This window comes from Streptomyces sp. NPDC014656 (assembly GCF_043084305.1).
GTDB lineage: Bacteria > Actinomycetota > Actinomycetes > Streptomycetales > Streptomycetaceae > Streptomyces.
This window is the reverse complement of sequence record NZ_JBIBZN010000020.1, coordinates 57,672-115,061: the sequence shown is the minus strand read 5'-3', so window position 1 is coordinate 115,061 and position 57,390 is coordinate 57,672. Positions and strand designations below refer to the sequence as shown.

The window sequence follows — 57,390 nt, the reverse complement described above, 5'->3', positions numbered from 1 at the left end:
GGGCGAAGGCGGGGGCCGGCGCGCCGACGCCGGCGGGGGTGGGCGCGGGGGCCGGCGCGGCCGGGGTTCCCGCGGGCACGGGGAGCTGCTTCACGGGGGCGTGGCCGCGGGGGGCCAGAAGGGATTCGGCGGTGGCGAGGAGGGCGTCGGCCGGAGGGTAGGGCGGGAGGGCGGCTCGGGGCGGGGCCGCTCGCCAGAGCGCGTCGGTGATCAGGGTGCGCGTCTTCGCGGGGTACGGGGTCAGGCCGAGGAACGCCGACGGGCCCAGGTTGCGGAACACGTGGTACGTGTCCCGCGGGATGCACAGGAAGTCACCGGGCCGCAGGAGGTGGCGCTCGGCGGTGTCGAGGTGCGCCTCGATGTCGAAGGTGATGCGGCCGAACGACGGGTTCGGCGTGATGCCGGAGGCGTCGAACGGCTGGTCGTGCCAGACGAACACCTCCTTCGGGCTCGGCCCGAGGTGGAAGATGAGGGACGGCTCGGAGTCCTTGTGGATGCCGAACGGGGTCCAGCCGGAGTGGGCGACGAAGGTGTACACGTCGGTGCCCGAGACCAGCTCGTGGACGCCCTCCGCGTCGAGTTCTCCGACGATCTCGGCGACCTCGGCGGCCAGCTCCAGGTTCCAGCTGGAGACGTCGTTGACGGCCAGGCACTCCTCGTCGCTCTCGGCCACGCGGGTCAGCCAGTCGACGGCGCGCTCGTCGTCGGCCGGCGGCGTGGTCACGAAGCGCTGCGTGAGCCGGTAGTCGAACGCGCCCGGACGGAACGCCCGCAGGCGCAGCTCGCCGGGCGCGTGCCGGGTGGCCGTGCGCAGGCTGTCGTCGATCAGCCGAGCGAGGCGTCCGGGGTCCTCGACCAGGCCGGGGAGGAAGACCGTGCGGGTGAGGTCCGGGGCGTGGGCCGCCGCGAACGCCTTCCAGCTCTTCGTGTCGATGCTCATCCAACTCACCACTCGTTCGGGGAAAACGGCCGACGCGGCCGGTGCCCTCGCTCGGGGCTACCGGCCGCGTTGCGGTGCGGGCCTCAGTGGCCGACGTCCTGGCGCGGACCGAACTCGGCCTCGAAGTCGTAGTTGTCGTCGTCGAGGATCTCCATGACCAGGTTCTTGTCGTTCTCCATGGAAGTATTTCCTTTCCGTTTTTCGTGGGGTGTCGTTCCCGCGGCAGTCGGGTTCGACAAGGGGAGCAATTCAGTGGAATCGAGCGGGCCCGTCCGGCAGGGATTCGTTTGCTTTCCGGTCCGTTCTGGAAATGACTCTGGCACGGCTTCGAGAGTGTTGTCAGCACTTTTCGATGGCACAGAATTGCCTGGCATCGTTGTGTCAGACGAGGCCGCTGCGGGCGGCTTCGAGACCGAGCTGGAAACGGCTGCGGGCGCCGAACTGCTCGGACAGCTGGGAGATGAGCCGGCGTTCGCTGCGCAGCGAGATGCCGAGGCGCCGGGCGGCGGCTTCGTCGGTCAGTCCTTCCGCGAGGTGGCGGAGCAGGGCCCGTTCCTGGGGGGTGCACCCCGGCGCGCCGGGCACGGGCGTCGCCGGCAGTGGTTCGGCTGCGTCCCACAGGTGCCGGAACAGTGCGCGCAGGCCCGCCAGCACACCCGGTTCGTGAAGCAGCACGACGCCGTCCCGCGGTGCCGCCGGGTCGAGCGGGAGGGCCGCGTCCGCTCCGTCCGCGAGGCTCAGCAGCACCGGTGGCGAGGGCAGGAGCCGAATCTCCGCCCCCGCCGCGGCCAGGTGCCGCAGTTCCTCGGTGGGGTCCGTGGCCAGGATCCGTACGCTGACGCCGCGTGTCGCCGTCTCCCTCAGCAGGGGCAGGTCGAGCCGCCACGGGTCGTCGGCGTCCGCCGCGGGGGAAGGTGCCAGGGCGAGGAACTCGTCGGTGGCTCGGGCGGCGAGGTCGGCCTGTGTCCTGCGGACGGCCTCGGCTCCGGCGAAGCGCTCCGTCCCTCCGTCGGGCAGCGGTTCCCGGCCCAGCGCCGTGTACTCCGTGAGCAGGTCGGCGACCGCGGCCCGGGTCGCGTCGATCTCCAGCTGGGTGCGGGCGAGTTCCGACTGCCGGCGTTCCAGCAGGGCGCCCAGACCGGCCCGGGGCGGCACCAGCCGGTCCGGGGCCGGTGCGTCGTCCGCCGTCGCCGAGCGCAGCAGCGCGAGGTCGGCCAGGGTGTCGAGGGCCCGGGTGACGGTGTGCCGGTCGGCGTCCAGGGCTCCGGCCAGCCGGTCCACGCCCCAGGCCGGATGCGTCAGCATCAGCCGGTAGACGGCTTCCGTGCCCGAATCCAGTCCGAGAACCTCCAGCATCAGAAACCCCCCTGAGTCGTCTGCGGGTACCGGGCACATGCGTGCCACGGCATGTTCGTGGCCGGTGCCGGCTCTGGGACCGGGCCGGGTGGGTGCGGCACACTCGGTGCGTGCACCTCGTCGAGTTCGCGTTCACCAAGCCGCCGGATGCGCCCGAGGCGTCCCACGACGCCCTGGTGGCCGCCTTGTGGGCGGTGTGCGGGCCTGACGACGGCGTGGAGCACGTGCGGGTTCACACCAGCCGGGCCGGTGCCCGGGGCGCGGCGTTCTTGCTGGCCCCGGACGGCGCGCACGCCGTCCAGCGGTGTCGCGCGGTGTGCCAGCGCGCCCTGGCGGGCTCCCCGGTGCTGCACGGCTGGCGGCTGGTGCGGCCCGCTGTCGTCTGAGAGCGCGCGGCACGGGGCGGAGCCTCGCGGGGCCGGGTCCTGGGAGGCGGAGCGGCGCGACGTGATCGCAGTGGTACGACCACCTGCCGAAGTCTCCGCGTTCCGCGAGCTGTTCCTTGCCACGTCCTCATTCTTGGACTAGCGGACGGCCGGACGCTTCTCCCTGTGTGCGGAGCTGCGGACCGCGGCACGGGACGAGGTCCGCACGCCAAGAGTTGGCCGCCCGGACCGCGGCTCCCGACGATGGGTCGTTCCGTATCGCTGCCGAGACGACGAGGACCCACCGATGCCCCACATCGAGATCACCAACGACCTTCCCGGCATCAGCGGGCTGATGGCGCAGCGCCCCGACACGGGCCGGGTGCTGTCCGCCGTCGCCGAGACGCTGCTGCGCAGCGGCCCCTCCCCGCTCTCCCGGGGCGAGCGCGAGCTGATCGCCGCGTACGTCTCGCACCTGAACCGCACCGCCTTCTGCGCCGACTCGCACGGCGCGTTCGCCGCCGCGCAGCTCGACGGTGGTGCCGAGCTCGTCGACGCGGTGCGTGCCGACGTCGCCACCGCCCCGGTCTCCCCGCTGCTCAAGGCCCTGCTCGGGGTCGCGGCCGAGGTGCAGGCGAAGGCCGCGCCGGTGACCGACGAGGCGATCGCGGCGGCCCGGGCGGAGGGTGCGACCGACACCCATCTGCACGACACGGTGCTGATCGCCGCCGCGTTCTCGATGTTCAACCGGTACGTGAACGGGCTCGCGACCGATGTCCCGGCGGACCCGGCGTTCTATGACGTCGCGGCCGAGCTGATCGTCGAGCACGGGTACGGCGCCGCCCTGGCGACGTGACCCGAGCGGGTCGCTCCCGGGCGGCCCGACCCGGTCCGGTCCTGTTCAGCTCCCTTCCGCCCGTTCCGTTCCGTTCTGCCCTTCCTGTTCTGTCCCGTCCTTTCAGTTCGTCGTCCGAGGAGGCGTCATGGGGTGGACCACCGCGCACGTTCCCGACCAGAGCGGCAGGACCGCGCTGGTCACCGGTGCCTCCGCGGGCATCGGCTTCGAAACCGCCCGGGTGCTCGCGGCACGCGGGGCGCACGTCGTCCTCGCCTGTCGGGACACCGGGCGAGGCCAGGCCGCGGCCGGGCGCATCGACGGCAGCACCGAGGTCGTCCCGCTGGATCTGACGTCGCTCGCCTCGGTGCGGCGGGCGGCCGGGATCGTCCGCGAGCGGCACCGGCGGCTCGACCTGCTGGTCAACAACGCCGGGGTGATGTTCCCGTCGTACCGGCGCACCGAGGACGGCTTCGAGGCGCACCTGGGCGTCAACCACCTCGGGCACTTCGCGCTCACCGGGCTGCTGATCGACCTGATGACCTCGGTGCCCGGCTCCCGGGTGGTGACGGTCGCGAGCCTCGCGCACCGGGTCGGCTTCGGCCGCTTGGACGAGGTGGCCGCCCGGTCCTCGACCGGGCGGCGGTCCCTGACGGCGTACGGGCGGTCGAAGCTGGCGAATCTGCTGTTCGCGCGGGAGTTGCAGCACCGGCTCGCCGTGGCGGGCGCGGCGACCGTGTCGGTCGCCGCGCATCCCGGGCTGTCGCCGACCGCCCTGTGGCAGGGCGATCCGCCCGCCCTGGCACGGCCGCTGGCCGCCGCGGGGATGCGGTGGCTGGCCCAGCCGGTCGAGGCGGCGGTCCTGCCGTCGCTGCGTGCCGCCGTCGATCCGGCGGTGCGCGGGGGCGCGTACCTCGGCCCCTCGGAGCGGTTCGGTGGCCGCGGCGCGCCCGAGCCCGCCCGCTCCAGCAGGGCGGCGCGGAGCGGGGCGGAACAAGGGCGGCTGTGGACGCTGTCGGAGCGTCTGACCGGGGTCCGGTACGCGTGCGGGCCCTCGCTCCTCGAAGCGCCCGCGCCGGTGGCGGAGGTGGCGCCCGCGCCCGCCGTCGTGGCGTGCCCGGTGATGGGCGGGCGGACATGAGCGGGGGCGCGGGCGTCGACACGACGGTCGGGGAGGGCCGGGGCGGGGCCGCGCAGAGCGTGACGGCCGGAGTGGGCGTGGCGGCCGGGGTCGGTTCGGGCATCGAGCGGCCGGAACGGTTCAGGCCGGTGGCGGCCTGGGCCTGGATGTGGCGCAGCTTCGACGTGGAGCTGCCGGACGTCACCGGCGCGGCGTGGCGGGCGGAGCCGGGCACGGAGGCGGTCCCGGCTCGCGCGGCCGAGGCGGCCGCGTACGCGCGGTACACCGCTCACGGGCCCTGGTAGCGGAGCGCGCGACCCGGCGGACCGGCCGCCGGGCACGGAGCGAGCGGGCCGGCGGGCGGCCCGGTGGCGCGGCCCGTCGGGAGAGGGCCTCGGGGTGCGTCCGGCCGGGGAACCACGCGCCTTCCCTCTGGGAAAGCGCGTTCTCCGGGGACGACTTCTCGAAGTCGCGATCCGGGCTTCCTCCATCGTGCTGCGTGCGTCTTCCGGACGGTGCGCGGGGTCGGGAGGGGCCTAGCGTGGCGCCACGACACACCCCCACCCCCCGTCTGGAAAGGCGACCCGCCATGGCGCAGACCACGCAGCGGCCCGCTCCGGCCCGGTCCCGGCCGCAGGAGTACCCGGCCGGGAGATCCGGCTCCGGCGACCCGAGCTCCTCGTTCTTCTTCAACGGCCATGTGCCGCGCCGCCGTGCGCTGGTGATCGGCGTCAGCGCGCTGTTCGGCTTCGCGCTCACCGTGGTGTGGTCGGCGCAGTTCGTCGACAAGACCATCGGCGACACCATCGCGGACACGCTGCTCGGGCACCCGGCCAAGGGCACCCCGATAGCGGGCGCGCTCGCCGGGCTCGTGTTCGCGCTGGTCACCGGTGTCGCGGGGACGTTCACCGCGTGCAACGTGGCCGTGTTCAGCGCGCTCGCCCCGCTGACCGGTGCCCAGGCCACCTCCCGGCGGGGGCGGATGGCCGCCGCGCTGCGGCCGCTCAGCCGGCTCGCACTCGGCGCGGTCGCGGTGTCGGCGGTGTACGGCATGGTGGTGGGCGTGCTCGGTACGGGCATGCCGCAGTTCGACGAGAGCCAGGGGGGCGGCGGGTTCTCCGGGCGGCTGATCCAGGCGATGGTGGTCTACGGGCTGCTCGGCGCGGTCATGACGTACCTGGGCCTCGCGGCCCTCGGGGTGGTGCGCGATCCGCTGGCGCGGGTGACCCGGGCCTGGCCGGACGCCCCGATGCTGTTCATGGGCGGGCTGATCGGCGCGTTCCTCATCGGACGGCCCTTCCCCTTGTTCCGCCAGCTGTTCCGGGATGCCGCCGCGAGCCGCAACTCGTTGTACGCGGGGCTGGAGTTCGCGCTGCAGAGCCTCGGCAACATCCTGGTGATGGGGCTGGTGTTCCTGCTGGTCACCGGCTTCTTCGGGGACCGGCTGCACCGGTGGCTGACCCGGCGGCCGAGCCGGGCGTCGGCGCTGATGGCGGCGGCGTTCATCGCGGCCGGCGTGTTCATGATCCTTTACTGGGACGTGCGGATGCTGGCCCGGCGTGACCTCATCTGGTACCCGCTGGCCCCCTGGGCCGCCTGACGGGCCGCCGGACACGGGAAAGGCCCGGCCGGATCTCCCCGGCCGGGCCTTTCGCGTGCGGCCGCCGCTCAGGCGGCGAGGGCGGCGGAGCCGGCCGTGGCGATGGCGGTGACGAGTTCGCCCGCCGCGTCGACGATGTCGAGCGAGGTCAGCTCGGGCTCGTCCAGGACCGGCACCAGGTCCGCGAGAAGCTGGGCGAAGCGTCCGTCGTTCTCGTACGTCATCGCCAGGTCGCCCTCCCACAGGGCGGCGCGGACGCGGCGGGCGGTGAGGATGCCGTCGGCCTCGGTGGAGGCGAGGAGCAGCTCGGCGACCCGCCTCTCCAGCGGGGTCGGTGCCCAGGCGCCGGCGCGGAGGTCGGCGACGAGTGCCTCGACGCGGCCGCGGGCGCGGTCGGTGGCGACGGGCTCCAGGAAGAAGGGGTTGCCGAGGTGGGTGGGGACGGGGGCGGCCATGGTGGTCCTCTCGTGGGGCGGATGGGCGGGTGACGCCACGGCTGGGTGTCAGCCGAGTCCGGCCGCGGTCCGCAGGGCGGCGGCGCGGTCGGTGCGCTCCCAGGTGAAGTCCGGCAGCTCGCGGCCGAAGTGGCCGTAGGCGGCGGTCTGGGAGTAGATCGGGCGGAGCAGGTCGAGGTCGCGGATGATCGCGGCCGGGCGGAGGTCGAAGACCTCGCCGATGGCCCGCTCGATGAGGTGGAGCGGTATCTCCTCGGTGCCGAAGGTCTCGACGAAGAGGCCGACGGGCTCGGCCTTGCCGATCGCGTAGGCGACCTGCACCTCGCAGCGGGAGGCGAGGCCCGCGGCGACCACGTTCTTGGCGACCCAGCGCATGGCGTAGGCGGCCGAGCGGTCGACCTTGGACGGGTCCTTGCCGGAGAAGGCGCCGCCGCCGTGGCGGGCCATGCCGCCGTACGTGTCGATGATGATCTTGCGGCCGGTGAGGCCGGCGTCGCCCATCGGGCCGCCGATCTCGAAGCGCCCGGTCGGGTTCACCAGCAGGCGGTAGCCGTCGGTGTCGAGCTTGATGCCGTCCTCGACGAGCTCCTTGAGGACGTGCTCGACGACGAACTCGCGGATGTCGGGCGCGAGCAGCGAGTCGAGGTCGATGTCCGAGGCGTGCTGCGAGGAGACGACGACCGTGTCGAGGCGGACGGCCTCGTCGCCGTCGTACTCGATGGTGACCTGGGTCTTGCCGTCGGGGCGCAGGTACGGGACGGTCCCGTTCTTGCGGACCTCGGTGAGGCGGCGGGAGAGCCGGTGCGCCAGGTGGATCGGCAGCGGCATCAGCTCGGGGGTCTCGTCCGACGCGTAGCCGAACATCAGGCCCTGGTCGCCGGCGCCCTGCTTGTCGAGCTCGTCGCCCTCGCCCCTCCGGGAGGCACCCTCGACCCGCTTCTCGTACGCGGTGTCCACGCCCTGGGCGATGTCCGGGGACTGCGACCCGATGGACACCGACACGCCGCAGGAGGCGCCGTCGAAGCCCTTCTTCGAGGAGTCGTAGCCGATCTCCATGATCGCCTCGCGCACCAGCTGCGCGATCGGCGCGTACGCCGTGGTGGTGACCTCGCCGGCGATGTGGACCTGGCCGGTGGTGATCAGCGTCTCGACCGCCACCCGTGCCTGCGGGTCCTGGGCGAGGAGCGCGTCGAGGACGGTGTCGCTGATCCGGTCGGCGATCTTGTCGGGGTGTCCCTCGGTGACGGACTCCGAGGTGAACAGACGTCTGGTCGCGGTGCGGGTCATGTCAGGCAGCCTTCACAAGGTTCGTCTCGGCCTCGCGGGCGGCGCGCACCCCGAGGAGGGACCGGTACAGGAGCAGCGCGGCGACACCCGCGGTGGCGTAGAGCAGGCTCATGCCGACGGCGGGGACGAAGGCCCCGAGGGTGACGCACAGGGCCGCGACGAGCAGGCCGACGCGCGCGTTGAGGGCGTAGGCGGCCATGTACTTGGTGCGGGCCTCGGGGTCGATGAGGTCGGCCAGCAGGGCCTGGCGCACGGGGACGCTGGCGATCTCGCCGACGGTGAGCAGCACGGCGGCGGCGATCAGCACCCAGCCGGAGTTGCTGACGGCCCAGATCATGTAGCCGACGATGAAGACGGTGATCCCGCCGTACAGCCGGGTGCGTTCGTCGATCCGCCCGAGGAGGGTCTTGGCGGCGAGGATGAGGGCGACGACCAGGGCGGCGTTCACCGCGCGCAGGACGCCGAGGATCGCCGTGCCGTCGACGTCGAGGCCGAAGGACCCGACGTCGAGGAGGGTCTGGCGGGGGAACTCGTCGGCGAGCCGGACGGCGATGTAGTAGCCGATCTGCATCTCGACGGCCGCGATCAGCGCGGCGGCGGCCAGCTGCCGCAGGAAGACCCGGTCACGGGCGACGGCGAGATAGCCGCGGACCATCGCGGCCGGGCCGGACGCGCCCGCGGCACCGGTGGCGGGCGCGGTCTCGCTGATCCACCGCCACATCACCGTCGTGGTCAGCAGACAGAGCACGGCGGCGCCGGTCAGCAGCTGAAGGAAGTGCCCGTCGTACAGGAAGCCGCCGAGGAGCGCGCCGACGGTGAAGGCCAGGTTGATAGACCAGTAGTTGATCGTGTAGACGAGCGGGCGGTTCTCGGGGGTGGAGACGTCCACCATCATCGCGTCGGCCGCCGGGGTGGCCAGCTGTGAGCAGCAGGTGTTCAGCAGGAACAGTCCGAAGGTCGCGGGCCCCGAGCTCCACCAGGGTGAGTTGGCGAGGGCGAGGAGAGCGAAGGTGAGGGTGGCGCCGAGCTCGCCGGCCACCATGACCGGGCGTCTGCCGTGGACGTCGGCCAGGTGGCCGCCGAGGAAGTTGGCCACGATGCCCGCCGCCGCCACGCAGACCGTGAGGGCGCCCGCGACGGCGGCGCCGTACAGGGCCGCGAGGTGGATGACGAGCAGCGGCATCAGCATGATCGAGAGCAGCCGCTGGACGAAGCCGACGCCGAGGCGGAGGCGGATGTTGGGGTGCAGGGAGCGCAGGGTGAGGGCGGTCCGCGTGTCGTCCGTCGCCTTCCTCGGCTCCGGCGCGCTCATCGCAGACTCCGCGGCAGGCGGATCTCGTCGGCGAGCCGGCCGCCCTTGCCCCAGTGGTCGGGGTCCACGTCCCGGATGATCACGGTGACGGCTTCGTCGGGGCAGCCGGAGACGCGGGTGACGACATCGGTGATGCCGGCCACGAGGTCTCTGCGGCTCTCTCGGTCGTTGCCCTGCCACCAGTTGACGGTGATCACCGGCATGTCAGCGGTCCTTTTCTGCAGAAGACGGCGAAGAGCGCGGAATATGTTTCCGGGGTGCGGGCACAGGCGCGGCGGCTCGAGAATCTCCCGCCGTCGGCCGGTCGGCAAGCGGCGGTCGGAGAAGCGGCACGACTTGAACAAGTCATGGATTTTCCCGGTCCCTTTTTCCGTGGTCCCGGACATCGAGTTGGTGAAGTCGCGACGCAATTCCAGGAGGTCTTGCCGTCGATTTCCGGCCGTGGTGTGATCAGCGCCGTCCTGCCCGGCCGGTCCCGTCCGACCTCCGCCGGGTGTTCTCCCGTGACGGGACGGCCCGGTGCGTCCGATGCCCGCGCGGCCCCGCCCGTCACGGGAGCCCCGGACTCCCGACCCGCTCGGAAGGAATGCTGGTGTCCCTCTTCGACCTACGCAGGATCGGCGGCAGGATCGGCGCGGAGGTGAGGGGCGTCGACCTCTCCACCGAGCTGTCGGACGCCGTCTTCCGGCAGATCCACGACGCGTTCCTGGAGCACAAGGTCCTGTTCTTCCGTGACCAGGACATCACCGACGCCCACCAGCTCGCTTTCGCCGCGAGGTTCGGCCCGCTCACCGCCCCGCACCCGATGATGCGGACGATCGACGGCACCCCTCAGGTGATCCCGGTGGACGGGGAGGACCAGCGTGCCGATCACTGGCACACCGACGTCAGCTTCACCACCGCCCCGTCGCTGGGCACGAGCCTGCGCAGCGTGGTGCTGCCGCCCTACGGCGGGGACACGATGGTCGCGAACGCGGCCGCCGGGTACCGGGACCTGCCGGCGGAGCTGCGCGCGATAGCCGACGGGCTGTGGGCCGTGCACACCAATCACGCGGAGCAGCCGCGGCTCGGCACCGAGCGCGGGGAGAAGGTTCGGGAGGCTTTCCTGGCCCGCCGGTTCGAGGCCGCCCACCCGGTGGTGCGGGTGCATCCCGAGTCCGGTGAACCGAGCCTGTTCCTCGGCGGTTTCGCTCAGTGGCTGGTCGGGATGACCCCGCGCGAGTCGCGGCCGATCATCGACGTGCTGCAGTCGTACGTGCGACGCCCCGAGAACACCGCGCGGTGGTCCTGGCGCCCGGGTGACGTGCTGATCTTCGACAACCGCAGCACCCAGCACTACGCGGTCAACGACTACGACCGCCACCAGCGGGTGCTGCACCGGGTGTCCATCGACGGCGACGTGCCGGTCGGTCTCGACGGCAAGCGCAGCTACGCCCTGCGGGAGGGCGAGTGAGCACCGCGCCCGCCACCGCGCCCGCCGGCCCCGGCGACGCGCCCGTGTCCGCCGCCGGTCCCGCGGAATTCGCCGCGCGGCTGCGCCGCCGGGAGCCGCTGCTCGGCTACTGGATCGCCCTGGACAACCCGGCCGGGACCGAGCGGATCGCCGGTCTCGGCTACGACTACATCGGCGTCGACGGCCAGCACGGCGTGCTGCACCAGCCCGGCTGGCAGTCGGCGATGCTGGCGGTCGACGCCCGCGGCCGGTCCGCCGGGGTGATCCGGGTCCCGTCGCCCGACCCGGTCGCGATCGGCGTCGCCCTGGACACCGGGGCGCGCGCCGTGATCGTCCCCATGGTGGAGAGCGCCGAGCAGACCGAGACCGTGGTCCGGGCCTGCCGGCACCATCCGAAGGGCACCCGCAGCCTGGGCGGCCCGGTCCGGGCCGAGGTGCGGCTCGGGTCGGTGCCCGCCGAGATCGACGAGCAGGTCGCCTGCGTCGTGATGATCGAGACGGCGGCCGCGCTGGACGACCTGGAGGCCATCTGCGCGACCGAGGGGCTGGACGCGGTGTACGTCGGTCCCGCCGACCTGTCGGCGGCTCTCGGAGCGCGCTTCTTCGGCGACCCGGCCGCGGCGGACGCGTTGGAGGCGGCGCTGGTGCGGATCAAGGACGCGGCCCGGCGCAACGGCATCGCCTGCGGCATCCACGTCCTGGACGGCGAGAACGCCGCGAAGCGGCTCGCCGAGGGGTTCACCTTCGCCACCGTCTCCAGCGACATCACCCACCTTCAGCAGGCCGCCGCCGCGCATCTGGCCGCGGCCCGCGGCCTCGGCACGGCCTGACCACACGGCCGGAGAGGGGAAACCGTGACGACAGAGCTCAGCACGCGGGCGTCGGCCGGGTCGGTGGACGACCTGGTCGGGCGGACGCCGCTGCTCGACGTGCCGCTGCCCGGACTCGGCGCGTCGGTGCGGTTGCTGGCCAAACTGGAGATGGCCAACCCGCTGTCCAGCGTGAAGGACCGGGCCGCGCTGTTCATGATGCGGGCGGCCGAGGAGGCAGGGCTGCTGCCGCCGACCGGCGGCACCGTCATCGAGTGCTCGTCGGGCAGCACGGGCATCTCGCTGGCCGCGCTGTGCGCCCGGCGCGGTCACCGCTGCGTCATCGTGATGCCCGACAACGCCACCGAGGAACGCCGTCTGATCCTGCGCGAGCTGGGCGCCGAGGTGCACCTCGTGCCGGCCGGGGACGGGCTGCTGGCCGCCTGGGCGTACGCCGAGGAGCTGCAGCGGACCGTGCCCGGCTCGTGGGTGCCGCACCAGGACCGCAACCCGGCCAATCCGGCGGCGCACTACGCGACGACCGGGCCGGAGATCTGGCAGGCCCTCGGCGACCGCATCGACGTGCTGGTGTGCGGGGTCGGCACCGGCGGCACCCTCACCGGCACCGCCCGCTATCTGAAGGAACGCACCGCGCTGCACGTGGTGGCCGTCGAGCCGGCCCGCAGCGCCGTGCTGTCCGGCAAGGAGGCCGGGCCGCACGGCATTCCCGGCATCGGCGCCGGATACGTCTCCGAGATCACCGACCTGTCCCTGGTGGACGAGGTCGTCGCCGTCACCGACGAGGCGGCCGCGGCGACCACCCGGGAGGTCACCCGCGCCACCGGCGTGCCCGTCGGCGTCTCCTCCGGGGCCGCCGCCTGGGCCGCCCGTACCGTGACCGCCCGCTCCCGCTGGGCGGGCGCGACGGTCGTCACCGTCTTCCCCGACAGCGGGGAGCGCTACCTGTCGACGGCCCGCTGATCCGTCGTCTCCTCACGAAAGACAGGCAGACATGTGCCGGATCTTCGGTTACTTCAACGCGACGGCGACGCCGCACGAGATGCGCGCCGTCGCCGCCCTCCAGCGGCACGGCGGCCCGGACGCCACCCGGACCGCGCGGGCCCCCGGCTGGGGCCTCGGCAGCAACCGGCTCGCCGTCGTCGACCTGGACGGCGGGGAGCAGCCGTACGGCCGGGGCGGCCGGGTGCGGGTCGTGTTCAACGGCGAGATCTACAACCACGAGGAGCTGCGGGCCCGCCTGGTGGCGCGCGGCCACGACGTCCCCGACCGCTGTGACGGCTCGGTGCTGCCGGCGCTGTACCTGGAGTACGGCGAGGAGTTCACCGACCACCTCGACGGCATGTACGCGCTGGCGCTGGTCGACGAACGCGGCCCGGTGCCGCGGCTGCTGCTGGCCACCGACCACATCGGGATGAAGCCGCTGTACCTGCGCTGGGACGCGGCGGAGCGTTCCCTGCGCTTCTCCTCCGAACTGCCCGCGCTGTTGGGCTTCGGCGGGATCGGCGCCCGGGTGCGGGAGTCGGCGCTCGACGCGTACCTGGCGACCAGGACGCCGTTCGGCACGCGGACCGTGTACGAGGACGTGGACGTCCTGGCGCCGGGCACCACCTGGGTGTGCGAGCTCGGCGGCACCCCCCGGGTGCGTCGGCGGCCCGCCGACGCGGCCGGGGGGCCGGTCCCGGACGGCTTCACCGCGGCCCGGCGGGTGCGCAGGACGCTGCGCACGGAGGTGGGCCGGCTGCTCGTCGCCGACGTGCCGGTGGCCCTGATCACCTCCGGTGGTCTGGACTCGAGCCTGGTGACGGCGCTCGCCGCCGAGCGGGGGCCGGTGGACACCTTCAACATCGCCTACCGGGGGGCGTGGCCGTTCGACGAGCGGCACTTCGCGCGGGAGGTCGCCGAGCGGGCCGGAGCGGCACACCACCAGGTGGAGATCGACCCGGCGGACTTCCCCGCGCTCCTGCGGGACACCGTGTGGCACCTGGGCCAGCCGAACGCCGACCCGATCGCGCTGAGCACGTACGCGCTGTTCCGGGCGGTGCGCGAGGCCGGATTCACGGTGGCGCTGACCGGTGACGCCGCCGACGAGGTGTTCGGCGGGTACGAGCGGATGCGGGTGGCGGCCGAGCGGTCCGCGGCGGGCGAGGAGTGGTCGGCGGGGTATCTGGACGCGTTGTCCGCCGCCCCGGCCGCGCTGCGGGCGCGCCTGTACACCGCCGACTACCGGGCCCACGTCGCGGCCGATCCGGCGCTGCCCGCCGCTGTCCTGGCCGACCTGCTGCACGGCCCCGGCACGGTCCTGGACCGGATCACCCGGTTCGAACTGGAGCAGCGGCTGCCCGCCTACCACCTGCGCCGGGTCGACCACCTGAGCATGGCTTCCTCGGTGGAGGCACGGGTGCCGTTCTGCCAGCGGTCGGTGGTCGCGCTCGGCTCGGCGCTCGCGGACCACCAGCGGATCCAGGGCGGACAGGTCAAGCGGACGCTGTACGCGGCGGCGGCGGGGCTGCTGCCGGAACGCGTCCTCGGCCGTCCGAAGCAGCCGTTCACGCTGCCGGTGACGGCGATGCTGCGGCCGGGCACCTCGCTGTGGGAGCTCGCCCGGGACCTGCTGGCGGCCGGCCGGCTCGGGGAGCGCGGCCAGGTGGACGGCGCGGCGGTCGATGCGCTCTTCACGGCGCAGGCCGAGCGGCCGGACGACGGCGCCGCGCTCGCGCTGTGGGCGCTGCTCGCCTACGAGGTGTGGCACGAGCAGTTCCGCCGTCCGGTGGCCCTCCCCGGGATCGCGCCGGTGGCGTCGGACGGGCCGCGGACGCTGGCGGTGGCGGCGTGATCGGCCATCTCGCGTACGCGGCGGGCAGTCCCTGCCCGACTTTCGTGCTGGACGCCGGACGGCTGCCGCGGGACGACGAGGCGCTGCTCGCGCACCTCGCCGAGGCCCGCCGCTACCTGGTGTCGGCGGGCGGCGCGCATGTGCTGAAGATCGCGCTGGTGGAGCCGTCCGCACACCCCATGTTCGATCTGGACTACCGGTTCGTGCAGGCGCTGCCCGGTGCCCCCGACCGGTTCGACCTGCGGGGTTCGTGCGGTCATTCGATCCTGTCGGCGGTGGTGGCCGCGGCCCGTTCGGGAATGCTGCCGCGGCTGGTGCCGGGGGGGCGGATCCGTGTCCAGGTGCTCAACAACGGCGACAGCGTGGTGTGCGAGGTCGACCGGGTGGAGCGGGACGGGGCCGCTTTCACGGTCACCTTCGTGCAGTCGGCGCCGGTGCCGTTCGGTGAGCTGCTGCCCGCCGGGGCGCCCCGTACACCGCTGGTGGCGGGCACCGACCGGACCGAGGTGTCGCTGGTCGCGAGCGCCAACGCGTACGCCTTCGTGGACGCCCGCGACCTCGGGGTGCCCGACCAGGCGGCGCTGTTCGGTGCGGGCGACGGACTCCTCGGCCGGCTGGAGGCGTTGCGGGAGGCCGCGGCCGACCGGCTGGGCTGGCCGACCGACGGGGCCTTCCCGAAGATCGCGGCGGTGCTGCCCGCCGAGGACGGCGGGATCGCGGCCCGGGCCGTGACGGTGCCGGGGTGGCACCCGTCGATCGCGCTGACCGGGGTGGTGTGCCTGGGGACGGCCGTACGGATCCCGGGCACCGTGCCGTGGCGGATCGCCCGCGAGAACGGGGCCGACACCGGGCTGCTGGAGATCGCGACGACGGGGGGCCGGACGGCCGTCACGGCGGTCACGGCGGCACCCGGCGCGGCCGACGGCGAGGGCGCCCTGCTGTGGGCGACCGTCGCACGCAAGAGCGTCACCTTCCAGGGTTCGTTCGTCCTGACGCCCCTGAGCCATCTGCAATTCGAGGAGGTCGCCCAATGCCTGGCGTTGTCGGGGGCGGCATGAGACCGCTGTTGACGGCCGAGCTGCGCGCCCGGTTGTCCGAATCCGCCGACACGGCCGATCCGGCGGGTGAGCCGGACCGTCAGGTGCTGGCCCTGCTGCGTGCGAGCGGTCTGCTCGGCACGGCCGTGCCGGTCCGGCACGGTGGTGCGGGCGGCGACGCGGCGGCGGTCAACCGGGTCGTCGCGGAGATCGCCGCCGTCAATCCGTCGGTGGCGATCGTCGCGTTCCAGCATTTCGCCGTGAGCGCCAGGATCGCCGAGTGGGGCACCGAGGAGCAGCGGGAGCGCTGGCTTCCGGGGCTCGCCGACGGAAGCGTGCTGGCCGCCTCGGCCTGGAGCGAGACGGGCGCGGGGGCGGCGAAGCGGAACCTGTCGAGCACCGGGACGCGGCTCGCCGACGGGCGGTGGCGACTGGACGGCTCGAAGGCGTTCGCGACCGGCGCCGGGGTGGCCGACGTCTATCTGGTGCTGGTGCGGACGGCCGCCGAGGCGCCGTCGGCGGTACCGGACGGGTACGGATCGGACGGGCAGACCTTCTTCCTGGTCGGTGCGGACACCCCGGGCGTGGTCCCGGAACTCGGTTTCGGGCTCGCCGGGATGCGCGGTTCGGCGACCGGTCTGGTCGCGCTGGACGACTGCGTGGTCCCGGACGCCGACCGGCTCGGGCCGGCCGGTGGGGCCGCCTCGGTGATCGCGGGAGTGCGGGAGTCGGGCGCCAGCCTGGGCGCGGTGTCGGTGGGCATCGCCCAGGGCGCGTTCGACCTGGCCGTACAGCACGCGGAACACCACGGGCTGCTCGCGCTGCCGACCGTGCGGCACCGGCTGGTGGAACTGGCGACCCGGCTCGAGGCGGCACGGTCCGTGGTGGACCGGGCGGGGGCGCGGACCTCGGCCGATCCGGGTCTGACGACGCTGCACAGCAAGCTGCACGCGAGCGTGGCGGCCGAGGAGATGTGCCTCGACGTGGCGCGGATGCTCGGCTCGGCCGGGTACCGCGACGGGGCGCGGATCGCGCGGCTCCTGGCCGACGCGCGGGGCATCGCGTTCATGGGTCCGACCAACGACCTGTGCCGGGACCTGGTGGCGGCGTCGTGGACGGGCTGAGCGCGGTGCCCGACCTCGTGGTCAGCGGTCGCCGGCTGGTGACGCCGGACGGGGTGCGTGCGGGTCACGTGCTGATCGCCGACGGGCGGATCACCGCCGTGACCGGCGCCGACACCGCGCCGGCGCACGTCGAGCGGATCGACGCGGGCGACCACTACGTGCTGCCGGGCCTCATCGACTCCCACGTGCACTTCCGCACGCCGGGTCTGACGTACAAGGAGGACTGGGAGCACGGCAGCCGGGCGGCGGTCCGCGGCGGTGTCACCACCGTGATGGACATGCCGAACACGGTGCCGCCGACGCTCGACCCGGCCGCGGTGGCGGAGAAGGCCCGGCTGGTGGCGGGCCGTTCGCTGGTGGACCTGCGTTTCCACATCGGGCTCGACCCGGCCAGGCCCGAGCTGCTGGCGGAGCTCGATCCGGCGGTGGCGACGAGCGCGAAGGTGTTCATGGCGGGCCACCACACGGCGCCGACGGTGGTGCGCGACCCGGTGGTGCTGGAGCGGGCGTTCGCCGCCGCGGCCGAGGGCGGGGTCCAGCTGGTCCTGCACGCCGAGGACGACGGCCTGTTCGCGCTGCTCGACGCCTGGTGGGGCGATCCGGGCAGCTATCTGGAGTACGAGCGGCGCCGTCCGCGCACCGGCGGCATCGTCGCCGTCGCCAAGGTCATCGAACTGGCCCGGCGGTACGGCACCGCCGCGCACATCCTGCACCTGTCGAGCGTCGAGGAGGCCGACCTGGTGTGCGCGGCGCGGGCCGCCGGACATCCGGTGACCTTCGAGGTCACCGGCCACCACCTGTCGTTCACCGACCAGGACACCCGCAGGCTGGGGGCACGCACCCGGCTCTCGCCCTCGATCCGCGGCCAGCTGGACCAGGACCGGCTGTGGCGGGCGCTGGTCGAGGGACAGGCCGCGACGCTGGGCAGCGACCACGCGCCGCACACCGTCGAGGACAAGACCCGCTCGGTCGCCGACTCGCCGCCGGGGCTTCCCGGCGTGCAGGAGCTGGCGGTCGCCGTGTGGACGGGAATGCGCCGCCGCCGTCCCGACGAGGATCCGGACGTGGCGGTGACCCGCCTGGTGCGGCACCTGTCGCAACTGCCCGCCGAGTTGTTCCGGCTGCCGGGCAAGGGGCGGATCGCGCCGGGCGCCGACGCCGACCTGGTGGTCTTCGCGCCGGACACGCCGTGGATGCTCTCGGCCCACGACGTGGAGAGCAAGTGCGGCTGGTCGGCCTACGAGGGCTGGACGTTCACCGGCCGGGTCGAACGCACCCTGCGGGCCGGGCGGACCGTGTGGGACGCCGCGTCGGGGACGTTCGGCGCGTACGACGGCCGGCTGCTCGGGGCGGCGCCGGTCTTCGGGGACACGGGCCTCGGAGACACGGGCCTGGGAGACACGGGCTCGCGGTCCGCGACGGACTGGGACACGACACCGACGGCGGCGTTCGCCGCACGGGAGGGATGACATGACCAGAAAACGGTCCGTGGTGGTGGCGGGCGGCGGGATCGGAGGACTCGCGGCCGCCGTGGGCATGGCCGCGCGCGGCCTCGACGTGACCGTCGTCGAACGGGCGGGACGGATCGGTGCCAAGGGCTCGGGGCTCGTCCTGTACCCGAACGGGGTGCGCGCGATCGACGCGCTGAGCGGACGTCTCGGGGCCCGGATCCGCGACGTCGGTCACGTCACCCGGCGCGACGAGGTGCGGATCGTGATGGAGGCGGACGGCACGGTGCTCGCCGAGGAGCAGGTCGGCACGTCCACGGCCGCGCTGGGCGCCCCGCAGATCCCGGTGCTGCGCAGCGCGTTGCACCGGGCCCTGCTCGACGAGGCGCTCTCCGCCGGGGCCGCCGTCCGCCTCGCCACCGCGGTGACGGACTACATCACCGGGCCCGACCAGGTCACCGTCGTCCTCTCGGACGGGCACACCATCGACTGCGACGCGCTGATCGGCGCCGACGGCATCCATTCGGCGGTCCGGGCCCAGATGCTGGGCGACGGGCCGCCGCACTACCGCGGTTACACCTCGGTGCGCGGCCGGACCAGCGGCTCGGCGCTCGGAGCGCGCGGGCACGTGGTCAACGGCCGGGGCATCCAGCTGTTCGTCGCCCCGGTGGGCGGCGACACCCTGTACTGGACCGCCAAGATCACCGCGCCGCCGGGGGTGTGGCCCGCGCTGGGACCGGACGGGGCGCGGGCGGCGCTGCTGGAGGCCATGGACGGCTGGCACCCTCCGGTCGTCGACCTGGTGCGCGAGGCCGTTCCCGAGGACGTCGTCGTCACCGACATCCATGACCGCGACCCGGTCGACGGCTGGGTCGACGGCCGGGTGGCGCTGCTCGGCGATGCCGCCCATCCGATGGTCCCGGCCCTCGGCCAGGGCGCCAACATGGCCCTCGAGGACGCGCTGGTGCTGGCCGAGGCGCTGGCCTCGGACGCCGAGGTGCCCGACGCGCTCGCCGGCTACGCCCGCGAGCGCGCGCCGCGCGCCGGGGCCGTCGTCCTCGCCTCCCGCCGTCAGGGCTCCCTCGACCAGGGCGCCGACCGGGCGGCCGAAGAACGCCGCAACGCCCACGTCCGTTCCGCCGGCCGCAAGGACGTGGCACTCACCGACGTCCTGGGCTGGCGGCCCGGCGACCGGGGTCCCGAACGGCCCGCCGGGCCGGCCTCTTTGATGACCACCCTCCGTCCGAAGAAAGGTCCCTCCGCCATGCCGGCACCGCACATCGTCCTGATCAGCGGATCGCTGCGCCAGGGATCCACCTGTGACCGGGTGGCCGACTGGTGCGCGGAGCGCTGCGCCGAGCAGGGCGCCTCCGCGCGGGTGTTCACCGGCGCGGAGATCGACTTTCCGGCGTACCGGCCGGGGCTCGGCACCTCGCACGCGGCGGTGGCCGGGTTCCTCGACGAGCTGCGGGCCGCCGACGGGGTCGTCCTGGTGTCGCCGACGTACCACGCCACCGTCTCGGGGCTGCTGAAGAACGCCCTCGACTACGTCAACGACATCGGCGGCCCGGTGCCGTACCTGGAGGGGCGGCCGATCGGCACGGTCGCGGTCGGCGCGGCGGCGCAGGGCGCGGTCTCGACGCTGACGACGCTGCGCACCATCGGGCACGCGCTGCGGGGCTGGCCGACGCCGGTGGGGGTGGCCGTCGACCGGGTGCCGGCGGCCGACACCACCGGTGGGGAGCCCGCGCCGGACACGGCGCGGCTGCTGCAGATGGTGTCCCAGGTGGTGTGGCTGGGCAGCGCGCGGGCCGCCGAACGGAAGACGGTCCTGGGGGCCGTCGCCTGAGTTCGGCGGGCGGGCCGGGACCTTTCCGGGCGGGAACCGCCCGGGAGCGGCGAGGAAGCCGCGGAGAAGCGCAGAGAAGCGCAGAGAGAAGGAGTGGATCGATGTCGTCGTCCCCCGAGTCCGTCGTGTCCGGCGGGTTCCACCCGTGTCCCGCCCCGCTCGGGCCGGTCTGGCGTGACGCCAACGTCCGGTCGGGGCCGTCCCTGGACAGCCCCGTGATCCGGCTGCTGCTGCCGGACGCGGCCGTCGGCTACGAGGCCGAGGGCTGGTCGCCCGGTGACGAGGTGGTGGAGGACCAGCACCGGGACGGGGTGATCACGAGCGCGATCTGGTTCCGGCTCGCGATCGGTGGCTGGTCCAGCGCGGTCAACTTCGAGCCGGAGACGGTCGCGGGGGTCCTGGCCGCCGCCGCACCCTCCCCGAGCGGGAGCCAGGCTCCCTGACGGGGAGTCGGGTGCGGCGGCGCCGCGGACCGCGCGACGTCGTCAGCCGGCCGGTGCTCAGGCGAAGGTGATGCGCTGGCCGCCGCCGACGCCCTGGGAGTCGCCGAGGCCGACCTGGCAGGCGGTGGCACCGCAGTCGACCGTGCCGGACGGGGTGCCCTCGGCGCCCTTCACGGCCTGGAAGACCTTGTGCACGGTGAACTGGGTGCTGAGGTTGCCCTGGGCGTCCGCGGTGATGTCGACCACGGTCGACGGGTCACAGCCGTAGTCGCCGGAGGCGACGATCTCGCACTGGGCGACGTGGTAGACGGAGCCCGGGGTCAGGCCGGTGCCCTTGACGGTCACCGTGGCGCCGTCCGCGAGGCCGCTGGCCGGGGACACCGAGACCACCGGGGCCGCGGCCATCGCGGCGGGCTGGAAGGCGACGGCCAGGCCGGTGGCGAGGGCGGCGGTGGCGCCGACGCGAGCGATGAGGCCGAGCGTGTTCTTGACGGTCATGCGAGAACTCCAGGATGTGAAGGGGGAAGCGGCCGCTCCTCTTCCGGCGGCCATCAACGAATTTAGCGATCTTGACGGGCCCTCACATCTTCGAGGTTGCTTCATAAAACTCACTCGAAACGGAACATAACCGGGCTATACGGCTACGCGGCGGCGGCCGTCGTGCCGGAAGCCCAGGCGCGCAACCGCGCCCGGTCGGACTTTCCGCTTCCGGTCCGCGGCAGCCGCGCCACCACGCGGACCGCCCGCGGGCGGGCGTGCGGAGGGAGCGCGCGACGGCACGCCTCGGCGACCCGGGCGGCCACCGTCCGGTGGTCAGGATCCGCGCTCTCCACGAACGCCCAGACGGTGTCGCCCCGGTCGCCGCCGCCCCGGACGCCCACGACCGCGGCGTCCACGACCCCGGCCGCGGCCCGTACCGCGTCCTCGACGACCGTGGGGGCCACGGTCTCGCCGTGCACCACGAGCACTTCCTTGATCCGGCCGCGGACCGTGAGCCAGCCGTCGGCCGTGACCGCGCCGGTGTCGCCGGTGCGCAGCCAGCCGTCGGCGGTGAACGGGGTGCGGTCGAGGCCGCCGGTGGCCGGGTCGAGGTAGCCGAGCATCAGGCTCGGGCTCGCCACCTGGATCTCCCGGTCGGGACCGCCGAGCCGGGCCCCGACGCCGTCGAGGAGCCGCCCGACGGTGCCGGGGCGCAGGTCGCCCGGGGCGTTCAGGGCGACGTTCGGGCCGGCCTCGCTCAGGCCGTAGCCGTCGTGCAGGGGCGCCCCGGTGACGGCGAGGAAGTCGGCGTACAGGGCAGGTGTCAGCACGTCGCCGCCGCAGCCGCGGATGCGCAGGCCGGCGAGCAGCAGGGCCGCCTCCGGGTCTCGGGCGGCCTCGGCGGCGAGCATCCGGTACATGGTGGGCACCCCGTCCAGCGAGGTGATGCCCTCGGTCGCGAGCCGGGTCAGGGTGGTACGCAGGTGGAAGCCCGACTCCGCGTACAGGTGGGCGCCGGTGGCCCGCCACACCCGCAGCACGCTGTAGCCGTAGGCGTGCCGTAGCGGCAGCGGGAGCAGCAGCCGGTCGGCGTCGGTGACCCGCATCCGGGCGGCGGTGGCCCGCCCCTGGTGGACGAGGGCGGCGGCGGGGACGGCGACCGCCTTGGGGTCGCCCGAGCTGCCCGAGGTCCAGAAGACGGCGGCGACCGGCTCGGGGACGTCGAGCGGCCGGGCGGCCCCGGCGACGACGACGGGCACCCCCGAGCCGGTGACGTGGATCCGGGCCGCCGGGGCGATGTGCCGGGCCGGGGCCGTGCCGTCGAGCAGCAGCGGGGCCCCGACCCTCTCGGCGGCGAGCGCGGCGACGACCGCGGCGAGCGGATGGTCGCAGGCGAGCGCGACCGCCCGCCCGGGCCCCGCCCCGGCGGCGGCGAGCCCCCGGGCGGCCCCGTCGACCAGCCGGGCGAGCCGGGCGGCGGGGACGGCTTCGCCGTCGACGGTCAGGCGGGGGGCGGGACGGGAGGCCGGGCGCGGGGCGGGGCGGTCGGAGTGGTCGGCCGGGCCGGGGATCCGGGCGACCGGCCGGCCGGTGGTCGCGGTGGGGGAGCCGCCGGAGACCGGAGCGGGGGCTGCGGCGCCGGCCGGGCCGGGGAGCGGGTGGGTCCGGGGGCGGGGGCTCATGCCGCCGCTCCGGACGACGGGGGCCCGGGAGTCTCGGGGTCGGCGAAGAGCCGGCGTACGCCCACGGGGACGTCGGCGTCGTGGACGGGAACCGTGATGACGGTGGTCCGGCCCTCGGTGTGCGCCTCGGCCGCGGCGGCGAGCGCGGCGGTGAGCTCCGCCGGCGTCGTGCAGCGCACCGCGTCGCCGCCGAGGGCGCGGACGGCGGCGTCGGCGTGGGAGGGGGCGGTGAAGCGGGTGAGGGCGTCGGGGGCCCGCTCCTCGCCGCGGACGAACCGGGGCCAGCCGTAGCCTCGGTTGTCCAGGACGAGGACGGTGAGGCCGAGCTTCAGCTCGACCGCGGTGGGCAGCGCGGCGAGCCCCATCTCGAACGCGCCGTCGCCGCACACCAGGACCGTCCTGCGGGCCGGATCGGCGACGGCCGCGCCGACGGCGGCCGGGAGCCCGAAGCCGACCATGGTCTGCTCGCCGGGCGTGACGACCCGGGCCCCGTCGCCGACGGACACCACCGGCCAGTGGTAGCCCCACATGTCGTGCAGCCCGTTCTCCTGGACGAGGGTGGCGTCGCGGCCCACCGACTCCTGGAGCAGCCGCAGCGCCTCGGGCACGGTCAGGCCGGGCCCGTCCGCGCCGGCGGGCACGTTGCGGGCGCGCGTCTTCGCCCGTACGGCGGCGATCTCGGCCCTGCGGGCGGCCAGGGCGGGTGCCTCCGGGTTCTGCGCCCGAAGGGCGTCGGCGAGCTGGCCCGCGACCACGGCGGCGTCGCCGAGCAGGGCGGCCTCGGGTTCCAGGGCGGCCAGGAACACGGCCGGGTCCACGTCGACGTGGACGAGCGTCTTGTCGTCGAGCCCGTCCCAGCCCATCCGGGCGGTCTCCTCCAGGCGGGATCCGATCGCGAGGACGACATCGGCCTCGGCGAGCAGCCGGTCCGCCGGTGGCGTGGCGTAGAGGCCCACCAGGCCGCAGGCGAGCGGGTGTTCCTCGTCGAGGACCCCCCGTCCGGCGGCGGTGGTGAAGACCGGCGCGCCGAGCAGTTCGGCGAGGCGCCGCACGGCGGCTCCCGCGCCCGCGGGCTTGCAGCCGCCGCCCACGACGACGACGGGGAGGCGCGCGGCGGCGAGCAGCGCGGCGGCGCGGCGGACCTCCTCCGCGTCGGCGGCGAAGCGCAGGCGGCGCACCGGCGGAGCGGGGCGGCGCTCGGGCGCCGGGGCGCGCAGCACCTCGTCGGCGATCTCGACCAGGACCACGCCGGGGGCGCCGTTGACGGCGAGGTGGACGGCGCGGCGCAACGCCCAGGTCAGCTGACGGGGGTCCTCCACCAGAAAGGTCCACTTGGCCAGCGGGGCGGCCATGGCGGCCTGGTCGGTGTGCTGGAAGGCGCCCCGGCCCATGCCGAGCGCGGGTACGCGGGTGGTGACGACGACGACCGGGGCGCCCAGCGAACCCGCTTCGAGCAGGCCGGTGAGGGCGTTGGCGAAGCTCGGGCCGGAGTTGACGGCGAGGACGGCGGGCCGTCCGGAGACGGCGGCGTGGCCGATCGCGGCGCAGGCGCCCGCGCGCTGGTCGCGGACCCCGACGACGCGCAGCCCGGGCACGGCCCTGGCGGCGTCCATCAGACCGGGCTCGTCGGACGGCAGGCCGACGACGAGGTCGCATCCGGCGTCCGCGAGGGTCCCGGCGACGACGTGCCAGGGATGGTCCTCGGTGGTCACGCTCACGGGGCAGCTCCTCATCGGTTCGGTGGAACGGGGGCACGCGTACGGGGGCGCGGGCACGGGTACGGGGACGCCGCGACGGCCGGAAGCGCGGGCGGTCAGGGCCCTGTGCGGATCCGGGACCCGGGACCGGCACCGGGGCCGGCGGGCGGACCCGCCTCGGCGGACAGCAGCAGGGGGCGGCCGGTCACGGTGCCGTGGCGGCGGACGTTCCCGGCCAGCGGGCCGTAGCCGCCGAAGGGGCGGTTGCCGTCCTCGACGTCGAAGGTGACGCGCTCCTCGCAGACCACGCTGGTCGCGACGCGCGACCTCCCGGCGAAGGCCGGTTCACCGAACACCGAGACGTACATGCCGCGGACGGTCTCCTCGGCGGAGTTCAGCCAGCGGGCGACCTGGCCGGGCTCGTCGTACGCCATGGTGAGGACGACGGGCGAGAAGAACTCCGGCGGGTGGAGGTCCTCCTGCCACGGCAGGTGCAGCAGCGTCGGCTCGACGGTGTGCCGGGCGAGGTCGGTCCGGCCGCCGCGGACGGTGAACTCGCGGTGCGCGTCGAGGAAGGCGGCGGCGTCCTCGACGGCGTCCGGGTAGACCAGCGGGGCGACCCGGGTGGCGGGGTCGCGCCGGTCGCCGACCCGGATGCCGGCCAGCGCGTCGGCGATCCGCGGCACCAGCGCGCGGACCTGTGAGCGGTGGACGAGGACGAGGTCGGTGCACAGGCAGTCCTGGCCCGAGTTGTACAGCCGGGCGTCGAGCACGGCGCGGCACGCGGCGTCGGGGTCGGCGTCGGGTCCGACGACCACCGGATTGGGCCCGGAGCCGAAGGAGAGCAGCAGGGTCCCGGCCGGCAGCCGGGCGGCGACGGCCGCCCCGTTCTCCGGGCGGCCGGTGAAGACGACGGCGTCGGAGCGGGCGCAGTCGGCGAGGAACTCCCGCTGGGTGCAGGGGGTCATGACGATCCGTCCGGCGCCGAGCCGGCGCAGTGGCGGGCCGAGGATCTCGTGGACGGCGAGCGCGGCGCGGGCGACCCGGGCCGAGGGGCGCAGCCGGATCTCGTCCGTGTAGAGCGAGGGGACGACGCCGAACAGCACGTAGGAGTAGAGCAGGTTGTTCGACGGGAGGAAGGTGGCGAGGCGGGCGAGCCGCCGGGGGGAATTGCGGAGCAGTTCCCAGGGGGCGCCCGCCAGCGCCCTCACGGAGCGCAGAATTTCGTCGGCGGCTGCCTGGGCGGTGGCGATTTCGGTGAGCACCGTGAGCAATTCGGCGCGGTTCCGCAGAAGAACGTCGACGATTTTCGGAACGACGTCACCCGCAGCGGCATGAACCGGCTCCGGGGAATCCGCCGTTCGACCGTGGTGCTGCGGAGCGAGTGTGTCCACGCTCGCCTCGATGACGCCGCCGTACATGCGACCACCCCTTCGCACCCGCTCTGGCCTTAGGGTTTGCTCGCCGAAGCGTCTCGCGGGCGGCTGGGCCGGCGCATCTCGGTTCGTGCTGCGTTCAGCCGTGTTCAATCGCGGAGAGGGGCACCAAGCATTCTCGGAGAAGGACGTCACACCTTTGGCAAGTAGCATCTCGGACTACGCCGGGACCCCCCCGTACCGGCGCCGGAATCCGGTCCGCCAGAGACGAGGAGGAGTGCTGTGAATACCAGAGAATTCCGTTCCACAGCATTCCTTTCACTGTCGGTACCGGATTCCGGGACCCGCCCGGCGGCGGACCGCAGCCGACAGCGGCCCGCCACGGGCTCCCCGAGGCTCCGGCCCGACCGCCGGACCCGATTCCCCAAGGACGGGAGGCACCGATGACCCCGCACGGGCAGCTCACCGTCAGACGCCCGGCCGACGTCCCGCCGGACAGCCTGGTCCGCCTGATGCGCACGTACGAGAAGAACCTCACCGGCGCGGCCACGTACACCCGTGAGGACGCCCTTCGGGCTGCCGGGCCCCCCGGCTACGAGGAGAACAGCTGGTGCCTGACCGGCCCCGGCGACGAAGTGATCGCCTGGGCGGCGCTGACCCCGCGCGGCGACGAGCTCGACGCGGTGCTGACCGCGCTGCCCGGCCGGCACGGCGTGAGCGCGGCCCGCACCTTGCTGTGCCTGCTGCTGGACCGGGCCGACGCGCTCGCGCTGGAGGACGGCAGGCCGTACTCCGTCACCGTCGGCGGCGTGCTGCGGGGCGACGAGGTGGTCCCGGTGGTGCTGAAGGAGGCGGGTTTCGTCCGCGGCGCCACGACCGGCCAGTACGACATCGACCTGACGGCGGACGCGCTGCCGATGGTGCTGCCCGACGGCGGTGCGGTGCGCGCGGCCGACCTCGACGACCCCGGCGAGCTCGCGGCCCTGCACGCACTGCATCGGCGCTGCTCTTCCAAGGGCCCCAAGACCGGGGACGCGGCGGTCTACGCCGCGGCACTGCGCCGGTCGCGGGACGACGGCGGAGCGGCGCTGCTCCTCGAGGTGTCCGGCCGGCCGGCCGGCCACGTCCTGACGCACGGAGCCGGGCACGAGGGCCGGGTCCTGGAGGTCGCGGTCGCCCCGGCCTTCCGCGGGCTCGGCATCGGACTCGCCCTGCTGACCGCCGGGTTCGCCGAACTGCGTGCCCGTGGCGCCGTACGCGCCCTGGCCACGCTGGAGACGGGCGACGTGCACAGGGCCGAGGCGTTCGTGCCCGTCTTCGCCGTGACGGGCGCACGGTCCCTCACCCGTTTCCGGCTGGGCCCCGCCTGACCCGCTCGGGCTCCGGTGGCCGCCCCCGCGGCCTCCGGACGCCTCACCACCGCGAGGACGCACTCCCGACCGAGTCCGTCCCGATGTCTGACACGACGATACCGACCCGCCCCCGCGCCGGAAGACGTCCGCCGGGACTCGGCGCTTCTTCGTGAAGTCGCCGCCCCGCCGGACGGCGACGGCCCCGTGCCGAGTCACCGACCAGGCCCAGAACGGAGCCCCCGACATGACCCCCACCGGCGCATCCAAGCGGCTGCTCATGGTGATGCCCTACAGCCAGTTCGTCCGCAAGGCCGCCGAGGCGGGCTTCGAGGTCTGGGCGATCTGGGACCCCTCGCTGCGCGAGCGGCAGTACCTCGACGAGGTCGCCGAGCACGCTCAGGAGCTGCTGCTCACCGACTTCTCCGACGAGGAGGGGCTGCGCACCCTGATCGCCGCGACGGTCCGCGCGCACGGCATCGGCCACGTGCTGCACCTCGGCGCGGAGGAGTCGATGCCCCCGGCCTACGCCGAGGCCGAGGCGCTCGGCGTCTCACCCAACCCGGCGGCCGCGATCGGGGTGCTCAACGACAAGGCGGCGATGCGCGGACTGCTCGCCGAGCACGGTCTCTCGGCGGTGCGCTCCGTCTCCGTCGCGACCGCCGGCGAGGTGTCCGGCGCGCTGGCCGGGCTGCCGCTGCCCGTGGTGGTGAAGCCCGCCCGTGCCTCCGGCAGCCGGGGCGTCGCGCTGATCCGCGACGCGGCCGACCTCGACGAGTGGACGGAGCGGGTCACCGCGGCCGGGCTGCCCGGGCCGTACCTGATCGAGGAGTACCTGCGGGGCCCTGAGTTCAGCGTGGAGACCCTCTCCGCCGACGGGGTGCACCACGTCATCGGCATCACCGCCAAGCACACCACGGGCGCGCCGTACTTCGTGGAGACCTCGCACGTGCACCCGGCGCCGCTGGCCGACGCCGAGCGGGCCGCGATCCACGCGGTCGTCATCGGCCTGCTCGACCTGGCCGGCTACCGCTTCGGCCCGGCGCACACCGAGGTCATCCTCACCGACCGGGGGCCGCGCGTCGTCGAGTCGCAGACCCGGCTGGGCGGCGACCGCATTCCGCTGCTCATCGAGACCGCCTCCGACTACGACATCGAGGCCGCGATCTTCCGGACGCTGGCCGGTGAGCCGGTGGAGCCGCCGCGGCCGAAGCACACCGCGTCCGTCGGCTTCTTCCTGCTGCCCGCCGGGGAGCTGCGGTCGGTGACCGGACTCGACGCGATCCGGGCCCTGCCCTACGTCCAGACGCTGCACTTCCCCCACTCCGCCGGGGACGACCTGCCGCCCACCACCAACTCGTTCACGCGCCACGGCTATGTCGTCGTCGACGCCGAATCGCCCGCCGAGGCCGCCGACCGGATCGCCCGGGTCCGCGGGCTGCTGCGCGTCGACGTCCGCGAGACCGCCCTGGCCGCCCCGAAGGGAACCCACCGATGAGCACCATCGAGCGCACAGCCCCCGCCCCCGCCCCCTCCCCCGCCCCGGCCCCGGCCGCGCCGACCGGCCGGAAGACCGTGCTGCTGATCGGCGGCGTCGACGCGCACGTGGAGCGTTACGTGGCGCTCGGCGTCACGACCGTGCTGATCCAGCACCCGGACAAGGTCACCGAGTACCAGACCCGGGCCGCCGACGTGCTGCTCGTCGTCGACTACACCGACTGGGACACCGTCCGGCCGTTCGCCGAGGCCGCCCGCTCCGTGTACGGCGTCGACGCCGTCGTGTCGCTGACCGAGCCCGGGGTGACCCCGGCGGGGCGCCTCGGCGACCTGTTCGGGCTGACCGACGGGCGGCGCCACGAGGTGAGCCGCCGGATGCGCGACAAGTCCCTGATGCGCCGGCACCTCGCCGAGAACGGGCTTCCGGTGCCGCACGCCGCGCTCGTGGAGGGCCGGGAGTCGCTGGACGCGTTCGGCGAGCGGGCGGGCTACCCGTTCATCGTCAAGCCGGTCTCCACCACCGCGGGCTTCGGCCTGCTGCGCGCGGAGGACCGCGCGGACCTGGACCGGGTGTGGGCGCGGATCCAGGAGATGGACGGCGGCCGCACCGACCGCGGCTCCACCATGTTCACCGTCGACGGCTTCCTGATGGAGTCGTACATCGACGGGCCCGAGTTCAGCGTCGAGGCGCTGAGCTTCGCGGGCCGCCACGTCGTCGTCGCCGTCACCGAGAAGCTGACCAGCGAGGAGCACTTCGCCGAGCTCGGGCACGCGGTGCCCGCACGGCTCGACGCGGACGACCGGGCGGCGCTGACCGACGCGGTCGAGGAGTTCCTGACCGGGATGGGCGTCACCGACGGCCCCAGCCACACCGAGATCCGGCTCTCCTCGCGCGGGCCCCTCGTCATCGAGTCGCACAACCGGCTGGGCGGCGACAACATCGTGGAGCTGGTCGAGGCCGCGTACGGCATCGACATGATCGCGTACGGCACGGCCTGGCCGCTGGGCCTGGTCGAACCGCTCGCCGCCTCCCCCGAACCGAAGGGCGCCGCGGTGATGCGCGCGGTGGTGCGCGAGCCCGGCACCGTGACGGCCGTCGCGGGCCTCGACGAGGTCAGGGCACGGCCCGACGTGCTCGCCGCGCAGGTCAACGTGGGCCCCGGCGACACCGTCCGGCCGCTGCGCGACAACTGGGACCGGCTCGGCAGCGTGGTGGTCACGGCCGCCGACACCGACAGCGCGGTCGCACTGTGCGAGCGGCTGGCCGGCGAGTCCCTCCGGATCGACGTCGAACCGGCCGCCGCGGCGGCCCCGGCCCTGGCCGCCTGAGCGACGGCCGCACCGAAAGGAGCCGACCCCATGACCGAGGAGACCGGACTGCTGCGGACCCTGGCCGAGGACCTTTCCGTCGTCGTCGCCCGGGACCCGTCCCTCACCAGCCGCCGCGAGGCGCTCGGCCACACCGGCCTGTCCGCCGTGTGGGCCCACCGCGTGTCCCACCGGCTGTACGGCCGGGGTATGCGCGCCGCGGCACGCACGGTCGCCCGGATCTCCCGGCGGCGGACCGGGGTGGAGATCCATCCCGGTGCGGTGCTGGGCCGGCGGGTGTTCATCGACCACGGCGCCTCCGTGGTGATCGGCCAGACCGCCGTCGTCGGCGACGACGTGACGATCTACCAGCAGGTGACGCTGGGCGCGGTGGGCTGGTGGGCCGACAACCAGCGCCCGCCGGGCGCCCGCCGTCACCCGGTGGTCGGCGACGGCGTGATCCTCGGCGCGAACGCGACCGTGCTCGGCCCGGTGACCATCGGCGACCGCGCCCTGGTCGGGGCCATGGCGACGGTCACCGAGGACCTGCCGCCCGGCGCCCGGGTGTACGCGGCCCGCTCCGTGGTCCGTCCGGCGCCGGGGCCGCGGGCGGTGCCCCCGCTCGAAGCCGGCCCCGTGCCGGCGGCCCGTGGGGGCGCCGGGCCCGGCGTCCCGCCCGTCGCCGGCCGGACCGGCGGCCCCGCGGGCGCGTCCGCGGGCGACCGGCCGCCGCTTTCGGTCTCCGACGCCGTACGGGAGCTCGCCTCGGCGGGCTCCTGGTGACCCCCGCGGCCGCCCCGTCCCCCGTCCCCTCCCCTCTGCCCTCCCCTTCCCCGTCCCCCACTCCTGGAGCCTTCCGGTGACCCCCGATCTCCTCATCGCACCCGCCGGGCGGCGTGTCGCCGCCGGCCTCGAAGAACTCGTCGGCAACACGCCGCTCGTCCGGCTCTGGGTCCCCGACGCCGCGCCCGGCGCCGAGGTCCTCGCCAAGATCGAGTCGACCAACCCGTTCGCCAGCATCAAGGACCGGGCCGCGCTCGCGATGCTGCGCGGCGCCGAACAGCGCGGCGACCTCGCCCCGGGCGGCACCGTCGTGGAGGCGACCTCCGGCAACACCGGGATCGCGCTCGCCGCGCTGAGTGCCCTGCGCGGCTACCGCTGCATCGTGGTGCTGCCCGACAGCGCCACCCCCGAGCGGATCGGGCTGCTGTCCGCGCTCGGCGCGGAGATCGTGCAGACGCCCAGCGCCGAGCGGTTCGCCGGGGCCATCGCCAAGGCGGAGGAGATCGAGGCCGCCACGCCCGGCTCCTGGTACGTGCGCCAGCACGACAACCCCGACAACGTCCGCGCCCACTACGAGTCCACCGGACCCGAGATCTGGGCGGACACCGGCGGTCGGGTCGACGTCCTGGTCGCCGGGGTCGGCACCGGCGGCACCCTGACCGGCACCGGGCGCTTCCTGCGCGAGCGCAACCCCGGCGTGGAGATCGTCGCGGTGGAGCCGGAGGGCTCGCCGGTGCTCTCCCAGGGATACGCCGGCACCCACCGGATCCCCGGTCTGAACGGCGGCTTCGTCTCCCCCACCACCGACGTCACGCTCATCGACCGGGTGCTGACCTGCTCCGACGACGAGGCGCTGGACACCGCGCGGGCACTCACCCGGGAACAAGCGCTGTTCGCCGGGCTCTCCTCGGGCGCCGCCGTGCACGGTGCGTTCCGGCTCGCCCGGGACCCCGCCTACGCGGGCCGCACGATCGTCACGATCCTGCCGGACACCGGCGAACGCTACGTCAGCATCTGGAACGAAGGGACCTCCGCATGACCACGCTCGTCCTGCACCGCGGCTCGCTGCGCGCCAATCCGTACGAGCGCTGGCTCGCCGACCACGGGGAGAAGATCGTCCTGCTGGGCTCGGCCGAACAGCTCGCCCTGTTCGGCGAGGAGCTGCCCACCGGAGCTCCCTACCTGCACGCCGAGGTGCTGACCGACTACGACACCGGCGCCCATGTGGAGCGGCGGGCCGCCGAGCTCGTCGAGGAGTTCGGGGTCACCGACATCGTGGCCTGCCAGGAGTTCGACATCCTGCGGGCGGCCGCGCTGCGCGAGCGCTTCGGGCTGCCGGGCCAGCGGCCCGGGTCGGCCCTGATGTACCGCGACAAGTGGGAGATGAAGAAACTCGCCACGGCCGCCGGGATCCCGGTCGCCGCCCACGTCCTGCTGCGCTCGGCCGCGGAGCTCGACGCCTTCGCCGACGTCCACGGCCTGCCGGTCGTGGTCAAGCCCCGTCAGGGGCTGCTGTCGGTCGGCGTGTCCGTGCTGCGCACCCGCGAGGAGCTCGCCGACTGGGCGCGGGACGCGGAGCTGCTGCGTCCCGACGGCGAACCGGAGTGGCTGGCGGAGACGTTCGTCGAGGGCTCCATGTGCCACATCGACGGCACCGTCCTGGACGGCCGGATCGCGACGATGTGGCCGTCGCAGTACCAGTACGCGCTGGCCGACTTCCGCGACCGCAAGGGGCGGGTCGACATCGCCCTCGACACCGCCGACCCGCTGGCACGGCGGCTCGTCGCGTTCGGCGAGCGGATCCTGGAGGCGTTCGACGGCCCCGAGCACTTCGCCTTCCACATCGAGGTGTTCCACACCACCGACGGCGAACTGGTCCTGTGCGAGGCGGCCTCCCGGGCCGGGGGCGCGGGCGTGCGCGACGTGCAGCGGGCGCTGTTCGGCTTCGACCCCATGGAGTACCCGGTCCGCCGCCAGCTGGGCCTGCCCGCCCCGACGGGCGAGCGCGCGGACCCGGCGCAGCTCGCCGGGCAGCTGCTCTTCACCAAGCGCCCCGGGGTGCTCGCCGCCCTGCCGGACCCGGCGACGCTGCCGGAGGGCGTCGTGAAGTACACGACGTACGCGGAGGTGGGCGACACCGTTCAGGACGCCTCGCACTCCGGGGACTTCCTCGCCGCGTTCGTCGTCACCGGTGCGGACCGGGCCGAGACGGAGGCCCGGATCCGGGCGGCGGAGGCCTGGTTCAAGGCGGGGCTCTGGTTCAAGGCGGAGCCCCGCGACAGCTGACCCGAGGCGGGGCGGCCGGCGCCCGTGCGGGTCCGCGCGGGCCCGACATGGCGAAGTAACCACGGTGTTCACGGCCGTACCGCCTGGAGAACGGGTGCGCGGGCACCTCCGCACTCCAGGAGAAGCACGGCCCGGTCACGCGGTCGAACAATGTCCCCGTGAACTTCGAAGCGGCAGCGAATCAGCCGGGCGACAGGCCCCCGGCGCACCCTCCCGTGTCCCCCCGGTGCGCGGGATTCCGGCTGGCGGGCGACCTCGACCTGGCCGCGCTACGCCGCGCCTGGGACACGACGGTGGGCGCCCGGCCCGGCGACGCGAAGACGGCCGAGCCGCTGCGCTTCACCGACCTCACCGCCGTGCCGGTGGACGACGTCGACGCGCTGGCCGCCGCGCTGTGCGGCCGGTGGGCCACCGAGGCTCCGGCGGACCGGTCCGGCACGGCGGTCACGGCGGGTCCGCACGCGCGGCTGTACGCGGCGCGGATCGCCCCGGCGGACCTGCTGCTGTTCGTGACGGTGGACGGCGCCCTCGACGAGGCGCACGTCTCCCGGCTGGTCGACACGCTCTCGGCCGCGTACGCGCACGAGCGCCACGGCGCCCCCGCCCCGGAGCCGGAGGCGGTGGCGACGGCCCGGGAGACGGCGGCCCGGGAGGCGGTCGTCCGGACCCTCCGGACCAGGACCCACCGGTACCGAGGGGCCTCGCTGCCGTTCGTGTGGAACGGCGAGCCGGCCCGCCGGGTCGCCGAGGTCGCCGCGGAACAGGGCGCGTCCCCGACCGGTGTCCTCCTCGCCGCGCTGCGGGCTCTGCTGCTGCGGCACGGGGGCCACGCGGGCGACGGGACCCTGCGCGCGCTCCTCGGCTTCGAACCGCACCCGCTGCCCGGTGACCGGGACCTCCCGCAGCTCGACGCCGTCTTCGCCGACCGGACCGCCGCTCCGGTCGTCGACCGGGTGGCAGGCCTGCCCGCCTCGCCCGTCGTCCCCGACCGGGTGGTGCTGCCGACCGGACTCGTTCTCGTCGTCGACGCCCTCGACGCCGGCGGCCACGACGGGGCTCCGCGGCTCTCGGGCCGTCTGGAGTACCGGACCGCGCTCTACGACGCGGGCTCGGCCGCGAACCTGCTCGACGGGCTGCGCACCCTGCTGACGGCGGCGCTGGACGCGCCCGACACGCCGGTCAACACGCTGCCGCCGCTGCTCCCGGCCGCCGCGCTGATCGAACGCTACGCGGCCCTGCCGATGTTCCGGCCGGTCGGCCACACCGACCCCCTGCCCCTGCAGGTGGCGGCGCATGCCGTCACCGACGCGCCCGCGGTGGTCTGGGACGGCCGCTCCATGGGCTACGCCGCACTGGACGCGGCGGCCCGCGACGTCACCCGGCGGCTCGCCGCCGCCGGCGTGACCGCCGGCGACGCCGTGGTGGTCCGGATGCCGGCGGGGCCGCTGCGGATCGCGGCGCTGCTCGGCGTCCTCGCCCACGGCGCCCGGCTGTGCTGGCTCGCCCCCGGTCCCGCCGGTGAGCGCGGCCGCTCCGTGCTCACGGCCCTGCGACCGGCCTGCGTGGTCGTCGAGGGCGACGGCACCGACGAACTGCTCGACTGGTACCACGCCGAGTTGGGCGGCCGGGTGGTGGACGTGACCGCCGGCGCGGCCGCCCCGCCCGCGGCCCCGGCGCCCGCCGTCACCCCCGGCGACACCGCGTACATCGCCTTCACCTCCGGCTCCACCGGCCGCCCCAAGGGCATCCCTCAGACGCACGCCGCGCTCACCCAGTTCACCGGCTGGCTCGGCACCCGGTTCGCGATGGGTCCCGGAGCCCGGGTGGCCCAATGGGTCTCCCCCGAGCACGATCCGGCGCTCGCCGAGGTCGGCGCGACGCTCGCCGCCGGCGGCACGCTGTACGTCGTGCCCGACGAGGTGCGGGTGAACCCGGACCTGCTGGTGCCGTGGCTGGCCGAGCACCGCATCACGCACCTGCAGACCGTGCCCAGCTTCGCCCGCGACCTCCTCGACGTGATCGCCCGGACCGCGGCGGGGCCGCGGCTCGACGCCTTCGGCCATCTGCTGCTGATGGGCGAGGCGGTGCCGCCGGAGCTGCTCGGCGGTCTGGCCGGGGAACTGCCCGCGCTCCGCGTCTTCAACCTGTACGGCCCGACCGAGGTCGTCGCCGCCACCTGGCACGAGGTCACCGGCCTGACCGAGGGCCCGGTGCCGGTCGGCCGGGCCATCCCGGGCCGCCAGATCCTCGTCCTCGACGAGAACGACCTGACCTGTCCGGCCGGGGTCACCGGCAGCGTCGTGGTGCGCTCCCCCTATGTGACCTCGGGGTACCTGGGCAGTGCCGACCGCGCCCCGTTCCGCCCGGTGGAGTGGCTGGACACGCCCGGCGCCGAGGGGGGCTGGTACCGCACCGGCGACCTCGGGCGGCGGCTGCCCGACGGGACCCTGGAGTACCGGGGCCGCGAGGACTTCCAGATCAAGCTGGCGGGCAACCGGGTCGAGCTGACCGAGATCGAAGGATCGCTCGCCTCGCACGCCTCCGTCCTGGAGTGCGCCGTGGTGCCGGTCGCCGAACCGGTGTCGGGCCTGGTGCGCGGACTCGACGTCCACGTCGTGCCGCGCCGGGACGCCGACGGCCGGCCGCTCGGCACCGCCCCCGAATGGCGGGCGCACCTGCGCGGCCACTTCGGCCCCCTGACCCTGCCCGCGACGTTCCACGAGGCGCCGGGCCGCCTGCCGCGCAACGCCGCCGGAAAGGTGGACCGCTCGCGCCTGCGGGCGGCGACCGCCGCGGCCTGACCCCGCATCACCTGCCTTCATCCGATTCCACTGGGAGTGAGTACGTTGACGACAGTCGAGATTTCCGCCGTTCCGGTCGCGTTCGACGGCGAGAGCCTGACCATCGACTCGGTGCGTCAGGTCGCCGAGGAGGGCGCGCAGGTCGCGGTCCCCGGTGAGGCGATGGCGAAGGCCCGCAGGAGCAGGGAGATCTTCGAGGGCATCGCCGAGCAGAACATCCCGATCTACGGGGTGACCACCGGCTACGGCGAGATGATCTACATGCAGGTGGACAAGTCCAAGGAGACCGAGCTGCAGACCAACCTGGTCCGCAGCCACAGCGCCGGTGTCGGGCCGCTGTTCGCCGAGGACGAGGCGCGCGCCGTCGTCGCCGCCCGCCTCAACACGCTGGCCAAGGGCTACTCCGCGGTGCGCCCGGAGATCCTGGAGCGCCTCGCCCTCTACCTCAACCTCGGCATCACCCCGGCGATCCCGCAGATCGGCTCCCTGGGCGCCAGTGGCGACCTCGCCCCGCTGTCCCACGTGGCCAGCACCCTGATCGGCGAGGGCTACGTGCTGCGCGACGGCAAGCCGGTGCCCACCCGCAAGGTCCTCGACGAGCTGGGCATCGAGCCGCTCCAGCTGAAGTTCAAGGAGGGCCTGGCCCTCATCAACGGCACTTCGGCGATGACCGGTCTCGGCTCGCTCGTGGTCGGCCGCGCCCTCGCGCAGGCCCGTCAGGCCGAGATCGTCACGGCGCTGCTCATCGAGACGCTGCGCGGCTCCACCAGCCCGTTCCTCGCCGAGGGCCACGACATCGCCCGCCCGCACCAGGGGCAGATCGACACGGCGGCCAACATGCGCGCGCTGATGGACGGCAGCAACCTGACGGTCGAGCACGCCGACCTGCGCCGTGAGCTCCAGGCCGACAAGGACGCCGGCAAGGACGTCCAGCGCTCCGAGATCTACCTGCAGAAGGCGTACTCGCTGCGGGCCATCCCGCAGATCGTCGGCGCCGTCCGCGACACTCTCTACCACGCGGTGCAGAAGCTGGAGATCGAACTCAACTCGGCCAACGACAACCCGCTGTTCTTCGAGGGCCAGGACGAGATCTTCCACGGCGCGAACTTCCACGGCCAGCCCATCGCGTTCGCCATGGACTTCGTGACCATCGCGCTGACCCAGCTCGGTGTGCTCGCCGAGCGCCAGGTCAACCGGGTGCTCAACCGTCACCTGAGCTACGGCCTGCCGGAGTTCCTGGTGGCCGGCGACCCCGGTCTGCACAGCGGCTTCGCCGGTGCCCAGTACCCGGCCACCGCGCTCGTCGCCGAGAACCGCACGATCGGCCCCGCCAGCACCCAGAGCGTGCCGTCCAACGGCGACAACCAGGACGTCGTCAGCATGGGTCTGATCGCCGCCCGCAACGCCCGCCGCGTCCTCGAGAACAACAACCGCATCCTCGCCGTCGAGTTCCTCGCCGCCGCGCAGGCCGTCGACATCTCGGGCCGTTTCGAGGGCCTGAGCCCGGCCGCCAAGGCCACGTACGACGCCGTCCGCGCGCTGGTCCCGACGCTGGGCGTGGACCGCTACATGGCCGACGACATCGAGCTGGTCGCCGCCGCCCTGTCGCGCGGAGAGTTCCTGGCGGCCCTGGACCGCTACACCGACGTCGTCCTGCGCTGACCCGGCGCCGGTCACCCGTCGCCCCTCGTCCACGGCGCGCGAGGCCGGCCGCAGACCGCGGCCGGCCCGCTCCGCCCCCCCCTGCCCGGCCCGCTGCCCGAAAGGACCCCGCACCCCATGACTGCCGCCCCGGTCGCCCCGCCGACCGACGCCCTTCCGCACGCCCTGCTCGACGCCTCGCCCGACCGGGCCGACGCGGAGTTCCTGCGGCTGACCGACGCGCTGTGGAAGGACGGCGCGGCCACGGACGGGGCCCTGGCCGAGGTGCCCCGGCTGGTGGCCGCCCTGTCCGGCGCCGACGAGCTGCGCCAGGGGTACCTCGCGCTGCTGCTCGGGCTCCTGGCCGAGACCGAGCACACCGCGGGCGGCGGTCCGCTGACCGAGGCGGTACGGGCCGGGCTCGCCGGCTATCTGCCGCTGCTCACCGGCTCCGAGCCGGGCGGTCCCACCCAGCTCGCCGCCCTGTACCTGCTCTCCCACCTCGGTGACGACCGGGAGCGGATCCTCGCCGCCGCGGCCGGCACCGAGCTCACCCCGGACGACCGCACCCGGCTGGAGCGCTGCCTGCAGCCGCTCGACCCCGAGGACGTCGTGCTGGGCCGGGTCTGGCCCTCGCCGTACGAGTGGCAGCTCGGCACCGAGGAGCTGGCCTTCGACCAGGACTGGATCCGCGCCCTGACGCCGGAGCAGCTCGCGGCGACCTGGTCGAGCGACACCCGCTCGGTACTCGCGTACACCGGTGCGAAGGCCCTGTGGGCCCTGCGCAACGGCCACCCGACGGTGGTCCGTGACACCAGCGTCCACGCCGACGCCCGCCCGGCCGAGCCGCCGGCCCCCCGCATCGAGGAGTTCAGCCGCTTCGCGGACGTGCTGCGCTGCCCCGCCTGCCGCGCCGCGCTGTCGTTCGCGGCCACCGGCGCGTCCTGCACCGGGTGCGAGCGGAGCTACACGCTGCCGCACGGTGTGCTCGACCTGTCCGCCGGCGCCGGCGAGCACGACGAGGACGACGTGCTGCAGAACGCGGCCGGTCTGCAGGGCATCGGCTTCCACTACGAGAACGTGCTGCGCCCGGCGTTCCTGCGGGTGATGGGGCAGAACTGGGGCGGGGCGATCAGCCCCGTCGACGAGGACGCCTATCTGACCGAGCAGCTGTCCGCGGTCGACGGTCCCGTCCTGGACGTCGCCGCGGGGGCGGGCCGCTGGACCGCCGTGGTCGCCGAGGCGGCCGCGGACGGCGGGGTGCTGGCCCTGGACCTGATCGCGCCCATGCTGGCAGGTCTGCGAGCCCGGCTGCCCGAGATCGCGACGCTGCGGGCCAGCGCCCTCGCGCTTCCGGTGGCGGACTCCTCCCTGGCGGCGGTCAACTGCTGGAACGCGCTCCAGGCGCTGCCGGACGCGGGCCGGGCGATCTCCGAGATCGGTCGCGCGCTGCGGCCGGGCGGCCGGCTGACGCTGCTGACGTTCCGCTGGGCGTCCGACCCGGTCTACCGCTACTTCCAGGGCTCGCACGCGTTCCCGGGCAGCCCGGACGGCATCAAGCTGTTCGAGACCGAGCAGGTCCATGCCTGGCTGGACGAGGCGGGGCTCTCGCCGGTGGCCGAGACCGGTCCCGGCACCTTCGTCATCATCACGGCGGAGAAGCGCTGACGGCGCTTCCGGAGGCTCCCGGGCGGTTCCCGGAAGCCGGGAACCGCCCGATCGGCCGGTGCCCGGTGGTCCCCACGGGCCCGTCGCGCACCGGCATTCCGCACTGAGCAACATCGAATATGGAACCGCCCATTGCTCGGTGCAACGATCCTTTCGGCCCAACTCCGGTGACCGATTCAGGAGAATTCATGCAGACCATCGAGGCGCCGTCCCGCGAAGAACTCGTCCGCCGTGCGACGGACCTGATCCCGCTGCTCCAGCGGAACGCGCCGGTCGGCGAGGAGAACCGCAACCTGTCCCAGGAGACGGTGGAGGCCCTCACCGAGGCCGGAATTCTCAAGATGCGCGTGCCGCACCGCTACGGCGGCTACCAGTCCGACATGCGCACCGTGGTCGACACGCTCGCCGAGCTCGCCCGGGGCGACGGCTCCGCCGCCTGGACCGCCTCGGTCTGGGCGATCAGCTCCTGGATGGTCGGCCTCTTCCCCGACGAGGTCCAGGACGAGGTCTTCTCGACCCCCGACGTCCGCGTCAGCGGCATCCTCAGCCCGACCGCCATGGCCACGCCGGTCCCCGGCGGCATCGTGCTCAACGGCAAGTGGTCCTTCAACTCCGGTGTCCAGCACAGCCACTGGAACACCAACGCCGCGATCCTCATCGGTGAGGACGGCGAGCCGCAGCCGATCATGGTGGCCATCCCGGTCTCCGACCTGACCATCGTGGACGACTGGCACACCGCCGGTCTGCGCGGGACCGGCAGCGTCAGCACGATCGCCGAGAACCTGTTCGTGCCGCAGGAGCGCGTGCTCCCGATGGTGCCGGTGCTCATGGGGCAGCACCGTTCGGTGCTCAACGCGGGCTCCCCGCTCTACAGCGCGCCGTTCATGCCGACCGCCTGTGCCACCATCTCCGCCCCGGCCCTCGGTCTCGCCCGCGCCGCCAAGGACGCGTTCCTGGACCGGCTGCCCGGCCGCAAGATCACGTACACCTCGTACGAGAGCCAGGCCGAGGCGCCGCTGACGCACCTCCAGGTCGCCGAGGCCACCGTGAAGATCGACGAGGCGGACTTCCACGCCCACCGCGCCGCCGCGATGGTCGACACCAAGGGTGCCGCCGGTGAGGAGTGGACGCTGGAGGAGCGGGCCCGGGTCCGCCTCGACCTCGGTGCCGTCACCCAGCGCGCCAAGGAGGCCGTGGACCTCCTCAACACCGCGAGCGGCGGCTCCTCGATCTACAGCTCGGTGCCGATCCAGCGCATCGAGCGGGACGTGCAGACCATCAACCTGCACGCGATCCTCCACCCCAACACCAACCTCGAACTGTACGGCCGGATCGTCTGCGGCCAGGAGCCCAACACCGTCTACCTGTAGGCCCACCCGAGATCCGCCGGAGGACTTCCCGATGGAAAGCCGCTGCCCTGTCGCCCTGGACCCCCTGGGCTCCGACATCCACGCCGAGGGCTCCCGCATACGGGCGCAGGGACCGGTGGCCCCGATCGAGCTGCCGGGCGGGGTGAGGGCCTGGTCGGTCACCGGCCACGCCGCCGCCCGGGAGATCCTCAGCGACCACCGCTTCTCCAAGGACGGCAGGCGGCACTTCGACGCCTACGTCGACGGCACGGTCGGCGAGGACTTCCCGCTGATCGGCTGGGTGCTCATGGAGAACATGACCACCGCCTACGGCGCCGACCACACCCGGCTGCGCAAGCCGTGCGCGCACGCCTTCACCCCGCGCCGGGTGGAGGCGCTGCGGCCGGCCGTGGAGGCGATCACCACCGAGCTGCTCGACGAGCTGGCCGCCCTTCCGGCCGGTGAGCCGGTGGACCTGAAGGGTCTGTTCGCCCACCCGCTGCCGGCCCGCGCCATCTGCGACCTGTTCGGGGTGCCCGCGGAGGACCGCGCCGAGATGCTGCGCGGCGGCGAGGTCAACGTCGACACCAGCATCTCGCCGGAGGAAGCCGCCGCCAACGTGGCCCGCTGGCACCAGGAGATGCTCGACTTCGTCGACTCCAAGCGGCGCTCGCCGGGCGACGACCTGACCAGTGACCTCGTCGCGGCCCAGCGGGCGGACAGCTCACTGCTGTCGGACGACGAGCTGGTCGGCACGCTGCACATCATGCTCGCCACCGGTACCGAGCCGGTGAAGAACCTCATCGCCAACGCCGTGCTCGCCCTGCTGACGCACCCGGAGCAGCTCGCCCTGGTCCGCTCCGGCGAGGCGACCTGGCAGGACGTCATCCAGGAGACGCTGCGGGTGGAGGCGCCCGTGGCGCACCTGCCGTTCCGCTTCCCCGTGGAGGACGTCGAGGTCGGCGGCGTCACGATCCCCAAGGGCGAGCCGGTGCTCGTCAACTACGCGGCGATCGGCCGCGACCCCGAGGTCCACGGCGCGGACGCCGACCGCTTCGACATCACGCGCGCCGACAAGGAGAGCCTCTCCTTCGGGCACGCCATCTACCGCTGCATCGGCCAACCCCTGGCCCTGCTGGAGGCGGAGGTCGCGCTGGCCGCGCTGTTCGAGCGGTTCCCGCACCTGGGCCTGGCCGTGCCGGCCGAGTCCATCGCCCCGCAGGGCACGTTCATCATGAACGGCGTCGCCGAGCTGCCGGTGCTGCTCGACGCCCGCCCGACGACCATGAAGGCCGCCGTGGTGCCCGAGGTGGGTGCCGCCTGGGAGCTGCGGGACGTCCCGGTTCCGCAGCCCGGCCCCGGCCAGGTGCTGATCCGGGTACGGGCCAGCGGTCTGTGCCACAACGACCTCTGGCTGACCGACGGCCACTTCCCGTTCCCCCAGTTCGACCCGGTCGTGGTCGGTCACGAGGCGGCGGGCGACGTCGTCGCCGTGGGTCCTGGCGTCACCCACCGCAAGGTCGGTGACCGGGTCGGCGCGACCTGGGTGCAGGGCACCTGCGGGACGTGCGACTACTGCCGGCTCAACCTGCCGCTGACCGGCCAGTCCGGCATGAACTGCGCTGCCCCCGTGATGAGCGGTCTGACCGTCCCCGGCCATCACGCCGAGTACGCGACCGTGCTCGCCGACTCGACGGTGCTGTTGCCCGACGAGGTCGGCTACGTGCAGGCGGCGCCCGTCCTGTGCGCCGGTTACACCTCGTGGAGCGCGCTGCGCGCCGCCGACCCCAAGCCGCACGAGCGGGTGGCGGTCCTCGGCATCGGCGGCCTCGGCCACCTGGCGCTGCAGTTCTCCCGGGCCTGCGGCTTCGACACGGTCGCGATCACCCGCTCCCCCGACAAGCACGACCTGGCCCGCGAGCTGGGGGCCTCCGTCGTCGTGGCCGACGGCGCGGAGCTGGCGGCCGCGGGCGGCGCCGACGTGATCCTGGTGACCGGCACCTCGTACGAGGCGGCCACCGAGGCGCTGCAGGGGCTGCGCCCCAACGGGCGCCTGGTGCTCGCCACCATCGACCCCGAGGGGTCCTTCTCGATCGGGCCGGCCAGCCCGGTCTGGGCGCAGCGCCAGCAGATCATCGGCGCCACCCACAACGGTCTCGAGCAGCTCACCGAGGCGCTGCGGCTGGTCGCCGAGGGCAAGGTCGACCCGATGGTCGAGGTCTTCCCCAAGGAGCGGATCGCCGAGGCGGTCGCCCTGGCCGCCAAGGGCGAGGTCCGGTTCCGGGCCGTCGTCACCTACTGATCCGCCACCGATCCGCCGTCACCGCCAGGAGCAGGAGAGATGAGCACAACGACCGCGCAGGCGATCCGCGAAGGGGAGCGCTGGGACCAGTCGTCCCCGGTCTCCGACGTCTTCAACGAGGGCCAGGCGCACCTGAGCTACTGGTTCGGTCCGGACGACGACACCCCGATGGCGGAAGCCTCCCGCCGGCTGACCCGCAAGGTCGTCGACGTGCTCGGCGTGCGGGCCGGCCAGCGGGTCCTCGACGCGGGCTGCGGGCCCGGCGGGCCGGCGCTGCTGGTCGCCGAGGAGACCGGCGCCGACGTCACGGGCGTGACGGTCAGCGGATTCGAGGCCGGTGCCGGCACGGAGAAGGCCGCCGCGCGCGGCCTGTCCGACCGGCTCCGGTTCGAGCACGGCAGCTACGCCGAGCTCGGCCACCACGCCGACGGTTCGTTCGACGCCGTGATGGCGATGGAATCGCTGCAGTACGCGCCGGACCTGGCCGCGGCCCTCGCCGAGCTGTTCCGGGTGGTGCGTCCGGGCGGTGCCCTGACGATGACCGACTACACGCTGGCCCCGGGCGTGCCGCGGGACGAGCGGGACGTGCTCGCCGAGAAGCTGGCCCTGCCGCTGCTCCAGCCGGTCGAGGAGTGGCTGGTGGCGCTGCGCGCGGCGGGCTTCCAGGTAGAGGAGTGGACCCAGTGCGGCCCGCGCGTGTTCGGCATGGGACCGAAGTACGTGGAGGCCGCCGAGGAGGGCCGGGAGACCTTGCGCGCGGCCTTCGGCGACGAGGCGGTCGCCGGGCTCAAGGAGGCGATGGCCGACTTCTTCAGCCCGGGCTCCGAGCGCGTCGCGTACAGCATCGTCACGGTCCGCAGGCCTCGTGTCTGAACGCCCCGGGTCCCCGTGACGCGGGAAATCCGGAGGGGGCCCGCCGCGTGAGCGGCGGGCCCCCTCCGTCGTCTGCGGCGGAAGTCACTCGGCGCCGTCGTCGTGGACGACCTCGCGGACTTCCACGGCGGTCAGCTTCGCGTCGGGGATGAGCGCCGCGAGTTCGACGGCGCGCTCCTTGGAGGCGACGTCGACGACGTAGTAGCCGCACAGGAACGATTCGCCCGGCACGTACGGTCCTTCGACGGACCGCACCGCGCCGTCCCTGACGGTGACGGTGGCGGTGTTCGTGGGGGCGTCGAGGGCCTTGGTGCCGACCATCTCACCGCTGCCGCGGATGATCTCCTGGAAGCGGTCGTGGCCGTCGAACACCTCCTGCTGCTCCTCTTCGGAGAGCTTGTCCCACAGGACGGGGTTCATGTGCATGATGAGCAGGAACTTCACCTGTCGTCACTCCTGGTTCTGGGCTGAGGGGAAATCGGTGGGGGCCGGCAGCGGGGCGCCGGGGTCGGCCACCAGCTCGCTCAGGACGTCGCGGAAGCCGGCGACCAGGCGCCGGACCGTGTTCTCGTCGTAGAGGTTGCTGCTGAAGCCGAGCTCGCCGATGAGCTCTCCGCTCGGGGAGATCTCCAGGCAGAGCAGGGTTCCGTCGGGGATGTCCGAGCCGACGCTCTGCGAGAGCACCTTGCGGCGCACGGCCCGGTAGGCGAGCGGTCCGATCCGCTCCCCCGCCATCGTGAACGGGGTCTGGATGACCTGGAACACGCACGACGCCAGGCCGTCGACGCCGACCCGGGCCATGAGCTCGGGCGCCTCGTCCAGAACGTGCGCCAGGGGGATCTCCCGGGTGTAGGCGTCCAGGCAGCTCTCGCGCGTACGGGCGAGCACGTCGTGGAAGGTGACGCAGTCGGTCAGGTCGGTGCGCAGCGGCAGGAAGTTGAAGAAGGAGCCGACGGCGTCCTGGAAGCGGGCCTGGGTGCGTCCCGGTGTGAAGGTGGGCACCACGACGTCGGTGTCACCGGTCTGCCGGTTGAGGAAGACGTTGAAGGCGGCGAGCAGCACGATGAAGGTCGAGCTGCGGGTGCCCGCGGCCAGCGTCGTCACCCGCTCGCGCAGCTCGGTGCCCCAGCCGAACCGGTGCCAGGAGGTGGAGAACTCCGGTGCCTCGCTGCGGGTCCGGTCGGTGGGCAGCGCGAGGGCGCGGGCGCCGTCGAGCTTGGTGCGCCAGAACGCACGGGCGGACCGCTCGGCCTCGCGGGCCTCGTCGGAGCGCTGCCAGTGCGCGTACTCGCGGTACTGCGGCGCGGGGGCGAGCGGCGGCAGGTCGGCTCCGGCGTGCCGGGCGTAGAGAACGGCGAGGTCGCGCAGGATGACCTGCATCGACCAGGCGTCGACGGCGGTGTGGTGGGCGATCAGCGCGAGGACGGCGTCCTCGTCGTCGAAGCGGCCGAGCACCGCGCGCAGCAGCGGCATGCGGCGGACGCCGATGGTGTCGGCGGCGAGTTCGTTGAGCAGCTCCTCGCCGGCGAGGTGGCGGGCCTCCTCGTCGGCCGGGTCGGTCGCGGGCAGCTCCCGGACCTCCAGCGGCACCGGCGCGGGGGCGAGGATCCGCTGGTGGCGCGGCTCGGCGTCCCGGACGACGGTGGTGCGCAGCGCCTCGTGCCGGACGACGACGTCGTCGAGGGCGGCCTGCAGCAACGCGATGTCGACGCGGCCGCTCACCCGCCAGCCGTCGACGATGTGGAAGCGGGGGCCGAACGGTCCCATGTCGTCGCCCTTGTCCCACAGGCACAGGAACTCCTGCTGGACCGCGAGAGGGAACCCTTCGGCCGGCGCGAGGTCGGCGACGGTCACGCGGCCCTGCTCTCCGCCGCCGCTTCGACGGCCTCGCCGACGGCCCGCAGGAAGGCGGCCAGGTCCGGGTCCTCGAACAGGACGCGGATGTCGAGCTCGGCGCCGAGGTCCGACTCGACCCGGGCCACGATCCGTACGGCGGAGACCGACTGGCCGCCGAGGGCGAAGAAGGTGCGGTCCTCCTGGCCCGCGGCCGGGCGCAGGATGTCCGTCCAGATGCGGGTGGCGGTCTCCACGACACTGTTCGTCACGGGTGTGTTCTCCTCAGTCACGGAACGCTTCGTTCCTGGTCTTCCTGAGCTCGTCGAAGGAGGAGAGGTCCGGGACGGTCCAGCCGTCCAGGTCATACTCGCTCATGCAGTCGTCGACAAAACTCTTGTACTGGTCCAGTTGGCCGCTGACGGTCTGGGAGAAGAGCAGCTCGACGCGGGTGTTCTCGTGGCTGCCCGCGTAATTGCGCTCGTACAGCTCGTGGCGGCCGCCGAATTCGGTGCCCACCGCGTCCCACAGCAGCTTCATGACCTTGACGCGCCCCTCGGCGTCCGTGCCGCCCGAGCCGCGCACGTACTTGTCGAGGTAGGGGCGGATCTCGGGGTTGGCGAAGTCGTCGGCGCTGGAATTGACGTAGATCAGGCCGCTCGCGACGTCCTGCTGGACGATCTCCTTGATGCGGGGATAGCCGATCTGCATGAACCAGCGGTAGGCCATGCCGTACTCGGGGTTGGGCAGCAGGGCCCCGTTCTTCCACTCCACGGGGTTGCGCGCGGCGGCGTCGGAGAGCCCCCAGAACAGGTTGCGCCAGGCGAGCACCTCGCCGAGGCGGCTCTGCACGCCGCGGAACTCGCTGGTGCCGGTGACCTCCAGGGCCTTGGCGAGGAGCCCGGCGAGGAACTCCAGCTTCACCGCGAGGCGGGTGCAGCCGTGGAAGGTGAACCGCTCGGGGAAGCCGGACTTGGCGGTGAACATCTGGACCTTGCCCAGGTCCCCGTAGATGAAGACGTTCTCCCAGGGGATGAGCACCTTGTCCATGACGAGGATCGTGTCGTTCTCGTCGAGGCGCGAGCTCAGCGGGTAGTCGAAGGGGGTGCCGGCCAGGGCGGCCGTGGCGGAGTAGGACGGGCGGCAGATCAGCTTGAGCCCGGGCGCGTCCATCGGAACGGTCGCGACCAGCGCGAATTCGCGTTCCTTGACCGGCAGCCCGTAGTGGGCGATGAAGTTGTAGTGGGTGAGCGCCGAGCCCGTCGCCACCACCTTGGCGCCGCTGACCACCAGACCGGCGTCGGTCTCCTTCTCGACGTGCACGAACACGTCCTTGACCTGGTCCGGCGGGAGGTTGCGGTCGACCGGCGGGTGGACGATCGCGTGGTTCCAGTAGAGGACCTTCTCCTGCGACTCCCGGTACCAGCGCCGCGCGTTGTCCGCGAACGGGCCGTAGAAGTCCGCGTTCGCCCCGAGCGTGCCGAGGAACGACGCCTTGTAGTCGGGGCTGCGGCCCATCCAGCCGTAGCTGAGCCGGGACCACTCGGCGATCGCCTTCTGGTCGGCGACGAGGTCGTCGACCGAGCGGGGCGTGGTGAAGAAGCGGTGCGTGTAGCCGTCGCTGCCGGTGTCGGTGGGGGCGGTGAGGACCGGCTGGCGCTTCGGGTCGTGCAGCGCGTCGTAGAGGCGGGCGGTCATCCGGATCGGGTTGTGGAAGGCCGGATGGGTCGTGACGTCCTTGACCTTGTCCCCGTAGATGTAGACCTCGCGGCCGTCGCGCAGGCTCTCCACGTACTCATCGCCGGTGAACGGGCGTGTCCTGCGGCGCTCTTCAGCCATGGTGTTCCTCTCCTCGCCCAGGGCAGCGAGTCTGGCACCACGGCCCCTGCGGGGCCTTATCCCAGATTGCCGCCTTGAGAGCACGGCAGAAGATGCAGGGCTCGTTCCGCTCGCGAAGAATGAGCGCCGACTGTCTTTCGCAGTTCCCCCGAGCGGAGGCCGAACCCCATGCCCGACCAGGTCGTTCTCGACGTCTGGCTCAACGACTACCCGGTCGTTCCGCTGTTTCTGAGCGAGACCAGGGAACTGGCCGAGGAGTTCGAGCGGACCCACCCCGGGGTGCGGGTCGAGGTCCGCGGGGTCGACCACCTGAAGCTCCCCGAGGAGGTGGCCCGCGCCGCCCGCGAGGGGCGTCCGCCCGCCATCGTGCAGAGCTTCTACACCTCGACGCAGCTCTCCCGCGACCTGCTCGCGGCCGACGGCTCGCCGCTGTTCACCTCCGTGGAGCGGGCCATCGGCGGCCGCGACAAGATCCTCGGTGTGCCGGTGCGCCTCGACGACCTGGTGCCGGCCGCCCGCGACTACTACACCTTCGACGGCGAGGGGCTCTTCGCCCTCCCGCCGCTGACGTCGACGACCCTGCTGTACGCGAACACCACCGTGCTGGAAGCCGCCGGCGTGCGCTCCGTGCCGCGCACCTGGGAGGAGCTGACCACCGCCTGCGAGGCGGTGGCGCGCCTGGACGGCGGGCCCTCGCACCGGGTGACCTGGCCCAACCACGGCTGGTTGTTCCAGCAGGCGGTCGCCCAGCAGGGCGCCCTGCTCGCCGCTCCCGGCAACGGGCGGACGGAGCGCGCCACCTCCGTCGAGGCCGACTCGCCCGCGGTGCTGCGCTTCGCCCGCTGGTGGCAGGCGCTGCACGCGGACGGCCACTACCTCTACTCCGGCCTGCGGTCGGCCGGCGACGACACCTACCCGGCGTGGGAACGCAACTACCGCGCGTTCGCCGAGCAGCGGGTGGCGTTCGTGCTCAGCACCTCCGTGGAGGCCGACCGGATGGTGCAGGCGGGCCGTGACGGGGGCTTCGAGGTCGTGGCGGCGCCCATGCCGCACAGCGCCGAGGCGCCCTACGCGGGCAACGTCATCGGGGGCGACTCGCTGTGGCTCACGTCCGGGCTCGACCCCGCTGCCCGTGACGCCGCGCTCGCCTTCCTGCTGACCTTCCTGACCCCGCGCAACGCCGCCGAACGCCACAAGACGAGCGGCTTCATCCCCGTCACCGAGTCCGCCCGGGCCCTCCTGGAGGAGGAGGGCTGGTTCGAGGCGAACCCCCACCACCGGGTCGCCCTCGACCAGCTCGCCGCGGGCGAGCGCGCGACCGCCGCGAACGGGGCGCTGGTCGGCGACTTCGTGGGGATCCAGGACACGCTGACCGCGGCGATGCACGACGTGCTCACGGCGGGCGCCGACCCCTCCGAGCGGTTCGCCGTCGCCAGGTCCGAGGCGCAGCGCCTCCTCGACGACCACAACGCCCACTGCCTCGGCCTGGTGCCCGGGCAGCGCGGGCCGCACCGCTTCCGGGTCGGCTGATCACCCGGCCCGCACAGGACCTTTCTCTGGAGGAAACACAGTGGCGCAGAACCTGGACACGGCTCCCCGTACGAGACCGGCTCCGGACGTGGTGGAGCCGCGCCCCGCGACCAAGCGGTCCGCCGCCCCGGTGTGGTGGCGGCGCCCGTGGGTGCTGCCGCTCGGCGTCGTGGTGTTCGCGTTCCTCAGCTTCGTGTGGCCGCCGTACCTGGGCCTGGATCCGAAGGCTTCGCTCATACCCATCCGGCCCGACGCCCCGCAGCACTACCCGATGCTGGTCGCCCACATCGCCACCGGCACGATCGCGCTGGTGACGGTCGTGCTGCAGCTGTGGCCGTGGCTGCGCCGCCGCCACCCCGCCGCGCACCGGTTCACAGGGCGGGCCTACGTGTTCGCGGGCGTCCTGCCCTCCGCGCTGCTCGCCTTCTTCATCACCCCGCTGTCGATGGGCCCCTCGGTCGGCACCACCCTCGGCGGCGTGCTGTGGCTGTTCACCACCGGCATGGGCTTCACCCGCGCGGTGCAGGGGCGCGTCCAGGCGCACCGGATGTGGATGCTCTACAGCTTCGCCTTCGCCATCAACATCGTGTGGGGCCGGGTCTTCGTCGTCCTGCTGATGAGCCTCGGCGTGCAGAGCCAGACGATCTGGGGACAGGTCGCCGGCACCGCGCCGTGGCTCGGCTGGGTCATCAACCTCTTCCTCGTCCAGTGGTGGCTGAACCGCACCGCCGACCGTCCGCTGAAGGAAATCGTCTGAGCGCCCGCCGCCGGCGACCCGAGGGACAGAAGGAACAGGGATCGAAGTGAGCGAACTGCTGAAGAACAAGGTCGTGGTGGTGTCCGGTGTCGGTCCCGGCCTCGGCCGGGCGCTGGCGCTGGGTGCCGCGCGGGCGGGCGCCGACGTCGTGCTCGCGGCGCGAACCGCCTCCGTGCTGGAGGAGACCGCCGCGGCCGTCGAGGCGACCGGCCGCCGCGCCCTCGCCGTACCGACCGACATCACCGACGAGGCCGCCGTCGAGGCACTGGTCAAGGCGGCCGTGGACACCTTCGGCCGGGTGGACGGTCTGGTCAACAACGCCTTCGCGGTGCCCCCGATGGCGCCGCTCGCCGACGTGGCGATCGACGACATCCGCTCCGGCTTCGAGACCAACGTGTACGCGGCGCTGCGGCTGACCCGGCTGTTCGCCCCGGCGCTCGCCGGGGCCAAGGGCTCCGTCGTCATGATCAACTCGGTCGCGATCCGGCACTCCAAGCCGCTCTTCGGCACGTACAAGATGGCGAAGGCGAGCCTGCTGGCGCTCGCCCAGAGCCTGTCGAGCGAACTCGGCCCGCAGGGCGTCCGCGTCAACACGGTCGCTCCCGGATACATCTGGGCACCGGCCCTCCAGGGCTACTTCGCCCACCTCGCCGGCGAGCGCGGGGTCCCCGAGCAGCAGGTGTACGACGAGGTCGCGGCCGGCCTCGACCTGCGCAGGCTGCCCGAGCCGCAGGAGATCGCCGACAGCGTCCTGTTCCTGCTGTCCGACCTGTCCCGGGCCGTCACCGGACAGTGCCTGGACGTCAACGGCGGCGAGTTCCACCACTGACCCGGTCGTCCCGGCAGGGACGCGACCACGCCCACCTCGAACCACCACGGGAGACCCCATGAACAGCGCCGCGGCGACCGCCCTGGCCGAGTCCGTCACCGGCGAGGTCGTCCTGCCGGGCGACGCGGCCTACGACGACGTGAAGGACATCTTCGTCCACAAGGGACGGCCGGACGTCGTCGTCCGCTGTCACGGCGCCGAGGACGTGCGCCTGGCCCTCGCGTTCGCGCGCGAGCAGGGCCTGCGCGTCTCGGTGCGCAGCGGCGGCCACAGCAACGCGGGCCTGAGCACCGACGTCGGCGGCCTGGTCGTCGACGTCTCGCCGCTGAACGGCGTGGAGGTCCTCGACGCCGAGCGCGGCCTGGTCCGCATCGGCCCCGGCGCGCAGTGGGGTCAGGTGGCCCGGGTGCTGACGGAGCACGGCCTGTCCTTCTCCTCCGGCGACACCGACCAGGTGGGCGTGGGCGGCCTACTGGTCGGCGGCGGCATCGGCTGGACGGTGCGCTCCACCGGTCTCGCGATCGACAACCTGGTGGCGGCCGAGGTCGTCACCGCGGACGGCCGGGTCCTGCGCGCCTCCGCCGACGAGCACGCCGACCTCTTCTGGGGGCTGCGCGGCGGCGGCGGCAACTTCGGTGTGGTGACCTCCTTCGAGGTGGCCGCCAAGCAGCTGCCGAAGGTGCACTTCGGATCCGTCGTCTACCCCGCCGCCGAGGCGGCCTCGGTGGTGAAGGGCTGGGCCCGCGCGCTGCGCGAGGCGCCCGAGGAGCTGACCTCGCACGTGCAGCTGTTCCCGTCGTTCGGCGGTGACCCGGCGCCGGTGAACATCCTGGTCTGCTACGCGGGCGACGACGTCGCCGCCGCGGGCGCGGCCATCGCCCCGCTGCTCGAACTGGGCACGGTGGAGAGCAAGGACATCAACCTGGTCGCCTACCCGGACGTGCTCGACCAGGCGGGCGAGCTCCCGCCGGACTGGGAGCCGATGGTGCGCAACCGCTTCGCGCGCGAGTGCTCCGACGAGCTGGTCGACACCCTGCTCACCGGTGCGGCCGCCTTCGACAACCTCTTCGTGGAACTGCGCAGCCTCGGCGGTGCGCTGGGCCGGGTGCCGGCCGACGCCACCGCGTTCGGGCACCGCGACGCGGAGGTCCTGGTGAACACGGCCAAGCTCGGTCCGCGTGCCGACAACGAGGCCGCCCTGCCGGAGCTGTCCGCGTTCTGGTCGGCGCTCGCCCCGTTCACCGAGGGCGCCTACAGCGGCTTCCTCAGCGAGCTGGACGCCGACGACCTGGCCGCCGTCTACCCGCCGGAGACGTACGAGCGGCTGCGGGCGGTCAAGGACGCCTACGACCCGGAGAACGTGTTCTGCCGCAACGCCAACGTCGCTCCGCGCAGCCGGGCCTGACGTCTCACCACGGGAAGGACACCCCATGACCACCCTTGTCGCCACGGACGTCCCCGGCGTCGGCGTCGCGCCGCCGGAGCCGGGCCTCACTCCCGGGGAGGTGGTGCGCCGCGCCGAGCGGCTCGCGGCCGGCCTCGTGGCCCGGCAGGCGGAGACCGAGCAGCGCACCTACTACGCGGCCGACACCCACGAGGAGTTCGCGCGGGCCGGTCTCTACCGGATCCTGGTGCCCCGCAGGTACGGCGGGTACGAGTTCGGCGCCGAGACCTTCCTCAAGGTCACGATGGCCCTGTCCCGGGGCTGCCCGTCGACGGGCTGGATGTACTGCCTGGGCGCGGCACACTCCCTCGCCGTCGCCTCGCTGTTCGAGGAGCGCACGCAGGCCGAGCTGTTCGCCGACGGAGACTTCATCAGTCCGGCGACCATCACCCCGGCCGGCACCGCGCGGCGTGCCCCCGACGGCGGCTGGATCATCGACGGCACCTTCCCCTACTGCTCCGGCGCCCCCTACGCCACGCACTTCATCGGGCACACCGTCATCGAGGACGAGGAGGCCGGCGAGGGCGCGGAGCCGAAGCTGCTGCTGTTCGTCGCCCCGCGCTCCGAGTGGACGATGCTCGACGACTGGGGCCGCCAGCTCGGCCTCAAGGGCAGTGGCTCGCACAGCGTCTCCTTCCGCGGCGGACGGGTCCCGGCGCACTACGCGATCGAGGCCACTCACCTGAGCGAGGTCGACGTCAGCGCCGGCACGCCCGGCCGGGCGCTGCACGGCAACGGGCAGTACGGCGGCGGCCCGCTGAGCTTCATGCTGCTGGAGTCGGCCGCCGTGGCGGTGGGCATGGCGCAGGGCGCGCTGGACGCCTACGAGGAGCTGATGCGCTCGCGCACCACCATCTTCACCGGCACCTCGCGCGCCGAGGACCCCGACTACCAGTACTGGTACGGACACGCCTCGGGCATGATCGCGACCGCCGAGGCGGCGCTGCTGCACGCCGTGCGCCGGTGGGAGGAGCTGTGCGCCAGGCCGCCGGAGGACTTCACCCGTGAGGAGGACCTGCGGCTCGCCACCATCTGCCGCGAGGTGCTGAAGCTCGCCTGGGGCGCGGTGGAGCGGCATCTGTTCCCGACCGCCGGGTCGAGCGCCGTGCGCTCCGGCGAGCGCATCGAACGGATCTGGCGCGACATGTCGACCCAGCACAGTCACGCCGGGATCGGCGTTCTGCTGCAGAGCGTCGCCACCCGCGAGTACGCCAAGGTCCGCTTCGGCGTCGCCGAAGGCTCCCACTCGTGACCGCCGCCGCCGACACGCGCATCCGGCCCGCGCTGCCCGGCGAGCCGGAGTACGCGCGTGCCGCGGCCGTCTTCAACGAGGCCGCGCCGGCCCGCCCCGCGGCGGCGCTGACCGCCCGTACGGTCGCCGAGGTGCGCGCGGCCGTACGGTACGGGCGCACCGCCGGCCTGCCGGTCCGGGTGCACACCACCGGCCACTCCGCCGGGGCGGCCCGGCCGATGGACGGCCAGCTGCTGATCCGTACCGAACTCGGCGGCGGGGTCAGGGTCGACCCCGCGCGCCGCACCGCCTGGATCCCGGCCGGCACCCGCTGGGCCGACGTGGTGGCCGCGGCGGCCGGGCACGGCCTGGCCGCCGCGCACGGCACGTCGCCGACCGTCGGCGCCGTCGGCTATCTGCTGCGCGGCGGGGTGAGCCTGTACGGCCGCAGGACCGGCATCGCGGCCAACGGGGTGACGGCCGCCGAGGTCGTGACCGCCGACGGCGAGGTGCGCCGGGTCGACGCCGGCCACGAGCCGGAGCTGCTGTGGGCGCTGCGCGGCGGCGGTGGCGGACTCGGTGTGGTCACCGGCGTGGAGCTGGAGCTGTTCCCGGCCGCCGGGGTGGTCACCGGAGCGGCCTTCTGGGCCGGCCGGCACGCCGAGCGACTGCTCGGACGGTGGCTCGAGTGGGCCGCCGACGCTCCGCGCGAGGTGTCCACCTCGCTGCGGATCATGAACCTGCCGCCGGTGCCCGAGATCCCGGTCGAACTGCGCTCGGGGCCCGTGGTATGCGTGGCCGGCGCGGTGCTCGCCCCGACCGGGGGTGATCTGGCGACCGCCGGGCGCCAGGCCGACGACCTGCTGGGGCCGCTGCGTGCCGTCGCCGCCCCGCTGGAGGACAGCTGGGCACCGGGCGCCCCCCCTGCGGTCGCGCAGGCCCACCAGGACCCGCCGGGTCCGGTGGAGGTGCTCGGCGACCACCTGCTCGTCGGCGACCTGCGCGGGGAAGGGGCCGAGGCCCTGCTCCACGCGGTCGGGCCCGGCTCGGCTTCTCCGCTGGTCGCCGCCGAACTGCGGCAGCTGGGCGGCGCGCTGGCCGAGGCGGACCCGCGCGGCGGCGTCCTCGACCATCTGCCGGCCGCCTACGCGGTGATGGCCGCGGGACTCCCCGGCCTGCGTCCGGCGCAGGCGATCCGGGAGCGCTGCGCGAGCCTGCGCGCCGCGCTCGCCCCCTGGGACACCGGTCGCACCGCACCCGGGTTCGTGGAGAGCCCGGACCAGCCGCAGGGCCATCTGGACGAGGCGGACATCGCTGCCGTGGACCGTGTCCGGCTGGCGTACGACCCGGACGGGCTGTTCCGGCCCGACGCCATGACCGGCACGTCTGACCTTTCTCCGACGGGCCTTCCCCCCACCCCGCACCACGCACACGAGGAATGAGAGACATGAGCGACCTTCAGAAGCACGTGCAGACCGTGCTGGACGAGCTGACCGAGTCGGGTGCCGAGACCGGCCTGCAGGCGGCCGTATACGTGGACGGCGAGCTCGTCGTCGACGCCGTCTCCGGTGTCGCCGACCCGGAGACCGGCCGTCCGGTCACCTCCGACACCCCGTTCTGGAGCGCCTCCACCGGCAAGGGCGTCACGGCCACCGTCGTGCACACGCTGGTCGAGAAGGGCCTCTTCGACTACGACACCCGCATCGTCGAGCTGTGGCCCGAGTTCGGCGTGCACGGCAAGGAGAACGCGACGGTCGGACACGCCCTGACCCACTCGGCGGGCGTCCCGGGTCTGCCGGGCGACATCACTCCGGACGACCTGACCGACTGGGACAAGATGACGTCCATCGTCGCGTCCGCGGAGCCCTGGTGGGAGCCCGGCACGCAGACCGGCTACCACGCGGTCACCTTCGGCTACCTGCTCGGCGAGATCGTCCGCCGGGCGACCGGCAAGCCGATCTCGCAGGTGCTGCTCGAGGAGGTCTCCACCCCGCTCGGCATCGCGAAGGAGCTCTACCTCGGTGTCCCGCAGGACGAGCAGGGCCTGCTGGCCCGCCTGGAGGACGCGCCGATCGACCCCGCCGCGTTCGGTGACATGCCGGAGGACTTCCCGCTGCTCAAGGCGGCGCCGCCGGCCATCATGCCCAGCGCCTCCTACGGCAACCGCTCCGACATCCTCGCCTCCGACATTCCGGCCGGCGGCACGATGACCGCCCGCGGCGTCGCCAAGATGTACGCGGCTCTGCTGGGCGAGGTGGACGGGGTCCGTCTCGTCTCGCAGGAGCGCCTGGAGCAGATCAGCGCGGTGGCCGTCGCCGACCTCGACCAGGTCGTGTTCGCGCCGTCCCCGAAGGGCCTCGGCTACTTCCTCGGCCGCCCGGGCGGCGACCCCCAGCAGTCCCTGAACGTCTTCGGCGCTCAGGGCATGGGCGGCAGCGGCGCCTACGCCGACACCCGGACCAAGGTCGCCTTCGCCCTCACCAAGAACCGCTTCAACCCGACCGAGGCGAGTGCCTTCGAGCGCGTCAGCGAGATCGTCACCCAGGCCGTCGCCGGAGCCTGAACGGCCCCGTCGACAGAGAGGTATCCGTCATGACGAACGCAGCCCAGGCCGTCGCCGGGGCGAAGGCGGGACGACGCGAGTGGATCGGCCTCGGCGTCCTGGCCCTGCCGACCCTGCTGATCGCACTCGACATCGGCGTCCTGTTCCTCGCGCTGCCCCAGCTCAGCGATGACCTGGGCACCAGCGGCACCGAGCAGCTGTGGATCACCGACATCTACGGGTTCATGCTCGCCGGGTTCCTCATCACCATGGGAAACCTGGGTGACCGGATCGGGCGGCGCAAGCTGCTGCTGATCGGTGCCGCCGCGTTCGGCGCGGCGTCCCTGCTCGCCGCCTACGCGAGCAGCCCCGGCATGCTGATCGTGGCCCGTGCCCTGCTGGGCGTCGCCGGTGCCACGCTCAACCCCTCCACTCTCGCGCTGATCAGCAACATGTTCAGGAACGACCGGGAGCGCGGCCTCGCGATCTCGCTCTGGGCGACCTGCCAGTTCGGCGGCGCGGCCGTCGGCCCGCTGGTCGGTGGGCTGATGCTGGACCACTTCTGGTGGGGCTCGGTCTTCCTCCTCGGCGTCCCCGTGATGGTGGTGCTGCTGGTGGCCGGACCGCTGCTGCTCCCCGAGTACCGCACGGGCGGGTCGAGCGGACCGCTCGACCTGATCAGCGTGGCGCTGTCGCTGTTCGCGATCCTCCCGGTGATCTACGGCGTCAAGGAGCTCGCCGCCGGGGGCGCCCACAGCTCGGCCCCGACGGCGCTGCTGTCGCTGGCCGTCGGGCTCGGCGCGGGCGCGGTGTTCCTGCGCCGCCAGCGCACGCTCGCCGACCCGCTCGTGGACTTGAGGCTGTTCGGCAGGCCGGCCTTCTCCTTCGCGCTCGCGGGCATGGCCGTGGCCTCCGGCGCCTTCGCCGGCACCTCGTTCCTCACCAGCCAGTACATCGTGACCGTGGCGGAGCTGAGCCCGACCGCGGCGGGGCTCTGGCAGGCCCCGACGGGCGGTGGCATCGCCGCGGGCGTGCTGCTCGCCCCGCTGTTCCTGCGCTGGATGAAGCCGCTGACCGCGATGGTGGGCGGGCTGTGCGTCTCCTTCCTCGCGCTGCTCGCCCTCACCCAGGTCGGGGGCGACGGCTCGGTCTTCGGGGTCGTCGTCTGCATCGCGCTCGTCGCCTTCGGTGTCGGCCCGCTGTTCGCGCTCGGCACCGGGCTCGTGGTGGGCGCCGTTCCGGTGGAGAAGGCGGGCGCCGCGGCCTCGCTGTCCGAGAGCAGCAACGTGCTGGGCTCGACGCTCGGTCTCGCCTTCCTCGGCACCCTGGGCGCCGCGTTCTACCGGGACGGGATGACCGGGCAGGTCCCGGCCTCGCTGCCCGCCCCGCTGGCCGAGGCCGCCCAGGAGACCGTGGCCGGCGGCACCGCCGCCGCCCGCGAGCTGTCCGGCGGCGCCGCCCAGGACCTGGTGACGGCGTCCCGCGACGCCTTCACCAGCTCGCTGCACACGGTCAGCTGGGTCGCTTCCGCCGCGGTGGCCGCCGTGGCGGTCGCCGTCGCCTTCAAGCTCCGGGAGAAGGACCCGGCGGAGCGGTCCGGCACGCCGGAGCCGGCGGAGGCCACGGCCGAGGCCGTCGCGGAGCGCACCGGGGTCTGAGAACGGCACCCGAGGGGCGCGGCGCCGAGCGCGTCGCGCCCCTCCGGCATGCTCACTGACGGTACGTCAACTCCCTTGTGCGCACGGCTTCAAACAAGCACGCAAGGAGATGCGCGGTCTGTCCCCAGCCGCGACGATTCCGACGACCGGTCCGGTGCGCCCGTCACGACCGAAGACGCGCGTGCCGCCGAGACGCCGGGCAGCGCCCGGCGTCGCCCGCCCCGCCACCGCCGCCCGATTCTAGGAGGCATCACCATGACCGCAGCACCGAAGATCCTCGCCATCAACGGCTCCGAGCGGGACGGCAACACCGCGGACGTGCTCCGGCACGCGGCGGCGCACGCGCGC

49 protein-coding genes (2 of these 49 running past the window's edge) are annotated in these 57,390 nt (G+C 73.9%); 35 read left to right on the top strand and 14 right to left on the bottom strand.

From position 1 onward, the window contains the following. Both ACF1ED_RS33355 and ACF1ED_RS33350 read right to left on the bottom strand, forming a co-directional pair. Positions 1-940, bottom strand: the 5' portion of a protein-coding gene (locus ACF1ED_RS33355) for a hypothetical protein (RefSeq protein ID WP_391766941.1). The gene continues 407 nt to the left of window position 1, outside the view; the window shows 940 of its 1,347 coding nt (coding positions 1-940); its start codon is at positions 938-940; its stop codon lies beyond the left edge, outside the window. Positions 941-1,321: 381 nt separating this feature from the next. Further along, the gene (locus ACF1ED_RS33350) at positions 1,322-2,296 is read right to left on the bottom strand and encodes a hypothetical protein (RefSeq protein WP_391766939.1); all 975 of its coding nucleotides are present in this window, start codon (positions 2,294-2,296) and stop codon (positions 1,322-1,324) included. A 110-nt stretch (positions 2,297-2,406) separates the two neighbouring features. On the opposite strand from ACF1ED_RS33350, the gene ACF1ED_RS33345 reads away from it, so the two are divergent. The 5 genes from ACF1ED_RS33345 (at position 2,407) to ACF1ED_RS33325 (ending at position 6,216) form a co-directional block, all read left to right on the top strand. Beyond that, entirely contained in the window at positions 2,407-2,682 is a 276-nt protein-coding gene (locus ACF1ED_RS33345) for a hypothetical protein (RefSeq protein WP_391766937.1), read from the top strand. A gap of 286 nt (positions 2,683-2,968) precedes the next feature. After that, on the top strand, positions 2,969-3,517 hold the full coding sequence (locus tag ACF1ED_RS33340) for a carboxymuconolactone decarboxylase family protein (RefSeq protein ID WP_391766935.1): 549 nt from the start codon (positions 2,969-2,971) through the stop codon (positions 3,515-3,517). A 127-nt stretch (positions 3,518-3,644) separates the two neighbouring features. Continuing rightward, positions 3,645-4,637: an oxidoreductase gene (locus tag ACF1ED_RS33335; protein ID WP_391766933.1), complete on the top strand. Its 993-nt coding sequence runs from the start codon at positions 3,645-3,647 to the stop codon at positions 4,635-4,637. Further along, positions 4,634-4,921, top strand: coding sequence for a hypothetical protein (locus tag ACF1ED_RS33330; RefSeq protein WP_391766931.1), 288 nt, complete (start codon positions 4,634-4,636; stop codon positions 4,919-4,921). The genes ACF1ED_RS33335 and ACF1ED_RS33330 overlap by 4 nt, the downstream gene beginning before the upstream one ends. A gap of 284 nt (positions 4,922-5,205) precedes the next feature. Then, the gene (locus tag ACF1ED_RS33325) at positions 5,206-6,216 is read left to right on the top strand and encodes a hypothetical protein (protein WP_391766929.1); all 1,011 of its coding nucleotides are present in this window, start codon (positions 5,206-5,208) and stop codon (positions 6,214-6,216) included. A 68-nt stretch (positions 6,217-6,284) separates the two neighbouring features. Here ACF1ED_RS33325 and ACF1ED_RS33320 read toward each other — a convergent pair whose 3' ends face one another. The 4 genes from ACF1ED_RS33320 to ACF1ED_RS33305 are packed head-to-tail and all read right to left on the bottom strand — an operon-like array spanning position 6,285 to position 9,473. Further along, complete coding sequence (locus tag ACF1ED_RS33320) at positions 6,285-6,671, bottom strand: hypothetical protein (RefSeq protein ID WP_391766927.1); 387 nt, start codon at positions 6,669-6,671, stop codon at positions 6,285-6,287. 48 nt (positions 6,672-6,719) lie between these two features. Next, on the bottom strand, positions 6,720-7,958 hold the full coding sequence (gene metK / locus ACF1ED_RS33315) for a methionine adenosyltransferase (protein WP_391766925.1): 1,239 nt from the start codon (positions 7,956-7,958) through the stop codon (positions 6,720-6,722). 1 nt (position 7,959) lies between these two features. After that, on the bottom strand, positions 7,960-9,270 hold the full coding sequence (locus ACF1ED_RS33310; RefSeq protein ID WP_391766923.1) for an MFS transporter: 1,311 nt from the start codon (positions 9,268-9,270) through the stop codon (positions 7,960-7,962). After that, positions 9,267-9,473 (bottom strand): 4-oxalocrotonate tautomerase family protein, encoded by a 207-nt coding sequence (locus ACF1ED_RS33305; protein ID WP_200428832.1) that lies wholly within the window; start codon positions 9,471-9,473, stop codon positions 9,267-9,269. Before ACF1ED_RS33305 ends, ACF1ED_RS33310 begins: the two co-directional genes overlap by 4 nt. 389 nt (positions 9,474-9,862) lie before the next feature. Between ACF1ED_RS33305 and ACF1ED_RS33300 the strand changes: the two genes are divergently transcribed. From ACF1ED_RS33300 to ACF1ED_RS33260, 9 genes are all read left to right on the top strand, one after another. Continuing rightward, on the top strand, positions 9,863-10,723 hold the full coding sequence (locus ACF1ED_RS33300; RefSeq protein ID WP_391766921.1) for a TauD/TfdA dioxygenase family protein: 861 nt from the start codon (positions 9,863-9,865) through the stop codon (positions 10,721-10,723). Positions 10,724-10,767: 44 nt separating this feature from the next. After that, positions 10,768-11,553 carry an HpcH/HpaI aldolase/citrate lyase family protein gene (locus ACF1ED_RS33295; protein ID WP_391766976.1) on the top strand — a complete coding sequence of 262 codons (786 nt, stop codon included), beginning with the start codon at positions 10,768-10,770 and terminating at the stop codon, positions 11,551-11,553. Positions 11,554-11,577: 24 nt separating this feature from the next. Then, positions 11,578-12,513, top strand: coding sequence for a PLP-dependent cysteine synthase family protein (locus tag ACF1ED_RS33290; RefSeq protein WP_391766919.1), 936 nt, complete (start codon positions 11,578-11,580; stop codon positions 12,511-12,513). Positions 12,514-12,544: 31 nt separating this feature from the next. Further along, positions 12,545-14,386, top strand: coding sequence for an asparagine synthase (glutamine-hydrolyzing) (gene asnB / locus ACF1ED_RS33285; RefSeq protein WP_391766917.1), 1,842 nt, complete (start codon positions 12,545-12,547; stop codon positions 14,384-14,386). After that, a complete protein-coding gene (locus ACF1ED_RS33280) occupies positions 14,383-15,444 on the top strand; it encodes a PrpF domain-containing protein (protein WP_391766915.1) in 1,062 nt (353 codons plus the stop codon). Before asnB ends, ACF1ED_RS33280 begins: the two co-directional genes overlap by 4 nt. Next, a complete protein-coding gene (locus tag ACF1ED_RS33275; RefSeq protein WP_391766913.1) occupies positions 15,441-16,547 on the top strand; it encodes an acyl-CoA dehydrogenase family protein in 1,107 nt (368 codons plus the stop codon). The genes ACF1ED_RS33280 and ACF1ED_RS33275 overlap by 4 nt, the downstream gene beginning before the upstream one ends. After that, positions 16,535-18,016, top strand: coding sequence for a dihydroorotase family protein (locus ACF1ED_RS33270; RefSeq protein WP_391766911.1), 1,482 nt, complete (start codon positions 16,535-16,537; stop codon positions 18,014-18,016). The genes ACF1ED_RS33275 and ACF1ED_RS33270 overlap by 13 nt, the downstream gene beginning before the upstream one ends. A 1-nt stretch (position 18,017) precedes the next feature. Next, positions 18,018-19,844: an NAD(P)H-dependent oxidoreductase gene (locus ACF1ED_RS33265; protein WP_391766909.1), complete on the top strand. Its 1,827-nt coding sequence runs from the start codon at positions 18,018-18,020 to the stop codon at positions 19,842-19,844. Positions 19,845-19,945: 101 nt separating this feature from the next. Continuing rightward, positions 19,946-20,287, top strand: a complete 342-nt coding sequence (locus ACF1ED_RS33260) for a hypothetical protein (protein WP_391766907.1) — start codon at positions 19,946-19,948, stop codon at positions 20,285-20,287. 57 nt (positions 20,288-20,344) lie between these two features. Here the strand turns inward: ACF1ED_RS33260 and ACF1ED_RS33255 are convergent, their stop codons facing one another. The 4 genes from ACF1ED_RS33255 to ACF1ED_RS33240 all read right to left on the bottom strand — a co-directional run bounded on the left by ACF1ED_RS33255 (position 20,345) and on the right by ACF1ED_RS33240 (position 25,411). Next, positions 20,345-20,785, bottom strand: a complete 441-nt coding sequence (locus ACF1ED_RS33255) for an enediyne antibiotic chromoprotein (protein ID WP_391766905.1) — start codon at positions 20,783-20,785, stop codon at positions 20,345-20,347. A gap of 143 nt (positions 20,786-20,928) precedes the next feature. Further along, on the bottom strand, positions 20,929-22,449 hold the full coding sequence (locus ACF1ED_RS33250) for a class I adenylate-forming enzyme family protein (protein WP_391766903.1): 1,521 nt from the start codon (positions 22,447-22,449) through the stop codon (positions 20,929-20,931). Continuing rightward, complete coding sequence (locus ACF1ED_RS33245; RefSeq protein WP_391766901.1) at positions 22,446-24,167, bottom strand: thiamine pyrophosphate-binding protein; 1,722 nt, start codon at positions 24,165-24,167, stop codon at positions 22,446-22,448. The genes ACF1ED_RS33250 and ACF1ED_RS33245 overlap by 4 nt, the downstream gene beginning before the upstream one ends. A gap of 95 nt (positions 24,168-24,262) precedes the next feature. After that, entirely contained in the window at positions 24,263-25,411 is a 1,149-nt protein-coding gene (locus tag ACF1ED_RS33240) for an aldehyde dehydrogenase family protein (RefSeq protein ID WP_391766899.1), read from the bottom strand. 554 nt (positions 25,412-25,965) lie between these two features. Here ACF1ED_RS33240 and ACF1ED_RS33235 point away from each other — a divergent pair. From ACF1ED_RS33235 to ACF1ED_RS33180, 12 genes are all read left to right on the top strand, one after another. Next, positions 25,966-26,892 carry a GNAT family N-acetyltransferase gene (locus ACF1ED_RS33235; protein WP_391766897.1) on the top strand — a complete coding sequence of 309 codons (927 nt, stop codon included), beginning with the start codon at positions 25,966-25,968 and terminating at the stop codon, positions 26,890-26,892. A 226-nt stretch (positions 26,893-27,118) separates the two neighbouring features. Beyond that, entirely contained in the window at positions 27,119-28,369 is a 1,251-nt protein-coding gene (locus ACF1ED_RS33230) for an ATP-grasp domain-containing protein (RefSeq protein WP_391766895.1), read from the top strand. Beyond that, positions 28,366-29,697, top strand: a complete 1,332-nt coding sequence (locus ACF1ED_RS33225; protein ID WP_391766893.1) for an ATP-grasp domain-containing protein — start codon at positions 28,366-28,368, stop codon at positions 29,695-29,697. The genes ACF1ED_RS33230 and ACF1ED_RS33225 overlap by 4 nt, the downstream gene beginning before the upstream one ends. A gap of 30 nt (positions 29,698-29,727) precedes the next feature. Next, the gene (gene epsC / locus ACF1ED_RS33220) at positions 29,728-30,459 is read left to right on the top strand and encodes a serine O-acetyltransferase EpsC (RefSeq protein ID WP_391766891.1); all 732 of its coding nucleotides are present in this window, start codon (positions 29,728-29,730) and stop codon (positions 30,457-30,459) included. Positions 30,460-30,535: 76 nt separating this feature from the next. Next, entirely contained in the window at positions 30,536-31,498 is a 963-nt protein-coding gene (locus tag ACF1ED_RS33215; RefSeq protein ID WP_391766889.1) for a PLP-dependent cysteine synthase family protein, read from the top strand. After that, positions 31,495-32,745 carry a NikS protein gene (locus ACF1ED_RS33210; RefSeq protein WP_391766887.1) on the top strand — a complete coding sequence of 417 codons (1,251 nt, stop codon included), beginning with the start codon at positions 31,495-31,497 and terminating at the stop codon, positions 32,743-32,745. The genes ACF1ED_RS33215 and ACF1ED_RS33210 overlap by 4 nt, the downstream gene beginning before the upstream one ends. 215 nt (positions 32,746-32,960) lie before the next feature. After that, the gene (locus ACF1ED_RS33205; RefSeq protein ID WP_391766885.1) at positions 32,961-35,546 is read left to right on the top strand and encodes an AMP-binding protein; all 2,586 of its coding nucleotides are present in this window, start codon (positions 32,961-32,963) and stop codon (positions 35,544-35,546) included. Positions 35,547-35,591: 45 nt separating this feature from the next. Continuing rightward, complete coding sequence (gene cmdF, locus ACF1ED_RS33200; protein WP_391766883.1) at positions 35,592-37,208, top strand: tyrosine 2,3-aminomutase; 1,617 nt, start codon at positions 35,592-35,594, stop codon at positions 37,206-37,208. A 117-nt stretch (positions 37,209-37,325) separates the two neighbouring features. After that, entirely contained in the window at positions 37,326-38,855 is a 1,530-nt protein-coding gene (locus ACF1ED_RS33195; RefSeq protein ID WP_391766881.1) for a class I SAM-dependent methyltransferase, read from the top strand. 188 nt (positions 38,856-39,043) lie between these two features. Next, positions 39,044-40,225 carry an acyl-CoA dehydrogenase family protein gene (locus tag ACF1ED_RS33190; RefSeq protein WP_391766879.1) on the top strand — a complete coding sequence of 394 codons (1,182 nt, stop codon included), beginning with the start codon at positions 39,044-39,046 and terminating at the stop codon, positions 40,223-40,225. Between the two features lie 31 nt (positions 40,226-40,256). Beyond that, positions 40,257-42,506, top strand: a complete 2,250-nt coding sequence (locus ACF1ED_RS33185) for a cytochrome P450 (RefSeq protein ID WP_391766877.1) — start codon at positions 40,257-40,259, stop codon at positions 42,504-42,506. 39 nt (positions 42,507-42,545) lie between these two features. After that, on the top strand, positions 42,546-43,379 hold the full coding sequence (locus ACF1ED_RS33180; protein ID WP_391766875.1) for an SAM-dependent methyltransferase: 834 nt from the start codon (positions 42,546-42,548) through the stop codon (positions 43,377-43,379). An 84-nt stretch (positions 43,380-43,463) separates the two neighbouring features. Here ACF1ED_RS33180 and ACF1ED_RS33175 read toward each other — a convergent pair whose 3' ends face one another. The 4 genes from ACF1ED_RS33175 to ACF1ED_RS33160 are packed head-to-tail and all read right to left on the bottom strand — an operon-like array spanning position 43,464 to position 47,051. Further along, the gene (locus ACF1ED_RS33175; protein WP_391766873.1) at positions 43,464-43,823 is read right to left on the bottom strand and encodes a YciI family protein; all 360 of its coding nucleotides are present in this window, start codon (positions 43,821-43,823) and stop codon (positions 43,464-43,466) included. A 6-nt stretch (positions 43,824-43,829) separates the two neighbouring features. After that, positions 43,830-45,233 (bottom strand): condensation domain-containing protein, encoded by a 1,404-nt coding sequence (locus tag ACF1ED_RS33170; RefSeq protein WP_391766871.1) that lies wholly within the window; start codon positions 45,231-45,233, stop codon positions 43,830-43,832. Next, a complete protein-coding gene (locus ACF1ED_RS33165) occupies positions 45,230-45,484 on the bottom strand; it encodes a phosphopantetheine-binding protein (protein ID WP_391766869.1) in 255 nt (84 codons plus the stop codon). The genes ACF1ED_RS33170 and ACF1ED_RS33165 overlap by 4 nt, the downstream gene beginning before the upstream one ends. Positions 45,485-45,497: 13 nt before the next feature. Then, positions 45,498-47,051, bottom strand: a complete 1,554-nt coding sequence (locus tag ACF1ED_RS33160) for a 4-hydroxyphenylacetate 3-hydroxylase family protein (RefSeq protein WP_391766867.1) — start codon at positions 47,049-47,051, stop codon at positions 45,498-45,500. Between the two features lie 168 nt (positions 47,052-47,219). On the opposite strand from ACF1ED_RS33160, the gene ACF1ED_RS33155 reads away from it, so the two are divergent. From ACF1ED_RS33155 to ACF1ED_RS33115, 9 genes are all read left to right on the top strand, one after another. Next, positions 47,220-48,581 (top strand): extracellular solute-binding protein, encoded by a 1,362-nt coding sequence (locus tag ACF1ED_RS33155; protein ID WP_391766865.1) that lies wholly within the window; start codon positions 47,220-47,222, stop codon positions 48,579-48,581. Between the two features lie 40 nt (positions 48,582-48,621). Then, positions 48,622-49,338, top strand: a complete 717-nt coding sequence (locus ACF1ED_RS33150) for a DUF2306 domain-containing protein (protein ID WP_391766863.1) — start codon at positions 48,622-48,624, stop codon at positions 49,336-49,338. A gap of 46 nt (positions 49,339-49,384) precedes the next feature. Continuing rightward, entirely contained in the window at positions 49,385-50,167 is a 783-nt protein-coding gene (locus ACF1ED_RS33145; RefSeq protein WP_391766861.1) for an SDR family oxidoreductase, read from the top strand. 58 nt (positions 50,168-50,225) lie between these two features. Next, positions 50,226-51,572: an FAD-binding oxidoreductase gene (locus ACF1ED_RS33140; protein WP_391766859.1), complete on the top strand. Its 1,347-nt coding sequence runs from the start codon at positions 50,226-50,228 to the stop codon at positions 51,570-51,572. 25 nt (positions 51,573-51,597) lie between these two features. After that, positions 51,598-52,863, top strand: coding sequence for an acyl-CoA dehydrogenase family protein (locus tag ACF1ED_RS33135; RefSeq protein WP_391766857.1), 1,266 nt, complete (start codon positions 51,598-51,600; stop codon positions 52,861-52,863). Beyond that, positions 52,860-54,284: an FAD-binding protein gene (locus ACF1ED_RS33130; protein ID WP_391766855.1), complete on the top strand. Its 1,425-nt coding sequence runs from the start codon at positions 52,860-52,862 to the stop codon at positions 54,282-54,284. The genes ACF1ED_RS33135 and ACF1ED_RS33130 overlap by 4 nt, the downstream gene beginning before the upstream one ends. Positions 54,285-54,289: 5 nt before the next feature. Further along, positions 54,290-55,405, top strand: coding sequence for a serine hydrolase domain-containing protein (locus tag ACF1ED_RS33125; RefSeq protein ID WP_391766853.1), 1,116 nt, complete (start codon positions 54,290-54,292; stop codon positions 55,403-55,405). A 29-nt stretch (positions 55,406-55,434) separates the two neighbouring features. Continuing rightward, complete coding sequence (locus tag ACF1ED_RS33120; protein ID WP_391766851.1) at positions 55,435-57,042, top strand: MFS transporter; 1,608 nt, start codon at positions 55,435-55,437, stop codon at positions 57,040-57,042. A 255-nt stretch (positions 57,043-57,297) separates the two neighbouring features. Continuing rightward, positions 57,298-57,390, top strand: partial view of a flavodoxin family protein gene (locus tag ACF1ED_RS33115; RefSeq protein ID WP_391766849.1) — the beginning only. The gene runs 576 nt beyond the window's last position; 93 of the gene's 669 nt are visible here — the first part of the coding sequence; it begins with the start codon at positions 57,298-57,300; its stop codon lies beyond the right edge, outside the window.

What these genes read in the sequence shown, in the direction of transcription:
- ACF1ED_RS33195 (WP_391766881.1), top strand. Translation starts at nt 37,326, where the DNA reads ATGACTGCCGCCCCGGTCGCCCCGCCGACCGACGCCCTTCCGCACGCC.
- ACF1ED_RS33330 (WP_391766931.1), top strand. Translation starts at nt 4,634, where the DNA reads ATGAGCGGGGGCGCGGGCGTCGACACGACGGTCGGGGAGGGCCGGGGC.
- ACF1ED_RS33140 (WP_391766859.1), top strand. Translation starts at nt 50,226, where the DNA reads ATGAACAGCGCCGCGGCGACCGCCCTGGCCGAGTCCGTCACCGGCGAG.
- ACF1ED_RS33305 (WP_200428832.1), bottom strand. Translation starts at nt 9,473, where the DNA reads ATGCCGGTGATCACCGTCAACTGGTGGCAGGGCAACGACCGAGAGAGC.
- ACF1ED_RS33255 (WP_391766905.1), bottom strand. Translation starts at nt 20,785, where the DNA reads ATGACCGTCAAGAACACGCTCGGCCTCATCGCTCGCGTCGGCGCCACC.
- ACF1ED_RS33265 (WP_391766909.1), top strand. Translation starts at nt 18,018, where the DNA reads ATGACCAGAAAACGGTCCGTGGTGGTGGCGGGCGGCGGGATCGGAGGA.
- ACF1ED_RS33225 (WP_391766893.1), top strand. Translation starts at nt 28,366, where the DNA reads ATGAGCACCATCGAGCGCACAGCCCCCGCCCCCGCCCCCTCCCCCGCC.
- ACF1ED_RS33160 (WP_391766867.1), bottom strand. Translation starts at nt 47,051, where the DNA reads ATGGCTGAAGAGCGCCGCAGGACACGCCCGTTCACCGGCGATGAGTAC.
- ACF1ED_RS33335 (WP_391766933.1), top strand. Translation starts at nt 3,645, where the DNA reads ATGGGGTGGACCACCGCGCACGTTCCCGACCAGAGCGGCAGGACCGCG.
- ACF1ED_RS33120 (WP_391766851.1), top strand. Translation starts at nt 55,435, where the DNA reads ATGACGAACGCAGCCCAGGCCGTCGCCGGGGCGAAGGCGGGACGACGC.
- asnB (WP_391766917.1), top strand. Translation starts at nt 12,545, where the DNA reads ATGTGCCGGATCTTCGGTTACTTCAACGCGACGGCGACGCCGCACGAG.
- ACF1ED_RS33125 (WP_391766853.1), top strand. Translation starts at nt 54,290, where the DNA reads ATGAGCGACCTTCAGAAGCACGTGCAGACCGTGCTGGACGAGCTGACC.
- ACF1ED_RS33210 (WP_391766887.1), top strand. Translation starts at nt 31,495, where the DNA reads ATGACCACGCTCGTCCTGCACCGCGGCTCGCTGCGCGCCAATCCGTAC.
- ACF1ED_RS33190 (WP_391766879.1), top strand. Translation starts at nt 39,044, where the DNA reads ATGCAGACCATCGAGGCGCCGTCCCGCGAAGAACTCGTCCGCCGTGCG.
- ACF1ED_RS33135 (WP_391766857.1), top strand. Translation starts at nt 51,598, where the DNA reads ATGACCACCCTTGTCGCCACGGACGTCCCCGGCGTCGGCGTCGCGCCG.
- metK (WP_391766925.1), bottom strand. Translation starts at nt 7,958, where the DNA reads ATGACCCGCACCGCGACCAGACGTCTGTTCACCTCGGAGTCCGTCACC.
- ACF1ED_RS33235 (WP_391766897.1), top strand. Translation starts at nt 25,966, where the DNA reads ATGACCCCGCACGGGCAGCTCACCGTCAGACGCCCGGCCGACGTCCCG.
- ACF1ED_RS33320 (WP_391766927.1), bottom strand. Translation starts at nt 6,671, where the DNA reads ATGGCCGCCCCCGTCCCCACCCACCTCGGCAACCCCTTCTTCCTGGAG.
- ACF1ED_RS33230 (WP_391766895.1), top strand. Translation starts at nt 27,119, where the DNA reads ATGACCCCCACCGGCGCATCCAAGCGGCTGCTCATGGTGATGCCCTAC.
- ACF1ED_RS33275 (WP_391766913.1), top strand. Translation starts at nt 15,441, where the DNA reads ATGAGACCGCTGTTGACGGCCGAGCTGCGCGCCCGGTTGTCCGAATCC.
- ACF1ED_RS33185 (WP_391766877.1), top strand. Translation starts at nt 40,257, where the DNA reads ATGGAAAGCCGCTGCCCTGTCGCCCTGGACCCCCTGGGCTCCGACATC.
- epsC (WP_391766891.1), top strand. Translation starts at nt 29,728, where the DNA reads ATGACCGAGGAGACCGGACTGCTGCGGACCCTGGCCGAGGACCTTTCC.
- ACF1ED_RS33310 (WP_391766923.1), bottom strand. Translation starts at nt 9,270, where the DNA reads ATGAGCGCGCCGGAGCCGAGGAAGGCGACGGACGACACGCGGACCGCC.
- ACF1ED_RS33180 (WP_391766875.1), top strand. Translation starts at nt 42,546, where the DNA reads ATGAGCACAACGACCGCGCAGGCGATCCGCGAAGGGGAGCGCTGGGAC.
- ACF1ED_RS33350 (WP_391766939.1), bottom strand. Translation starts at nt 2,296, where the DNA reads ATGCTGGAGGTTCTCGGACTGGATTCGGGCACGGAAGCCGTCTACCGG.
- ACF1ED_RS33260 (WP_391766907.1), top strand. Translation starts at nt 19,946, where the DNA reads ATGTCGTCGTCCCCCGAGTCCGTCGTGTCCGGCGGGTTCCACCCGTGT.
- ACF1ED_RS33340 (WP_391766935.1), top strand. Translation starts at nt 2,969, where the DNA reads ATGCCCCACATCGAGATCACCAACGACCTTCCCGGCATCAGCGGGCTG.
- ACF1ED_RS33250 (WP_391766903.1), bottom strand. Translation starts at nt 22,449, where the DNA reads ATGAGCCCCCGCCCCCGGACCCACCCGCTCCCCGGCCCGGCCGGCGCC.
- ACF1ED_RS33155 (WP_391766865.1), top strand. Translation starts at nt 47,220, where the DNA reads ATGCCCGACCAGGTCGTTCTCGACGTCTGGCTCAACGACTACCCGGTC.
- ACF1ED_RS33325 (WP_391766929.1), top strand. Translation starts at nt 5,206, where the DNA reads ATGGCGCAGACCACGCAGCGGCCCGCTCCGGCCCGGTCCCGGCCGCAG.